We start from the raw sequence: 52,680 nt of genomic DNA, 5'->3' as shown, positions 1-52,680 counted from the left end.
CCTCCGCTCCGTGGAGCAGCCGCCCTGACGGCCGTCGATCCGCTCGGGCCCTTGGCCATGCCCGTCCGCGCGCCTGATCCCCGGCGCGTGTCCTGGGCGGAGGTGCGGACATGGCCGTTGCCTCCCCCCTGGGAGGCGGAAACGCTGCCCGTGGAGGCCGCGCTGATGCCCAGGGAAGAGAAACGGGACAGGAAGTTGTAGCCCACCACCATGCTGAACGCCGAGTTGTCGGTGGTGCCGTCCACGTACGGCCGGTCCTTGGCCGGGGTGAGGGTGACGGCGAGGATCCACGACGCCGACACGGCCGTCATCACCAGGGCAGCCACACCGAGGTGGGCCAGCCGTCGGCGCAGCGTGAGCGGTGCCGAGATCAGATACACGAGGGCGAGAGCAGGCAGTACGGCCCAGGACTCGAGCATCTTGGCCTGGAAGCCGATGCCGACCCAGACACCGGCGATGACCAGCGGCCGGAGCCTGCCCTCGCGCGCGGCCCGCTGAGTCGCCCCGGCCGCCAGCAGCAGGCACAGCGTGAACATCGGATCCTCGACCGAGGTACGGAAGAGACCCACCGCGACGGGGGTCACCAAGAACACCGCGCCGGCGATCAGAGCCGCATGCGTGCCCGCCCAGCGGCCGACGACGCGGTACAGGACAAGCAGACTGGCGACGCCTTCCAGAACCTGCGGAAGCGTCAGCGCCCACGCGTGGAATCCAAACAACCGCGCGGACAGCGCCTGCGGCCAGAGGAACCCCGGCAATTTGTCGAGCGTGATGGAATTTCCGGGATCGAAGGACCCGTAGAAGAAAGCCTTCCAGCTCTCCGTCATGCTGCGGGCCGCACTCGCGTAGAACGTGTGGTACTCGCTGCGGTCGATGCCCCAGGCATAGAACACGACGGCGAGCACGACGAGAACCAGCAGCGCAGGGCGTGCGTACGCCGGCTCACCCTGGGGTGACCGCCATGGCGGGCGACGGTATGAGCCCGCGGGCGCGGTTGCGTTGAGGACGTTCGAGGCCATGCGCAGCAGTTTTGGTCACGACATCTCCCCGCGACGCCGACGCGGCCCCATTTCAAGGAAACTCTCACCGCGACAAGAGGAATTCTTTAAGCGCATTGCACGGAAATGACGCCGGTCGAGTGAAGCCCTTACTCGCAGGGGAACGAATTCTCATGTGACAGTGACTCAGCCGTCTCTGCCCTGCCAAGTGGTCACGCAGGCCTCGTTCCCCTCCCTGTCGGAAAGGACCCAGAAGGCCGGGGCACGGGTCGCGGACACCAGTCGACCGCCCGCCGCCAGCGCGGCATCGACGCGCAGGAGCGCCTCGTCGTGGGGAACGCTGATGTCCAGGTGAATGCGGTTGCGTTGGGGGCGTGCTCGGTCCATCTGTTGGAACCAGACCGCGGGCCCGACCCGGAACGGGTCGACGAGGGGATCTTCCGGTCCTGCGCCCGCCAGTTCGTCGGCATAGCCCAGGACCGCCTTCCAGAAGGGCCGGATCCGGGCGATGTCCAGCGCGTCGATCGCGATCTCCACGAGCTGCACCGACCGCTGTGCGCCGGTCCCGGTCCCGGGCTCTGTCCGCAGCCCCGCTTCGCGGACCGTCGCGGAAATGCGACGGGCGAGTTCGACGTCCCGGTCGGTCACCGCCGCGTGGGCCCGGGACTGCAGGGTGAGCATGACCCGATCGGGGCGGGCATCGAGCAGGAGATGCCGATCGGCAGCGTCACCGCACACCTCCACGACGTCCGACGTCACACTGATTCCCTGGGCCAGGGACCGGACCGGGACGGACGTCTGCAGGGTGCCCAGGATGTAGCGCCAGCCGTGGTCGTGCACTGCTTCTGACGCTGTCCGTCGGCTCAGTCGTTGCTCCACCACGCCATCCTTGCAGGTCACGTCGGCACGGGCCGGTCAGTCCGGGTACTCCGGTCCGATCGCCGTGCGGGCGCCGAGCGTCCTGCCCCTGCCCCAGCCGAGTTCGCGCCGGTATCCGCCGAGCAGCCCCGAACCCTCCAGTTCGGTCACATCGCGGAAGTGCGAGTCGGCGGCGACCGCGGTCACCAGCGGCGCCACGAAGAGCGCGTCGGTCGGGCAGTACGCCTCGCACTGGAAGCACGTCTGGCAGCTGTCCTGCCGCGCGATCACCGGAATGCCGTCCGCGCCGCGGTCGAACACACGCGTCGGGCAGACTTCGACGCACCGGTCGCAGGCTATGCACCGACCCGGCTCGACGATCTCGATCATGCGGCTCGGCCTCCGTTCGCGAGCAGTTGACGCCGCGGCGTCTCCGGGCGGCTCCAGATCTCGTCGAGCCCGCCGGTGAGCAGCCGGTGGTGCTGGGCCGGGTCCAGCGCCGGGTGATCGGTTCGTTTGTGCATGCCGCGGGATTCGGTGCGCCGCAGCGCCGCGTGGTACATCCACCGCCCGTGGGCGACCATCGCGGCGGCCTCCCGGGCGCGGAAGAGCTCCTCGCCGTCGGCCCCCAGCCCCTCACGGACCGCGGACCAGGTGCGGTGCAGGGAACGCAGCGCCGGTTCCAGCCGGTCCGCGTGCCGCAGGTAGTTGCGGTCGTACGGCAGGATCTCGCGCTGCACGGCGTCGACGGCCTCGCGGTGGCCGATGGTCACGGGACCGGTGGGGCGCAGACCGGCTGTACCCGCGGCGCGCAGTGCGCGCCCAGGACGGCCCCGGCGGGCGGCGAACCCGGCGGCGCCCCGGCCCGCCCAACTGCCCGAGGACACCGCCCACGCGGCGTTGTGGCTGCCGCCTCCGGTGAAGCCACCGCAGATCAGCTCGCGGGTCGCGGTGTCGCCCGCCGCGTACAGACCGGGGACGTCGGTGGAGCAGTCGTGGTCGGCGATGCGTACGCCGCCCGTCCCCCGTACCGTGCCTTCGGCGAGCAGGGTGACCTCGAACAGGTCGGTGAAGGGGTTGATGCCCAGCCGGTCGAAGACCAGGAAGGTGTTCGGCTGGCCCTTGCGCATCGCTCGCTGCTCGTGCGGTGCCGCCCGGTCGAACCGGGCGTACACCGGCTCCGTGAGCAGGGTCTTGGCGATCACCGACCGGCCGCGGGTGCTGCCCGCGCCGTCGAGGACCGAACCGTCGGCGCGGTAGAAGGTCGCCCAGGAGTAGTAGGCGGTCTTGGTCAGGGACGTGCCCTTCGGTGCGATGGCGTAGGCGTTGGAGAACTCCATCCCGGACAGCCGCGCCCCCGCTTCGACGGCCAGCAGCGCCCCGTCCCCGGTGTTGACGTCGCAGCCGAGCGTCTTGGAGCGGAACGCGCATCCCCCGGCGGCGAGCACGACCGCGCCCGCCTGGACACGGACGGTCTCACCGGTCGTACGGTCCAGCGCCCGCGCTCCCGAGACGACTCCGTCCGTGTCGGTGAGGAGCTCCAGCGCCGGAGTGTGGTCGAGGACGCGGACGCCGAGCCGTTGTACCCGGGTGCGCTGTCGGCGCATGTACTCCGGGCCCTGGAGGTCGCCGCGCAGTTGCCGGCCGTCACTGTCGACCGGGAACGGGTAGCGCTGGATGCGGGCCAGTTCGTCCATGCGTGCGTGGGTCTCGTCGAGGACGCGTGCCATCCAGTCCCGGTCGGCCAGATGACCACCGAGTGCCTCGCGGCTCGCCATGGCGGCCTCGCGCAGTTCGGGGACGTCGTCGACGTACCAGATGCCGGTGCCGACGGAGGCGGTCGCTCCGCTGGTGCCCGTGTAGCCCTTGTCGGCGAGGACGACGTCGGCGCCCGCCTGGGCGGCCTTGATCGCGGCCCAGGTGCCCGCGGGGCCACCGCCGATCACCAACACGTCGGTGTTCAGGGTGGGTTCGGGGTCGTTGCTCGTCATGGCGCGCGTTCCTTTCCGTACGGGTTCAGGGCTTGAGACGGCCGGTGGCGAACAGCGCGGCCGACCAGGCCGTCAGTGCCGCCGCGAGGGTCCAGACCACGGCCAGCGCCCAGCCCGCGCCGACGTCGCCCTGGCCGAGGAACCCGATCCGTTCGACCTGGACCAGCCAGAAGACGGGGTCGAGGTGGCTCAAGGCGTCCCAGAACGACGGCAGTTGGTGCACGGAGTAGAAGACGCCGCCGAGGAAGCCCAGCGGCAGCAGAATGATCGACTCCATCGAGTACACGTGGTCGAGGGACTTGGCGTGGGCGCCGGCGATCACGCCGACCTGCGCGGCGACCAAGAGCAGCCCGAGGGTGCCGAAAGACAGGACGAGGGGGCGGGCCGGGGCACCGCCGTGGGTGAGCGGCAGGGCCACCGCCAGGACTCCCGCGCCCACGACGGCTCCGCGGGCGATGCCGCCGCCCACGAGCGCCGCGTTGATCTCCCACCACCTGAGGGGACTTGCGAACACGTCGTCGATGTACTGGTCCCTGCGCGCCTCGAAGAGGCTGGTCGTGCCGTTGAAGAAGCCGACGTTGACGATCGCCTGGGCGAAGAGGCCGGGCACGATGAAGCTGCCGTAGCCGACGCCGTCGACCGTGTCGACGTGGGAGCCGAGAGCCGATCCGAAGACGACCACGAACAGCACGGTCGACAGCACCGGACCGACGACGCTGTAGCGCCAGATCGTGAGGAAGCGCAGGACTTCGCGCTCCAGGAGCCACAGGAACGGTGAGCGCTCCGACCGGAAGGGCTCGTCGTACGCCGGAGGGGCCGGTGTACCGGTGCTGCTCACGAGGCCACCCCTTCAGCCGTGATCACCCGGTCGTAGACCTCCGAGATGTCCCTTGCCGCGTACCGCCGGAGCAGTGAGGCGGAGGAGCCGCGGTCGACGATCCGGCCGGCCCGCAGCAGTGCGATCTCGTCGCACAGGGTCTCCGCCTCCTCCAGGTAGTGGGTGGTGAGCAGAATGGTGGTGCCGGCCGCGTTGAGGCCCTTGACGACCCGCCAGATCTCCGAGCGCAGTTCGACGTCGACTCCGGCCGTCGGTTCGTCGAGGATGAGCAGGCGGGGGTGGTGCATGAGGGCCCGTGCGAGGACGAGGCGGCGTTGCATGCCGCCGGAGAGTTCGTAGGCGCGTTGGTCGGCCTTGTCGTCGAGGCGGAACAGGGCGAGGAGTTCGTCCGCGCGCCGGGCGGCCGCCTTGCGGCCGATGCCGTGGTAGCCGGCGTGGTAGACCAGGATCTGGCGGATGGACAGGAACCGGTCGACGTTGATGTCCTGCGCGGCCAGGCCCAGGAGCCTGCGGGCCTGGCGGCTGCGGTGGTCGTGGCCGAAGACGGAGAGGCTGCCGGCCGTGGGCCGGACGATGTTGCACACCGAGCCGATGAGGGTGGTCTTGCCGGCACCGTTCGGGCCGAGCAGCCCGAAGAACGCGCCGTCGGGTATCTCCAGGTCCAGTCCGGACACGGCGGTGAAGCCGTCCTCGTAGGTCTTGCGCAGGCCCTCGACCCGCAGGGCGGGCGGGTTCCCGCCGCTCCGGGAAGACGGAGCGGCGGGAGGCGCGAGCGGGTCGGGCCCGGACAGCGGGTCAGCCATGGAACTGGTTCGCCGGAACGGGGAGACCGTAGTGCTCGCGCAGGGTCGTGCCCTCGTAGTCCTCACGGAACAGGCCCTTGCCGCGCAGGATCGGCAGCACGTGCTCGACGAAGGCCGCAAGGCCCGACGGCAGGGCGGGGGCCATGATGTTGAACCCGTCCGCGGCACCGCCCTCGAACCACGCGATGATCGTGTCCGCGACCTGCTCGGGCGTGCCCACGAACTCGAAGTGGCCGCGCCCGCCGCCGAGCCGCGAGATGATCTGCCGGACCGTCAGCTGCTCACGCACCGCGAGCTCGATGATCAGGTCGGATCGGGACTGCGAGCCCTCCAGCTTCGGCCTGGCCAGGATGACGTCCGGTAGCGGGGCGTCGAGTCGGAAGACCGACGGCTCGGTCTCGAACACGGCGGCCAGCTGACGCAGCCCGTACTCGGGGACGCGCAGTTCGTCGAACTGCCGGGCCAGCGCCCGGGCTTCCTCCTCGGTCGACCCGATGTAGGGGACGATGCCGGGCAGGACGATCACGCCGTCCGGGTCGCGGCCCGCCGCCACGGTCCGTGCCTTGATGTCCGCGTAGAAGGCGGCCGCGCGCTCGTACGTCGTGTGAGCGGTGAAGATGGCCTCGGCGTGGCGGGCGGCGAAGTCCTTGCCGTCCTCCGAGGAGCCCGCCTGGACGAGCAGCGGGTAACCCTGTGGCGGACGCTCGACGTTGAGGGGGCCCGCGACCTTGAAGTACCGGCCCCGGTGGTCGAGTCGGTGCAGCAGCCCGGGGTCGGCGTACCGCCCGGTGCTCTTGTCCGCGGCGACGGCCTCGGACTCCCAGCTGTCCCACAGCGCCTTGGCGACCTTCAGGAACTCGTCGGCGCGGGCGTAGCGTTCGGCGTGTCCGGGACGGTCGTCGAGGCCGAAGTTGGCCGCCTCGTCCGCGCCCGCCGAGGTGACGATGTTCCAGCCGGCGCGGCCGCCGCTGACGTGATCGACGGAGGCGAGGCGACGGGCGAGGTTGTACGGCTCGTTGTACGTCGACGACACCGTGGCGATGAGGCCGATCCTGCTGGTCGCCTGGGACAGCGCGGTGAGCAGGGTCAGTGGTTCGAGCTGGCCCGGGGGCCGGAACTCGCCGGTGCCGATGAGGGCCGGGCCGTCCGCGAGGAACAGCGAGTCGAACTTGGCGCTCTCGGCGAGCTGTGCCAGCTCGATCCAGTGCCGCAGGTCGAAGTCGGCGCGGGGGTTGCTGTGTGGGAGCCGCCAGGCCGCCTCGTGGTGGCCCGCCTCCATGAGGAAGGCGTTGAGGTGGAGTTGACGTCCTGGCGCGCTCATGAGGTGACCTTCAGCTTGGAGCTGTCGTAGCCGGCCGGGAGGAGGTTGTCGGTGATCGACTTGACGTCGACCGTCTTGGTGATCTGGCCTGCTTCCAGGAAGGCGTCCGCGAGCTTCTGCTCGGCCGCGATGTCCGACGTCTCCACCGGTGTCACGCGGGTCTCGAATGTCTTGAGGGATGCCTTGGCGTCGTCCAGCGGGATGCCCTCCTCCTTGGACACCGCCTCGGCGTACTTGTCCTCGTGCTTGATCGCCCACGCGAACTCGCTGGCAAGGCGCTTCAGTACGTCCGTGAGGGCCGCCCGCTTGGTCTTGTCGTTGAGCGACTTCTCGCTGGCGACGTAGTAGCTGCTGGTCTGGTCGATCGGCGGCAGGCCCTTCGCCAGAATGCGTGCGCCGTTCTTGACCGCGATCGCGGACTGGGGGTTCCAGATCGACCAGGCGTCCACCTTGCCGGTGTTGAACGCCGTGGCGCCGGCCGCCGGGTCGAGGAAGACCAGCTGCACGTCCTTGGGGCCGAGGCCGACGCTCTTGAGCGCGTTGAGGGCCAGGCCGTGGGCCGAACTGCCCTGCGGGACGGCGATCTTCTTGCCCTTGAGGTCCTTGAGCGACTTCAGCGGCGATCCCTTGGGAACGATGATGTTCTCGTTGGACTGGGTGGGCGTGAGCGAGCGGTTGACCGCGACGACCTTGAAGCCGTACTCCTTCGCGGCGCCGGTGATCGGCGGCACGTCGCCGACGCTGCCGAGGTCGATGTCGCCCGAGGCGGCGGCCTGCACGAGCGGCGGGCCGTAGGTGAAGCGGGCGAACTTCACCTTGTAGGACGCGCTGTCGAACGCGCCGGTGATCCGCGCCAGTTCCTGGCTGCCGTCACCGCCGTTGTCGCCGATGGTGAAGGTGTACTTGCTCCACTCGGGGTGCTTGGCGTCGCTCGCGTCGACGGCCTTGCTCAGCGGCGCGGTGGAGTCCGAGGACGATCCGCAGGCGGCGAGGGTGCCCGCCAGGGCGAGCGAACCGATGGCGCCGATGAGTCTGGTCGTTCTCTGTCGCATGGGCTGTCGAGCTTTCTGTGCTGGGTGAGGGTTTTTTGGGGAAGGTCAGTGCTGTCCGGCGAGGCCGAGGTCGTCCAGGAGCCGGGCGCGGAGTTCCTCACGGGCGACGCTCGCCTCCCGGTCCGCGGCGGTGAGGCTCACCGTGTGCGCGCTGCCGATGCGGCCGTTGCTCATGACGACGATGCGGTCCGCCAGGGCGATCGCCTCGTCGACGTCGTGGGTGACCAGGAGCATGGCCGCGTGGTGCTTGCTGCGCAGCGCGCGTACGAGGTCGTGCATGCGCAGTCGGGTGATGGCGTCCAGGGCCGCGAACGGCTCGTCGAGCAGCACCAGTTCGGGCTCGGAGACCAGTGCCCGGGCGAGCGACACCCGCTGGGCCTCGCCGCCGGAGAGCTCCTTGGGCCAGGCCTTCTCGCGGCCCGAGAGTCCGACCTCCGCCAGCACCTCGCGGGCCCGCTGGTCGGCGTCGGGGCCGTGCAGGCCGAGCGTGACGTTGCGCAGCACCCGCTGCCAGGGCAGCAGCCGGTCGGCCTGGAAGACGATCGCGCGCCGTGCCGGGACCTCCACGCGTCCGCCGTCGGGCCGGTCGAGGCCGGCGAGCAGCCTCAGCAGGGTGCTCTTGCCGCAGCCCGAGGGGCCGAGCAGGATCACCAACTCCTCTTCCTCGATGGTCAGATCGAGGCGGTCGAGGACGCGACGGTCACCGAACTGCCGTACCACCTGCTCGACGACGACCCCGGTCCGACGGCGGGGCTCCGTCGTGATGGTGCTGCTCATGACGCCTCATAACTGGGTCGCCACCGCAGCAGCACCCGCTCGAGAGCCCGGACGAACTGGTCGGCGAGCAGACCGAGGAGCGAGTAGATCACCAGCCCCACGAAGACCTGGTTGGTCTGGAGATACGTCTGCCCTTGGGTGATGAGGAAGCCAAGTCCCTTGTCGGCGTTGACCGTTTCGGCGGCGACCAGTCCCAGGACGCTGTATGCGAGGGAGAACCGGAGGCCGACCAGGAACCCGGGCAGGGCTCCGGGCACCAGTACGCGCGTGACCAGGCGCCAGGTGCCGGCGCCCGTCGTGCGCGCCATCTCGATCAGCCTCTGGTCGACGCCCCGTATCGCGGCGAACAGGTTGAGGTACATCGGGACGCCGGCGCCGAAGGAGATCAGCAGGACCTTGGTGAGTTCGTCGATGCCGAACCACACGATCATCAGCGGCAGCACGGCGAGGAGGGGGATCGTGTTGAGTACCTGTACGAGCCCGTTGAAGAGGTACTCGCCGCTGCGCAGCAGCCCGCCGAGGACGCCGGTGACGACGCCCACCGTCAGTCCGATCGCCAGGCCGATGCCGGCCCGCTGCAGCGATATGGCCAGGTCGGGCCCGAGGACGCCCTGTTGCCACAGGTCGACGGCCGACTTCACGATCGAGGTGGGTGCCGGGGCGTAGGTCTTGGACACCACGCCTGCCCGGGCGAGTATCTCCCAGACGACGAGGATCGCGACCGGAGTCGTGTAGATGCCCAGCGGCCAGCGCAGGCGCTCGCGGAGTGTGCGCAGCGGTGTCCGTCGGCGGGCGTCGACCGGCAGGAACACCTCGCGTTCCGGCGCGTTGGTCGTCGTCTCCGCGTCCGGGCCCTTCACGACCGCCGGTGCCGGGATGCGGATCTCGGTCATGCCGCCACCGCCAGGACGCCGCTGTAGTGCGAGGCGTCGCCGAGGAGTTGCTCGCTGCGGCGGCCGTCGACTCCGGCGGGCACTTCCCCGGCGACGGTCACCCGGTTGAGGCGGCGCGGGTGGTCGTCGTAGTTGTCGACGCCGTAGTGCTGGGTGATCCGGTTGTCGAAGATCAGCAGCTGGTTCGGGGACCAGGTCCAGCGCAGGATGTTCTCCGGGCGGGTGACGTACGACTGCAGGATGCGCAGCAGATCAGCGGAGTCACTGCCCGACAGGCCGACGATCCGCTTGGCGAACCCGCCGATGAACAGCCCGCGTTCGCCGGTCAGCGGATGCACCCGCACGACGGGGTGCTCGGCCTCGTAGGGCGTCGAGACGAAGGCGCGGTCGTACTCCTGCCGTTGGGCGGTGGTGGGCTCGGGGCGTGCGTAGTCGTACTGGTTGGTGTGCACGACGCGCAGGGTGTCGGCGAGGGCGCGCAAGGGTTCGGGCAGGTCGCGGTAGGCCGCGGCGGCGTTGGCGATGAGCGTCTCGCCGCCGTAGGGCGGGATCTTGATGGACCGGAGCGTGGTCACCTGGGGCGGGTTGACCACGAAGGTGACGTCCGTGTGCCATTCGTTGGCCTTGGACGTCTCGCTGTCGACGGCGAGCACGTTCGTCGTGCCGTCGGCGGCCGGCACATTGGGGTGGGCGGTCGTCAGCTCGCCGAACCAGCGGGCCACACGCTCCTGGCCGGCGTTGTCGAGTCGCACGTCGTCGAACACGATCGCCTTGTGCTCGTTGAGGGCGTCTCGCAGCGTCGTGACCGTCGCGAGGTCGGGGGGCGCCGTGAGGTCGACGCCCTCGACGACGGCGCCGATGCGGCTGGTGAGCTTACGGATGGACGGAGGCATGAGGGGGTCCCTCCCGGACAGACGGGCACACGCGAAGGGGCGCAGGGGATGACATGACGGGGTGAAAGAGGAAAAGGCGTGGTCGCAGGGCCGCCACAGGCGCGTTCTCAGCGACCGCGTCGGCGTACGCGAACAGGCTCCCGACTCATGCGAGGAGGAGGGGAGACGGGGAGCCCTCAGAAGGTGAGTTCGACGGTCCTGCGGGGAGAGACATCACGATGCGGGCGGCTCAACGCCGCTTCACACCGACGCGCACCGAATGCGCGCGAGGCTGTCGCCGGGGACCACGTGCCGGGTCAGCGACAACAAAACGCGCTGGAGACGTGCGCCAGGTCGATGTGGCGCCGCCGAGTGAGGTCCACGCGCGGGTTCATGAGACGGGAGTTCAGCAGAAGCCACCAGGTTGGTCAATAACTTCCCGGACAGGTCTTGCATTGCGGACACGGGGACCTTCTCGGCCTCTTTCCGACCTTGACATCCGCGGGGACGGACGACGTACGTTGAGGCCGAGAGTTCCTGATGGGTGGAGGCTTCCATGCACGTACTGAGCGCGCCCTCGCGCCGTGCGTGCACCGGTGCGCGGCTGATCACCCGGCGGCATGTCGACTACTGCCGTACCTCCTCCGCGGTCTGTCCTTCCGTATCCGCCTGATCCCCTGCCGGCCCTTGCCGCCGGCTGTCTCGTCGTGGCCCGTCGGCCGCGCATTCTCGCGTTTCCCGGAAGGAAGCCCATGTCCGGCCCTGCCCTGCACCTCGCCGTCGAGATCGACGGCGACGGCGCCCACCCCGCGGCCTGGCGCCGCGCCACCCACTCCCCCGATCAGCTGCTCACCCCGCGCCGCGTGGCCGGTGTCGCCGCCGTCGCCGAGAACGCCGGGTTCACCCTGGTCACCCTGGACGACGGCGTGCTGCCCCCCGGTGCGGCACCGGATCCGGTCGGCCGTATCGGCGCGGTGGAGCGGGCGGCTTTCGTCGCGGCGTCCACGAGCACCGTAGGGGTCGCGCCCGTCGTGTCGGTCACGTACGCCGAACCCTTCCACGTCTCCAGTCAGTTGGCCTCCCTGGACCACATCTCCGCAGGTCGCGCCGGGTGGGTGGTGGCGGAGGAGGAACGTCCCGAGGCGGCCCGTGCCTGGGGGCGCCCGCCGGTCGCCGACGCCGAGGCGCGGGCCCGGGAGTCCCGTGACGGTATCGAGGTGGCCCGCGCTCTGTGGGACTCGTGGGAGGACGACGCGGTCATCCGGTCCGTGGCCACCAGCCGCTACCTCGACCGCGACCGGCTGCACTACATCGACTTCACCGGCGAGACGTATGCCGTCAAGGGCCCCGCGATCGTGCCCCGCCCGCCCCAGGGGCAGCTCGTCGTCCTGGGCCGGCCGGACCGGGTTCCCGCCGCACAGCTCGACGTCGGGCTCGTCGAAGGACGCGATCTCGCGTCGGTCGCCAGGGCGGCTGCCGCCGCCGGTACGCCCCGGGTCTTCGCCGAGGTCGAGGTGGCACTGGACACCCCGGGCGCCACGGCCGCCGAGCGCGTCGCGGACCTCGAACGGCACGCGGCATGGAGCGACCGCGGGCGACTGCGGCACATCGGTTCCGCCGACCAACTCGTCGCCCTGCTCGGCGAGTTGAGCCGTCATCTGGACGGGGTACGGCTGCACCCGCTCGTGCTGGACGAGGACCTGTCCGTGCTCTCCCGACTCGTCCTGCCGGCCCTGTCCGAGCGACGTCTCGTCGCCCGTCCGCTGCCCGGTACGTCCCTGCGCTCGACCCTGGGTCTGGAGCGCCCTGCCAACCGCTACGCCGTCGCGGCCACCGCCGCCCAGGAGGACGCACGATGACCCGCACCGACCCCCTCGACGTCCCCCGGCCACACGCCCAGCTGCACTTCGGCGTCTTCTTCCAGGGCGTCAACCACTGGACCATCTGGTCCGCCCCCGGCAGCGGCTCCCAGATCGACCCCGCGTCCTTCCGCAAGGTCGCCCAGACCGCCGAACGCGGCCTGTTCGACGCCTTCTTCCTCGGCGAGGGCCTGCGGCTGCGCGAGGTCGACGGCCGGATCCACGATCTGGACGTGGCCGGGCGTCCGGACGCCATCACCCAACTGGCGGCGCTGGCCGCGGTCACCCGCCGGATCGGCCTGGTCTCCACCTCCAACTCCACCTTCAACGAGCCCGCCGACCTGGCCCGCCGCCTCTCCGGCCTCGACCTCCTCTCCGAGGGCCGCGCCGGCTGGAACGTGGTCACCACGGACAACGCCTGGACCGGCGCGAACTTCCGCCGCGGCGGCTACCTCGACCACGCCGACCGCTACCGGCGCGCCGAGGAGTTCCTCACCGTGGCCCGTGCCCTCTGGGACGGCTGGGAGGACGGTGCCGTCGCCGACTCCGCGACCGCCCGCGCCTGGTCGGCTCCCGGCGCCGTGCGTCAAGTGCGCCACAGGGGTCCGCAGTTCGACGTCGACCTCGCCCCCACCCTGCCCCGCAGCGCCCAGGGTCACCCGGTGATCTTCCAGGCCGGTGACTCCGGCGAGGGACGCGACTTCGCCGCCCGCAACGCCGACGTCGTCTTCTCCGCGCACGGCAACGACTTCGACGACGCCCTGACCTTCGCCGACGACCTCCGACGCCGGCTGCGCGCGGTCGGGCGTCCCGACGACGATCTGCGGATCCTGCCCGGCACCGAGATCATCATCGGCGCGACGGAGGAGGAGGCCCAGGAGAAGAAGCAGTGGATCCGGCTCCAACAGGTCACCCCGGCCACCGCGTTGGGGATCGCCGGGCTGCTGTGGGGCATCGACCTCTCCGACCGTGACGCCGACGGGCCGCTGCCGAAGGAGGACCCGGTCGTCACCGAGAACGACGGCTCCTTCGGCGCCCGCCGGATCGCCGACCCCCGTGCGGTCGTCGCCGAGTGGCGGGCGAAGGCGGAGGCGCACGGCTGGTCGCTGCGCGAGACGGTCATCGCGCTGGGACCACAGCGCGGGCACGTCGGCACGCCGTCCGGTCTCGCCGACAAGTTCGCCCACTTCGTACGGCACGGCGCGGTCGACGGCTTCAACGTCACGCCGTACCTGATTCCCGACGGCCTCGACGACATCGTCGACCTGCTCGTCCCGGAACTGCAGGAACGCGGGATCTACCGCACCGAGTACAGCGGGACCACCCTGCGCGAGAACCTCGGCCTGCGTGAACCGCTCACCCGCCGGTCCGCCCCGGACCGGCGGCAGGCGGGCTGAGCCCCCGCGCCGGATCTCGGACACATGACTGACAAGAAGCTGTCACACAGGAACCGGAATGCCACTCCGGCCGACGCCCGTTCTGAACCGACATGACGGTTGGAGTAGTGCTCACCGCGTCCGACGCGCCGAACCAGGTCGACGCCGCCGTACGACTGGCCCATGAGGCAGCGGAGTTGGGCGTCACGTCGGCCTGGTTCGGGCAGACCTTCGGCGCGGACTCGCCCCAGCTCGCGGCGATCGTCGGGCGCGAGGTGCCGGGACTGCAGGTCGGCACCTCCGCGATCCCAGTCTTCGGCCGCCACCCACTGCTCGTCTCCAGCCAGGCCCAGACCGCCCAGGCCGCGACCCACGGCCGCTACCACCTCGGTCTGGCCCTGGGCACGAAACGGCTGACGGAGACCGCCTTCGGCCTGCCCTTCGAGCGGCCCATCGCCCGGCTGCGTGAATTCCTCACCGCACTGCGGCAGTTGACCGAGACCGGCACGGCCGACTTCCACGGGGAGCTGCTGACCGCCACCACCCCGCTCCCGGCGCGGGTACCGGGTGCTGAGAGAGGTGTCCCGCTGCTGGTCGCCGCGATGGGACCGCAGGCGCTGCGGGTCAGCGGTGAACTGGCCGACGGGATCCTGCCGTACCTGGCGGGACCGCGCGCCCTGGCGGACCACATCGTGCCCGCCCTGACCACCGCCGCCGAGGCCGCCGGCCGCCCCGCGCCGAGGATCGTCGCCCTGGTGCCGGGCGTGGTCACCGACGACGTGGAGGCAGTACGGGCCAAGGCCACCGAGAACCTCGCCTTCTACGAGGGGATCCCGTCCTACGCCCGGGTCATCGAACTCTCCGGCGCCCGACGAGCCGCCGACCTGGCCGTGATCGGCGACGAGCGGACCGTCGAGGCCGAGGTGCGCCGTTACCGCGACGCGGGCGCCACCGAGGTCGTGTTCTCGGGCACCGAGATCGCCGGAGAGGCCGACCGCCGACGCACCTGGCGACTCCTCGGCGAACTCGCCCGCTGAACCGCCCCGAAGACCCGACAGCCCCAGCACGAAGGAGCATCCTTTGACCACCGAGGCCACCGCGACCGACCTCCACACCTTCACCGAGACCTGGCTGGAGTGGTACCGGGCCCAGGAGGCCCGACTCTCCGCCCCGCACGGCATTCTGGCGATCACCGGCCAACACTGGCTCGACGACCACCCACAGCGTTTCCCGGACGCGCCCGGCGCCTGGCACACCGGCCCCGACGGGGTCGTCGTCACTCTCGACGAGGGCGATGAACTGGTCGTCGACGGAACCACGGTGCGCGGTGAACACCGCTTCGGCGTGCTCCCCGAGCGCGGCGGCGTCAACGCGGTGTGGAAAGACGCCGTCATCGAGGTCGCCAAGCGCGGCGGCCACGACATCGTGCGCCCCCGGCACCCGGACGCGCCCCGGCGCACGGCCTTCACCGGAACCCCTGCCTACGCACCTGACCCGCGTTGGGCCGTGACCGGCCGCTACGTCCCCTTCGACACGCCCCGGCCGACCACCGTGGGGGCGGCCGTCGAGGGCCTGGAGCACGTCTATGACGCTCCGGGCAGGATCGACTTCGAGCTGGACGGACGTCAGCTGTCCCTCACCGCGTTCCCCGGCGCCGGCGAGGGCCGGCTGCTGGTGCTGTTCACCGACGCCACCTCCGGGGTCACCACCTACGCCGCCAACCGGGCCCTGTGGCTGGAGCCGCCCGCCGCCGACGGCCGGGTCGTCCTGGACTTCAACCGCGCCACGAACCTGCCGTGCGCCTACACGGACCTGGCCACGTGCCCGCTGCCCCCGGGCGAGAACCGACTGCCGGTGGCGATCGAGGCCGGTCAGAAGATCCCCCGCGAGCGCGGCGGTTCCTGAGCTGGGCCCGGCGCCCGGCCATTGACCAACGGCAAGATCTCTCCGTACGATCACGATTGGCATTGAGTGTCAGCGTCAAGCCCTGGCTCGCTGACCGGCAACCCTCCCACGCGGTGGGGTGCTCCAGGTGAAAGCCCGGCGGGACCACCGACGATCCCGCAAGCGCGTGGCCCCGTGACCGGGGCCGGACAGGTGGAGGACCGACATGCGGCACGGTGGTGACCTCAGCGCCCGTTTCGCCGGCGCCACCGTGTTCTCCCGGCTCTCGCGTCGGCGCCACATCGATCTCAAGCGCTCGACCAGCTGTCTCTGTCAGGCCTGACGCGCCTCTTCAGCGCTGGTCGCCGTCCGGCACCAGTCGCCGCCGCATCCGCCTGCACATGATCCGCGTACTTCGTTTCCGCTGATCCCCGTTCTTCCTTTCCACTGATCCCTGTCTGCACAGCGCTCCCCGACGTCGGCATCACGCCGAGCGGGTCCGCACGCCCTCGCACGGCCGTGCCCCGTACCACCGCCGTGCCTGGTGACACGAGTAGGAGAAGCCCTCCGTGATCGCACTTCCCCATGTCAGAACCTCTCGGTGGGCGGCACTGACCGCCGTTGTGACCACCAGCGCCCTGCTGACCGCCTGCGGATCGGGCGGCGGCGACGCGGGCGGCGGCACCGGACAGCCCAGGTCCGGCGGCACCCTGACCTTCGCGGTGGGGTCGGACTCCGGCTGCGTGGATCCGCAGCAGGTCGCCAGCAACGAGACCATCTACTCGGTGCGCCAGATCGTGGACTCCCTGACGGACCAGGACCCGAAGACCGGCAAGATCGTGCCGTGGCTGGCCAAGAGCTGGGACGTCAGTCCCGACGCCACGACCTTCACCTTCCACCTGCGTTCCGGCGTCACCTTCAGCGACGGCTCGAAGCTGACCGCGCAGGTGGTCAAGGACAACTTCGACGCGGTTCCGAAGCTCGGCGCCCTGGGCACGCTCGCCGAGGGCTACCTGAGCGGCGTCAAGAGCACCACCGTGGTCGACCCGCTCACCGTGAAGGTGACCTTCAGCCAGCCCAACGCCCAGTTCCTGCAGGCCACTTCGACGCACTCGCTCGGCATCGAGTCCTCGGCCAGCGTGAAGAAGACCCCGCAGCAGAAGTGCAGCGACGGGGTGACCGGCTCCGGACCGTTCGTGCTGAAGCAGTACGTGCAGAACCAGTCCCTCACACTCGCCAGGCGCACCGGATACGCCTGGGGATCGTCACTGTGGTCGAAGAAGGGCGAGGCGTATCTCGACAAGCTGGTGTTCAAGGTCGTGCCGGAGGCGGGGGTGCGGGCCGGCAGCCTGCAGTCCGGTCAGGTGGACGCCGTCGCCAGCGTCGGCAAGGCCAACGAGGCGGCGCTCAAGGGCGGCCAGGTCACCCTTCAGCGACGGGCCAACCCCGGGGTGGTGTTCGGTCTCGGCCTGAACAACTCCCGGCCGCTGTTCAAGGACGCCAAGGTGCGTCAGGCGATCCTCCACGCCATCGACCGGCAGCAGATCGCCGACACCGTGTTCCCGACCGGCACCCGCCCGGCCACCAGCGTCCTCGCGCACACCACACCCGACTACACCGACCTCGCCTCCGGCCTGACCTTCGACGCCTCCAAGGCCAAGTCCCTGCTGGACGCGGCCGGTTGGAAGACCGGAAGCGACGGCATCCGCGCCAAGGGCGGCCAGAAGCTGAGTCTGACGATCAAGTGGTTTCCCAACGCAGCCACCAACCAGCCCGCGCTGGAACTCGTTCAGCAGCAGCTCAAGGCCGTCGGTGTCGACGTGGCCCTCAAGCAGCTCCAGGTCACGCAGTTCGCCCCGACACTCCAGTCGGGCGACTACGACGCGGTGTGGGGGAACGTGACCCGCGCCGACCCCGACATCCTGCGCAGCTCCTTCTCCACCGAGCTGGCCAACTTCTACCACCTGCCCCCGAGTTCCCTGGACACGGCACTGTCCGAGCAGGCCGCTACCGTCGACCCGGCCAAGCGCAGGCAACTGGTCGGCGAGGCGCAGCAGTTGATCGTGCAGAACGCCTACTACGCCCCGGTGGTGGAGCTCCAGACCCAGCTGGGCGTGTCGAAGAAGGTGCACGACCTGGACTTCGACGCCTCCAGCCGGCTCCAGCTGCACGACACCTGGATCGGCTGACGCATGCGCCGCTATGTGATCAAACGGCTCGCGCAGGCGGTCGGCGTGCTGTGGGCGGCGTACACGGTCTCGTTCCTGGTGCTGGACTATCTGCCGGGCGACCCGGTCACGGCGATGGCCAGTGCCGGGATGGACTCGGGGCAGGTCGACCCGCAGCAGATCGCCGCCCTGCGGCACGAGTACGGCTTCGACAAGCCGGTGCTGGTGCAGTACGCCGAGTACCTCGGCCGGGCGGTGCGCGGGGACTTCGGCGACTCGGTGTCCACCGGTCGCGCGGTGACCTCGACGCTGGCCGACGCCCTGCCGCAGACCCTGCAGTTGACCGGCACGGCCCTGCTGCTCGCGGTGCTCCTCGGCGGCGGTCTGGCGGTGGTGGCGACGTACACCACTCAGCGCTGGCTGCGGCAGCTGCTGCTGTCGCTGCCGCCGCTGGGGGTGTCCGTCCCGACGTTCTGGGTGGGGCTGCTGCTGGTCGAGTTGTTCTCCTTCCGGCTGCACTGGTTTCCCGCGTTCGGCAACGACGGCCTGCGGGGCCTGGTGCTGCCGGCCCTGACGCTGGCGGTGCCGACCGGGGCGCAGGTCGCCCAGGTGCTCGCCAAGAGCCTGCTCACCGCACTGGACCAGGCGTACATCGAGACGGCGCGGGCCAAGGGCGCCGACCGGTGGCGGGTCCATCTGCGGCACGCCCTGCGCAACGCGTCCCTGCCGGCGCTGACGGTCGTCGGTCTGCTCGTGGGGCAACTGATCGCCGGTTCCGTGGTGGTGGAGACCGTGTTCTCCCGCGACGGCCTCGGCCGCGTCACCGCGGCGGCGGTCACGGCCCAGGACATCCCGCTCGTGCAAGGGGTCGTGGTGTTCGGAGCGCTGATCTTCGTGACTACGAACCTGGTCGTCGACCTGGTCTACCCACTCCTCGATCCACGGATCGTGGTGGCCTCGAACGGAAGGGCGGCCCTCGCATGAGCCAGAGCCTCGTCGACGACACCGCCCTCGGCCTGGCCCGGCCGGTCGACACGGCCCCCGGCCCCGAGCCGCGCAGCCGCGGCGACGTACGACGTCTGCTGCGGTTCCTGGCCCGCCGACCGGGCCTGCTGCTGTCGGTCGTCGTCCTCGTCCTGGTGGTACTGGCCTCGTTCTGGCCGGGACTGTTCACCTCTCAGGACCCGCTGAAGGGCGTCCCCGCCCAGAACTTCCGCGGCCCGAGCGCACATCACTGGTTCGGCACGGACGAGTTGGGCAGGGACGTGTTCTCCCGGGTCGTCCACGGCGCCCAACTGTCCCTCAAGGCGACGCTGATCGCCGTCCTGGTCGCGTTCGTGGTCGGCGGACTGCTCGGGGTGGTCGCCGGGTTCGTGGGCCGCTGGGTGGACGACGTCCTCATGCGCTTCGTCGACGTACTGCTGTCCATCCCCGCGCTGTTCATGTCCCTTGCCCTGGTCACCGCGCTGGGCTACGGCACGGTGAAGGTGGCGGTCGCGGTCGGCATCGCCAGCGTCGCCTCGTTCGCAAGGGTGGCGCGCGCGGAGGTGCTGCGGGTGCGGCAGGCGGTGTTCGTGGAGGCCTCGCGGGCGAGCGGGGCGCGCTGGTACTCGGTGCTGGGCCGGCATGTGCTGCCCAACGCGGCGGGCCCGGTGATCGTCCTGGCCACCCTCGACTTCGGCTCCTCCATCCTGGCCGTCTCCGCCCTCAGCTTCCTCGGTTACGGCGCTCCCCCGCCCGCCCCGGAGTGGGGCACGTTGATCTCCGACGGCCGCAACTACCTCGCCAACGCCTGGTGGCTGACCGCGCTGCCCGGACTGGCCATCGCCGCGACCGTGCTGGCGACCAACCGCATTGCCCGCGCGCTGGACGGCGAATGGTCCCGACAGCCATGACCGACGAACGTGAGGACGGTGAGGACGTGACCACACCATTGCTGGAGATACGCGGTCTGTCGGTGTCGTACCGCACCCGGGGCGGCACGGTCGAGGCCGTCCGGGGCGTGGACCTCGACGTGTGGCCGGGACAGGTGACCGCGGTGGTCGGCGAGTCGGGCTCGGGAAAGAGCACGACCGCGCACGCGATCACCCGGCTGCTGTCGGCGAACGGCCGGATCGACGCGGGCACCGTCCGCTTCGGCCGGCACGACCTCACCACCCTCTCGGAAGCCGAACTGCGCACCGTCCGCGGGGCACGCATCGGACTGGTGCCCCAGGATCCGACGGTCTCCCTCAACCCGGTCAGGCGGATCGGTGACCAGGTCGCCGAGGTGCTGCGCATCCACGGTCTGGCGACCCGCCGATCGGCTCCCGCCGAGGCGGTCGAGGTCCTGGACCGGGCCGGGCTGCCCGACGCGGCCGTACGGGCGCGTCAGTACCCGCACGAACTGTCCGGTGGGATGCGACAACGCGCCCTGATCGCCGTCGCCATCGCGGCGCGGCCCGAGCTGATCATCGCCGACGAGCCCACCAGCGCGCTCGACGTCACCGTGCAACGGGTCATCCTCGACCATCTCCAGACCCTGACCCAGGAACTGGGCACCGCGGTCCTGCTGGTGACCCATGACCTCGGGGTCGCCGCCGACCGGGCCCAGCGGCTGGTGGTGATGTCCCGGGGCAAGGTCGTCGAGGCCGGCCCCACCGGCGACGTCCTGGCCGGCCCGCAAGACGCCTACACCCGGCACCTGCTGGCCAGCGCCCCGAGCCTGACGACCGCCCGACCCCGCACCCCGGTCTCCGCCCCCGAGGCGGAGACGGCACCGCTGCTCGAAGCACGCAACCTCGTCAAGGAGTACAGGCTGCCCCGCGCCGGTGACGGGCCACGAACCCTGCGCGCCGTGGACGACGTCAGCCTCACCCTCCGACGCGGCCGGACCCTCGCCCTGGTCGGCGAGTCGGGCTCGGGCAAGTCCACCACCGCCCGCCTGGTGCTGCGCCTCACCGACGCGACCGCCGGACAGATCCTCCTCGACGGCACCGACGTCACCACCGCCAAGGGCGCACAGGCCCGGCAGTTGCGCCGCCGCGCCCAGCTCGTCTACCAGAACCCCTACGCCTCCCTCGACCCCCGCTTCTCCGTCGCCGAGGTGATCACCGAACCGCTGCGCGCCTTCAAGGTCGGCGACCGTGCCTCCCGGCTCAGCCGGGCCCGCGAGCTCCTCGACCGGGTGGCCCTGCCCGCCGCCACGCTGGAGCGCCGGCCGGCGGAACTCTCCGGGGGACAACGCCAGCGCGTGGCGATCGCCCGGGCCCTCGCCCTCTCCCCCGACCTCGTGGTCTGCGACGAGCCGGTATCCGCGCTCGACGTGTCCGTCCAGGCCCAAGTCCTCGACCTGCTCGCCGAATTGCAGGCCGACACGGGCGTCGCGTACCTGTTCATCTCGCACGACCTGGCCGTCGTGCGCCAGATCGCCCACCAGGTCGCGGTCATGCGGACCGGCCGGGTCGTCGAGACCGGACCGCCCGAGAAGCTGTTCACCGACCCCCGCCACGAGTACACCCGAGAACTCCTCTCCGCCATCCCCGGCGGCCGGCTCCCCTCCCCCGCCCAGACCGCCACGAGCCGAGGAGCAGCGTCGTGAGCACTCCCGCCATCACCTCCTTGGCCTTCCTCACCCCCGGCAACTTCGCCGACGACGACCCCTACACCGGCCTGGAGGAGACCCTCCAGCTCTTCGAGTACGGCGAACGGCTCGGCTACGACGGGGCCTGGATCCGCCAGCGCCACCTCGAACACGGCGTCGGCTCCGCCGCGGTGTTCCTCGCCGCGGCCGGCCAGCGCACCGAGCGGGTCGAGCTGGGGACCGCGGTCATTCCCATCGGTTACGAGAACCCCTTCCGCCTGGCCGAGGACCTCGCCCTGGCCGACGTCCTGTCCCGCGGCCGCCTCCAGGTCGGCTTCAGCACCGGCATGCCGCACGCCGAACTCCTCGGCGACCTGGTGCACGACGGCGACTGGCGCGGCTTCGACCTGTCGTACGGCAGGATCGCCCGCCTCGTCGACCACCTGCGCGGCGACTACCTCGGCGGCCCGGACACCGTGATCCAGTCGCCGGGCAACGTCCAGCGGCCGCGGCTGCAACCCCACAACCCCGGTCTGGTGCGGCGGATCTGGTACGGCGGAGGCAGCCTGCGCTCGGTCCGCTGGGCCGCCGAGAACGGCCTCGGTCTGCTGTCCGGCAACATCGTCTCCGGCGAGGACACCGACGACTTCACCACCGCCCAGGCGAACCTGCTCGCCGAGTACCGGCGCGCCCTCGGCGACGACCGGCAGACGACACGTGTGGCACTGGGGCGGGTGATCGTGCCGTACGACAGCGCCGACGCGGCCACCCGGACCCGCTACCGCGACTACGCGGCCAGTCGACACGCGCGCACCCTGAAGCCGCAGACGCTCGCCGCGCTGGGCGGGAAGCGGTTCCTGTTCGCCCCGGACGTGGTCGGCACCGCGGAGCAGATCCTGGAGCGGCTGACGGCCGATCCCGTCCTCGCGCAGGTGTCGGAACTGCGCCTGGAGCTGCCGTACGAGTTCCACCGGGAGGAGTACGAGCAGATCCTGCACGACGTACGGCACCTGATCGCCCCTGAGTTGGGCTGGCGCACCGCTTTCCCCGCTGTTCAGGAGGCGAGCCGGTGAGCCCTGGCTCATCGCGCTCGCACGATGGTCTTGCCGGTGTTGCGGCCGCGCAGCATGCCCAGGAACGCGTGCACGATGTGCTCGAAGCCGTCCACCACCGTCTGGTCCAACGCGAGCCGGCCGCTCTGCAGGTGAGGAACCGCGAAGTCGTACAACTCCTCTTGCAGGTCAAGGTAGTTGCTGACCAGGAAGCCCTCCATCCGAAGGCTCTTCTCCACGAGGTCCGCGTAGTTGAAGTGCGGCGGCGGCACTTCGGGGGTGTTGTACTGGCCGATCGTGCCGATGCGGACGATGCGTCCGGACGGGCGCAGCGCTCCCACCGCCGCGGCCAGTTGCTCCCCGCCGACGTTGTCGACGAACACGTCGATGCCGTCCGGTGCGGCCTTGCCGAGCAGGTCGGCGGCGGGTCCGCAGTGGTAGTCGAAGGCGGCGTCGTAGCCGACTTCCCGGGTGAGGTGTGCGGCCTTCGCCGCCGATCCGGTACTGCCCACGAGCCGTCCGGCTCCGAGCAGCCGGGCGAATCGCCCGGTCGCCGTGCCGACCCCGCCCGCCGCCGCCGTCACGAACAGGTCGTCGCCCTCCTGGAGCCGGGCGATGCGGGTCAGGCCCGCATAGGCGGTCAGGCCGGTGCCTCCGAGAACGCTCAGGTACGCGGTCAGCGGCACCCCCTCGAAGCGGGGCAGGTGACGTGTCTCCTCGGGAGTGACCACGGAGTGCGTGCGCCAGCCCCGCCGGTGGAACACGGTCTCGCCCTCGGTCAACCCGGGGGTGCGCGAGGCGATCACCCGCCCGATGGTGCGGCCCTCCAGCGGGGCGTGGAGCGCGAAGCCTCCGGGCACGTCGTCCATCATCTCGCGGTGGTAGGGGTCGACGGACCAGTAGAGGTTTTCCACCAGTGCGCCGCCGGCCGCCGGTTCGGGAGGCGGGGACTCGACGAGGGTGAAGTGCTCGGCGGTGGGGAAGCCGTGCGGGCGGGCGGTCTGGTGCACGGTGAGCGCGGTCTCGTTCATGACCGGACCGTAGGGCGGGAATGCGCCTGGTGGTCAGTGGGTTGGGCTCATGCGACGCCCCGTTCCATGAGCAGTTCTCATACGGTGAGGTGAGCGCCCCGTGGCCCGCACGATCGACTCCGATCTCTCCCCGCACGAACTGCGCGTGCTGGTGGCGATCGCGGACACCGGCGCCTTCTCGGCCGCGGCCGGCAATCTCGGGCTCACGCAGTCCGCGGTCTCCCACTCGGTGCGCGGCAGCGAGCGCAAGATCGGTGCGGTGCTCTTCGAACGCGGCCGCAGCGGCGCCTGCCCCACCCCGGCCGGGCAGAGAGCCGTCGCACACGCCCGCCGCGTCCTGCGTCTGCTGGACGTCCTGACCGCCGAAGCGCGCGGTGCTGCCCGCTCCGACGCGGCGCGGGGTCAACTGCGCATCGCGGCCTTCCGCAGTGCGGCTCTCCATCTGCTGCCGCCCGTCCTCGAGCGGTTGCTCGCCCGGCATCCGTGGATCGAGCCGCGGGTGCGGATCGTCCGCGAGGTGGGACGCGGCACCGCAGGCGAAGTGGCCGACGGGAAGGCCGACTTGGCCCTCGCCACGCTGGGCGGCTCCGTCGCGCTCGAGCCCGGCCTCGTCGCGAGCGGGCTCTTCGAGGAGCCGTACTCCCTGGTGCACGCGGCGGGTCACGCCGCCCCGCGTTCACTGCCACTGGTCGACTGGGCCGAGAACTGCGGCTCGTACACCCGCGACTGGTGGACCGCACAGGACTGGATCCCGGAGGCGACCGTCGTGGCCGAGGACGACGGAGCGGTTCTCTCCCTGGTGAGCGCGGGTCACGGAATGGCGATCATGCCCGCGCTCTCCCTGTCCGGCGCGCCGGACTCGGTCGGGATCACCGACCTCGGCCCCACACGCCCGACGCGCCGGGTCGGCTACGTCACCACCCCCGAACTGGCCAGGTCGGCCGTCGTGCGCGCCCTGGTGAGGGAACTGCGGGCCGCCGTCCCCCAAGGAGCGGGTGTCAGATCAGGCCGGGGCGGCGGCCGCGTGATCGACGGGCGTGACAGAGGTCATTGACAAGCCGAATCGGTGAGGTTGTCATGAACACATGATTCGAGGTCGTGAGATGTGCGGGACAGCCGGCGGGCGAGCTCCGCGGCGGCGCGGTCACTGACCTTGCGCTCCGAACTGCTCGACGCCGCCCGGGCCGGGTTGTCGGCCCGTTCCGGCGTCCTCTTCCACGGTCCCGCGGGAATCGGCAAGTCCGTCCTCGTGTCGGCGCTGACGACGGACGCGGTCGGCACGGTTCTGCGCTGCTCGCCCGCCCAGGAGGACAGCGAGCTGCCGTTCGCCGGGCTTGCCGACCTTTTCGCACCGGTGCCGCGGAGCCACCTGGACGCCCTCGCGCCCGAGCTCCGGCGGGCACTGGACGCGGCCCTGCTGCGCGGCCCGGAACCGCGGGACGGGCGCGGTCGGCTCGCGGTGCGCGCCGCCGTCCTCGAGGTGCTGCGGACCCTGGCCGCCGCCGACCCGGTCGTCCTCGTCGTGGACGGCCTGCAGTGGCTCGACGAGCCGACCGCCGAGGCGCTCGCCTTCGCCGTACGGCGCCTGGAGGGCCTGGATGTCAGGATGGTGGCCGCCGAGCGGGTGGCCGAGGGCGAACAGCCCGAGCGGCTGCGCTGCTGCCCGCCGGGCACCGCCGAACTCTCGGTGCCGCCGCTGAAGGATGAGGAAGTGGCGGACCTCGTCCGGGACGGTACCGGTGCCGACCTGCCGCCGGCGGTACTGCGGGCGATCCAGGACACGGTCGCCGGAAACCCTTTGTACGCACTGGAGTTGGCGCGGGCCGCCCTCCTCGGACCGGCGCGCGACGGCTTCGGGCCGCCGCTGCGCGTGCCCCGAAGGCTGCGCACCCTGCTGATGGGGCGGACACGTACCCTGCCGGAGCACGTGCGACGCACTCTCCTCGTCGCCGCCACCGCCGCTCACCCCAGCCTCACGCTGCTGCGTGCGGCAGGTCTCCCCAGCCCCGCCACGGCTCTCGCGGACGCCGAACGGCTCGGCATCGCGACGGCGGACGCGGAAGGCACCGTACGGTTCTGCCATCCCCTGATCCGGACCGCCGTCCACGCCGACGCGACGGAGAGCGACCGCCGACAAGCGCACGCCGTGCTGGCCCGCGCGGTCACCGAGCCCGTGGAGCGGGCCCGCCATCTCGCCCACGCCCACCCGCACGAGGACGAGACCACCGCCCTGGCCCTGATGACCGCCGCGGAGTCCGCGCGACTCGACGGAGCCCTCGGGGCGGCCTGCGAACTGGCCGGCCTGGCCGCCCGCCGCACCCCCGGTGACCGGCCCGCGGACCGGGCCGAACGGCTTCTGGCAGCGGCCGACTTCGCGTGTGACGCGGGGCAGTCGGAGAAGGCGGCCCAGGCGGCGGAGACCGTTCTCGCCGTGGGCCCGGCCCGGCAGCGGGTCCGGGCCCGCCTGATCCTGCTGCGCAGCGCGGGGCAGGCACTGGAGGGTACCCACGCCCTGATCGAAGAGGGTCTGCGGGACGCCGAGGGCGACCCGGAGGCCGAGGCGTGGCTGCACCACTGGGCGGCGGTACGAGGCCTGTTGTGCGGGGAGTTGGAGAAGGCGGCCGGTCATGCCCGGCTCGCCGCTCGCCAGGCCGACGTGGCGGGTGACACGGAGACCCGCATCGGGGCACTCGCCACGCTGGCCCGGGTGCGCTCCCTGGCGGGCGACCCGCTCGCCGCCGACGTCGCGTTGCAGGAGGCGCTCGCCCTGGCCGGGGGCGCGGAAGGCGGCCCGCAGAGCTGGCGGCTGATCCGGATGCGGGCGATCCTGGCCCTGGAGTCCGACCGGGTGACCGAGGCCCGCAAGCAGGTCGGCGAACTCCTGAGCCGGATCGCGGAGTTGGCGGGCGTCGAGGAGGTCATGGCGACCCTGGTGGCGCTGACCCGGATCCAGGTGCGCGCCGGACTGTGCCGCGAGGCCCTGGACACCGCGGCCCGCTGCTCGCAGGTCATGGCCCGGTCGGCCCCAGCGCTGTACGCGGCCGCGCTCGCGGCCACCGCGGGCGGCACCGTCGAGGAGGCCCGGCGCCTGGCCGCGCAGGCGGTGGCAGCCTCCGAGGCCGACGGCGACCGGCTGTTCCTGCTGCGCGCGCTGGCCGCGCTCGGGCAGGCTCAGCTCCTCGGCGGCGACCCCCACGGGGCGGCGGCCGCGGTGGAGGCGTTGCGGCGTGTCAGGCAGCTGGGTACGGCCATGGGCGCCGCCGATCCGCCCCTGCTGCACTGGTACGCCGACCTGGCCGAAGCCCTCGTCGTGCTGGGCGAGACGGAGGAGGCCGGGGCGGTGCTCCGCGAAGCCCGTGCGCGCGTCTCGCCCCGCACGCCCGCCAGCGTGTGGGCGGCTCTGGAACGGTCGGAGGGGCTGCGCGAGGCCGGCCTGGGCCGGCCGAAGGAGGGCGCGGCGCGACTGGGTGCGGCGGCGGACCGGCTGCGGCAGCTTTCCCTGCCGGTCGACCTGGTGCGCACTCTCCTCGCGCTCGGTACGGTCGAGCGCCGCTCCCGTCGCCGGAGCGCCGCTCGCACCGCCCTCGGCGAGGCGCTGGAGGTCGCCACCCGTGCCGGCGCCGCTCCCCTGGCAGCCCGGGCGAGGGACGAACTCGCCCGCGTCGACGCCTCGAGCCGTGAGACGGGTCCCGACCTGACGCCCACCGAGGCCAGGATCGCCGAACTGGTGGGCGGCGGGGCCACCAACCGGGAGGTCGCGGCCGAACTGTTCATCAGCGTCAAGACCGTTGAAGGGACCCTGTCGCGGGTCTACCGCAAGGTCGGGGTCCGCTCGCGCACCGCCCTCGCCCACGCGATGGCGGTCGCCGTCATCGCCTCCGGGGCCGCTGTGAACACCAGCGATGACGGCCAAGTGGAACGCAGGGAAAGGGCGGTGACGGTCGCTCAGCCCACCGGCGCACAGGGCCGTCGCGCCGTGGACATACACCGTTGACATGACATCCGCCGTTAACACGTAACGCAAGGGTTCCCCCGCTTATGGGGGTGGGGCCGGAGTTCCTACGGTGAAGCCGTTCCGCTCTCGGAACAACTCCCCCACTTTCCGGAGGACTTCAGTGAAGTCTCGTCTGAAACTGCTCGGCCTGCTCGCCGCGCCGGCCCTCGTCACCGCGGTCGTCCCCGCCGCCTACGCCGCGAACGCCCCGCACACCACGCGTGCCGCCATCGCCGGAGACGTTCTGCCGGGCCTGAAGCAGAACGCGCACCGCACCGGGAACGTCGCGGCCGACAAGCGCATATCGGTGGCCATCAGCCTGACGCCCAGAGGCGGCAGCGCTCTCGACACCTTCGTGGCCAAGGTCAGCGATCCGCACTCCGCCTCCTACGGTCACTACCTCACCAAGAGCCGGTTCGCGGCGCGCTTCGGTCGCACCGACGCGGAGGTCGGGCAGCTCAAGGACTACCTCCACGCGCAGGGCCTCACCGTCGGCAAGGTCCACTCGGGCAACCTGCTGATCGACGCGAGCGGCACCGCCGCGCAACTGGAGAAGGCCTTCGGCACCAAGCTGTCGACCTGGAAGGACGCGAGGTCGGGGCGCTCCTTCTACGCCAACGACAGCGCGCCGACACTGCCGTCCGGCCTCGCCCACCTCGTCAGCGACGTGGCCGGCCTCAACAACCGCGTGCAACTCCACCACCAGGCGATCACCCGGACCGTCTCCCCGCACAACGGCCCCGGCGGCGGCTACACCCCGGCCCAGCTCAAGGGCGGGTACAACGTCTCCGGCAGCTACACCGGAAGCGGCCAGAAGATCGCCCTGCTGGAGTTCGACGGCTTCCAGCAGTCCAACATCACCAAGTACGACACCAACTACAGCCTGGGCTCGCCCACCCCGACCGTGCAGAAGGTCGACGGCGGCTCCGGCGCTCTCGGCGACGGGCAGGTCGAGGTCGAGCTGGACATCGAGGTGCTGCACGCCATCGCCCCGAAGGCGAACGTCACCGTCTTCGAGGGCCCGAACTCCGACGCCGGCGAGGTCGACACCTACCAGGCCATCGTCGACAGCGGCATCCCGACCACCTCGATCAGCTGGGGTGCCGCCGAAAGCGCCCGCACCACGTCCAACATCAACGCGGTGGACGCCGTCTTCAAGGCGGGCGCGGCCCAGGGCCTCGGCTTCTACGCCGCCTCCGGTGACGACGGCTCCGACGACGCGGGCGACGGCGGCACGTCCGTCGACTACCCCGCCAGCGACCCGTACGTCACCGGTGTCGGCGGCACCAAGCTGACCGTCACCTCCGCCAACGCCTGGAGCAAGGAGGTCGCCTGGTCCGGCGGTGGCGGCGGCAAGTCCTCCGTCTTCAAGATCCCGAGCTGGCAGACCGCGGTCCAGAAGAGCGCCGGCGGCGGCTACCGTCAGGTGCCGGACGTCTCCGCGCACGCCAACCCCAGCCCCGGTGTGTCCATCTACTCGCAGGGCTCCTGGTCCTCGGTCGGCGGCACCAGCGCCGCGGCCCCCGAGTGGGCGGCGTTCGCCGCCCTGTACAACCAGCAGGCCGCCGCCGCGGGCAAGGCCAACCTCGGCTTCGCCAACCCGGCCCTGTACTCGGCGAGCGGCACCGGCTTCCATGACATCACCAGTGGCAGCAACGGCGCCTACTCCGCGTCCACCGGCTGGGACTTCACCACCGGCTGGGGCTCGTACAACGCCGCGACTCTGGCGAGCAAGCTGCTCGGCTGACATCGAACGTACGACACACAGCGCGGGCCGGGACAGCTCCCGGCCCGCGCTGTGTGTCATGGCGGCCCGCTGTTCCATGTCCTCGCTCCTGTGGTCCCTGGCTCGGATTCTGCTGGATTTCAGCCATGCGGTGGACAACGACGCACATGTCTTCCGTACTATCGCTTGAACACAGCTGTGCGGCAGTAACGACTGCTGCTCACACAGCACCAGGATGAACAGCACAGGCGTTGGATTCCGCACACGTCATGGCCTGTCTCCGGTCGACCGTGACGCCCCGCGAAGGAGTGTGAGCATCATGTCCGAAACCACTGCCGGCAACAGCGAGTTGACGTCGCACTACAGCGCACAGGTGGCAGGCGACCTTGAGCGCAACCTCAAGGAGCAGGATCGCCTCCAGGAGGAGATCGAAGCACTGCAGTCGCAGTTGACCGCCCTGCAGGAGGACCACACCGTCCTGGTGAACATCCAGCAGGCTCTCGGTGTCCCGGCAGCTCCCCCCCAGCCTGCCCCCGAGCCGGAGACGGCGCCCGCTCCCCGAAAGAGCAGGACCGCCGCCGGATCCGGGAAGGGCAAGCAGGCACGAGCCACCAAGTCCACCGCTTCCGCCCGGAAGATAGGCAAGAAGACCCCGGCGCCGGCCCCGGCCCCGGCCTCGACCGCGCCGAAACTCGTCGACCTCGTCCGCGAACACCTGGCCGGCCAGCAGGAGCCCCGCTCCGCCGCCGAAGTCGCCACCGCACTGCAACAACAGCACCCCGAGCGGGACATCAAGACCAAGATCGTGCGCCTCACCCTCGAGGGACTGGTGGCCAGGAACCACGCCCAGCGCACCAAGCAAGGCCGCTCCGTCTTCTACACCACCCCGGAAACCGCCGAGCCCGCCCCGCAGGGCGAGCCGGAGACATCCCAGTCCGCCTGACAGTCACTGCCCCGTCGCGACTCCGTGCATCCGGTGCCGTCCCGCTGCGGAGGCCCGCGCATGTGCGGAAGAAGCAAGAGACGATCAGGAGGTGCTTGCTCGACGGCTCTTCGGGTACCGCGTTCAATGAGAGTGGCATCCGCATGGGCAGGTGGTTACTGAAAGTGATGTGGGCGTGACTCGTCTCAGTGGCTCGGGAGACGACCGGTCGAACGGATCAGGAGGGGATCCCCGGTCCGTCGCGCTGGAGATCGCCGACGCCGTGGACGCTCTCGCGGATCTGTGGTCGGTGGCCGCCCAGGGAGCCAGTCTGCGGCTGTCGCCGCACCAGTTGCGGGCCCTGCGGATCCTGGAATCGGAACCAGGGCTCAATCTCACCGCTCTGGCCGAGGGCATGGACATAGGGCCGCCCACCGCCAGTCGGCTCTGTGATCGGCTGGAGGCGGCCGGCCTGCTGGAGCGTCTGCTGCATCCGCACAAACGACGCGAGGTGCAACTGGTCCTCACGAACCGGGGTCGGCAGGTGCTTGCCGAAGTGGCCGCGCGCCGGTCCCAGGCGCTCGTCGCGGTTCTCGCGGCCATGGAGCCCGGCGAGCGGACGGCGCTGAGCCGGGGTATCCGGGCCTTCCTGACGGCTCAGGACGGCGCCGGCAAGGAAGGCGACGGCTCCCCGTGAGACCTCAGGTGCGGGGGCCGTTCCAGTCGAGACAGACCACCGCGGCATCCGTGGCGAGATCGCTGCTGCCGTAGTGCTCGACCAGCCCGGCGACGATCGCGCGTGCCGTGTCGTACGGTGCCGTCGGACGGGTGGCACTCAGGATCTGGCGCAGGGCACGTTCGCCGAAGAGATCGCCCATGGCGGAACGCGTACCGTGCACCCCGGTGCTGACGGCGATGAGACGGTCTCCGGGCCGGACCTGGAACGTCTGCTCCTCGTAGAGGGTCTCCTCGAACATCCCCAGCGGCAGCTGGGCCGTCAGTTCGATCTGCTCGGTGCGCCCGTCCCGCTGGCGGAACAACTGGGGCGAACCCGCGTCGACCGCGCACACGGTGCCGGTGGCCAGCTCGAACCGCAGCAGCAGCGTGGAGGCGTAGACCTTGCCGCCGTACTGGGCGTAGACGGCCTGGTCGGCCAGGCACGCCTGGTCGGCGAGGGCGATGTCGGCGCGGCGGGCGTTGCGCAGGGCACTGACGGCGAGACTGGTGAGCAGAGAGGCGTCGATGCCGTGGCCCATACCGTCGGTCATGGTGAGGACGAGGTGGTCCGCGCCGGCGGACCAGTCGAAGTTGTCACCGCCGATGGCGTAGGCGGGTTCGAGGTGGGCGCCGATGACATACTCCTCGCGGGCGCAGCCCCCGCCGGGGAGGAGTTGCCACTGCATCTCGGCGGCGAGCGTGAGCCGGCGGGTGCGGCGGGCCTGGAGGTAGACGTCGGTGTCACGGCCGGCGGTGATGACCTCATGGCCGAGCGCGGTGGCGAAGTCACCCAGCTGAAGTACCGTGCCCGGATCGGGGGCCCCGGCGGGCAGTCGGACGGAGAGGACACCCAGGCGGTCCCCGCGCACCGTGATGGGCAGGTGTGCCACATGGCCCGTCGGCTCCTGCGCGACTTCCAGCACCGGTTTCTGGGTGCGGAAGGCGCTGCCCGCGGGCCCTTCGTGAGCGGGGACGGGGCTGTGGGTGTGCGGCAGGTGGGAGACCGCTTGCAGGACCGTCAGGCCGTAATCCGCGAGGAGCAGTGTCACCTCCTGGGCGCCGACCCGCTCGGCGAGGAGGCGGCGTGCGGTGGCCACCAGCGCATGGGGGGCGGCCGTACGCAATTCGGCTTCCGCTGAGGGAAGCGGTTCAGGCGTCTTCACGGTGTCCACCCTCTCGCCTCGTCATCTCCACGCTATCGCGCGAAGTCGCGCATCCCACCCTGTTCAGGCCCCGCCGGGGCGGGGTGCGGGCAGGCCGGAGACCCAGGTGGTGATGGTGACGGTGGTGCCCTCGCCGGGGCGGCTGTCCAGGGTGAACTCCTGCACCAGCCGCTCTGCTCCGCTCAGTCCCAGACCCAGGCCGCCACCGGTGGTGTAGCCGTCGGTCATGGCCTGGCCGATGTCGCGGATACCCGGGCCGGTGTCGACGAAGGTGAGCCGCAGTCCGCGCCGGGGGCCGTCCTCGAGCACCGCGATCTCCAGATGGCCGCCGCCGCCGTGGATGAGGGTGTTCCGGGCGAGTTCGCTGGCCGCGGTCACCAGCTTGGTCTGCTGGACCAGGTTGAACCCGAGGCCTACGGCCGTGCGGCGCACCTGCTGACGTACCCACGCCAGATCCGCGTCCGAGCGGATCGGCAGGCGCGTGGTGGAGGCGGGTGGGGCATGCATCACGCACCCTCTTCCGGGTGGGCGGTCGGAGCTGCCGCGCACGTGACGGCCGACGACCTGGCGTTGGCGGCCGTCCTGGCCCGAACAGGCTTGTGGGAGGAGGCGACGGACTCCCTGCCGATGATGTCGCGCAGGCCCGCGCCCATCGCAACCGAACCGCGTCGCGGCTCAGCAGGGGTGGCCGGCACGACGTCCCCGGGCGCCGCCTGCGGCACCGGGCCCGCACGGGTGGCGGCGCCGGTCACTGCGGGCTCGCTCCCGCGAGGGAGTGCCGGGAGACGACGACACCCCGCTCGGTGAGGGCGTGGGCCAGGGCGTCGGCGAGACCGGCCCGCGTGACGACCGTCCCGAGGTCGATGCCCAGATGGACGATGGTCTGCGCGATGGCCGGACGGATACCGGACACGATGCACTCCGCGCCCATCAGGCGTGCCGCGGCGACCGTCTTCATCAGGTGCTGTGCGACGAGCGAGTCGACGGTCGGCACGCCGGTGATGTCGAGGATGGCGTACGCGGCCCCGTGCTCGACGATCGCCTCCAGGAGACTCTCCATCACCACCTGGCTGCGGGCGCTGTCCAGGATGCCGATCAGCGGGACGGCGACGACGCCCTCCCACAGCCTGATCACCGGGGTGGCGACCTCCAGCAGCTGCTGGTGCTGCCGGGCGATCACCTGCTCGCCCTCAGTCACCGTCGTCTCCAGCACCACCAGGCGGAGCGTGCCCATCAGGGCCGTCAACGCGAGGGCGCAGTCATGTGCGGGCCCCTCCGCGGAAGCGTCGAACTCGGCTCGCAGCAGGGCGATGACCGGCGCGCGCAGGCCGGCGACCTCGCTGTCGATCTGTGCGGGGGTGAATCCGGCCCGGCCCCGGGAGGCGGACATCCGGCCGAGCTGGTCTCTGACGGCGGTGAAACCCGGAGCCGCGAGATCCTCCAGCCGTCCGGAGCGGGCCACGTCGGCCAGTGCGTCCACGACGGCCCTGGACGCCTCGACCGCCTCGTCCCGGGCGACGGTGAACACCGTACGGAACAAGGCCGCGTCGGCCCATCGCTGGGCGATCTGCTCACGGCGCCGCCGCAGGAAGTCGGCCAGTTCGCCCGCCGCCCCGATGGCCGTGTTCTGCTCCGCCACCTGCATCGTCTCCCTGCTGCGAGGCCGCGACCCGCCGAGCGGCAGACCATCAGACAATTATTGCCGCATGACAAACATTAGCGTCCGTGTACGCGCCCCACAACACCGCCTGACGCCGAGTGGTCCGGTGGACCGTCAATCCAGCGCCCTGCCGCGCCAGTCCAGGCATACGACCAGTGCGTCGTCGTCCGGCACGGCTCCGCCGCGGTGGCCGCTCAGCTCCCGCAGGATCGCGCGTGGCACCTCGGCGGCAGGCAGCAGCCTGGTGGCCTGAACGGCCCGGGTGAGAGCCTCGTCGCCGTACGCCTCGCCCTTCGGAGAGGCGACGGCATGGACGCCGTCACTGACGAAGACGAGCCGGTCACCGGGCTCGACGTGGAAGTCCTGCGCCACGTAGTCGGTCTCCTCGAACATGCCCAGGGGCAGCTGGGCGTCGAAGTCGACGGGCTCCACGCTGCCGTTGCGCAGCCGCAGCAGGCGCGGGGAGCCCGCGTCCACGACGACGGTACGGCCCGTGGTCAGGTCGAAGTCGAACATCAGGACCGACAGATAGCAACGCCCTTGATAGTGGGCGTAGATGGCCTGGTCGGCCAGAGCCGCCTGGTCGGCGATGGAGATGCCCGCGCGGCGGGCGTTGCGCAGCGCGTTGATGGCCAGGTTCGTCAGCAGGGAGGCCTCTATGCCCTCGCCCATACCGTTGGTGACGTACAGCATCAGGTGGTCGGCGGTGGCCGACCAGTCGAAGTTGTCCCCGAAGATGGCGTAGGCGGGCTCCAGTTGGGCCGCGAGGTCGTACTCCGGCCGGGAACACGAACGGCCGGGCAGGAGCTGCCACTGCATCTCGGCGGCCAGGGTCAGCCGGTCCTTGCGCCGCGCCTGCAGGTACAGGTCGGTGTCGCGCTCGGCCACGATCAGTTCGTGGCCCAGCACATTGGCGATCTCGGCGAGTTCGGGTTCCCACTGGCGGGCGGCCTCACTGCCGGACAGGGTCACGGACAGCACGCCGAGCCGGTCGCCGCGCACACTGACCGGCAGATGCAGACGGGTCCGCCCGTTCCGACCTTCCTCCAGATACGGCCGCTGCGACCCGAAGGCCCGGCCGGCCGGGCTGTTGTGCACCGACACCGGCTCCGGCGTGTGCGGTGGGACCGACACGGGCCGCAGCACGGTCAGTCCGTAGTCGGCCATGTACAACTCGACGTTCCGCGCGTCGTACTGCTCGAGCAGCGCGGCGCGTACGGCGTCGAGCAACTCGTGGGGCGCCGCTGTACGCAGAGCGCGTTCAGCGGCCAGAAATCTTTTCATGATGAGGGAAACACCAATCCTTCGCCGGACGACCTGGTTCACGCGCGAGGCCGAGCTGCCGGGTGCGCCACGTCGGGCGGACCGTTGTCTCGGTGGCCAGGGCGCGCGGCTAGTACGCTGACAGGCACCCCAGTGCCTGCGAGAGAGTGATCGTGACTGCCTTCCGCCGCCCCCCGGAGCCCGATGAGGTCGCGCGTGTGACCACCACGGCCGTCGAGCTGCTGGAGGTCGTGTGGGGCCGGGCGTCGACGGCGCCCACCTCCGCGTCCCAGCTGCGGGTGCTGCACATCCTGGAGCACCAGGACGGCATCAGGTTGCGCACACTCGCCGAGTCCCTCGCCTCCACCCCGCCGTCCACCAGCCGGCTGTGCGACCGGCTGGTGGCCGCCGGGTTCGTCGAGCGGGAGGTGAGCGCGGAGGACCGGCGTGAGGTGCGGCTGCACCTGAGCAACCGGGGCCGCGCCTTCCTCGCCGACCTGCGCGCCCGCCGGGAGAGGGAGCTGCAGACGGTGCTGCGGGATATGCCCGCCGCCAAGCGGGTCGCGCTGCTGGAGGGGCTGGAAGCGTTCTGCGCCGCCGCGGCGACGCAGATACACGACGACGTCGCGGATTCGGGCAGCCGAACCGCCTGAACCGTCGTTCGCGACGCATGTGTCACCGTCGGCTTTCGACGTCGGTGACCAGCACACGGAGTGGCCTCCGTCCACCGGAGCATTCCAGGTCCTTCCCGCGTACGTCCGACCCGCTTACTTTGTTGCCTCACGGCTACTATTGTCAAACGGCAACAATGCAGCGGAGGGCTCCTACGCGAACTCGGATACCCCGACATCGGGGAGTTCTGCCATGGTTGTGCGGTATGTCTCTCGGATGACCCCACCCAGGCTCTCGGACCACCTCTATTGATCCGATGTATCTGCGCCGCAGTCATTGACCTCTCGCTGCCCTACCCCTACGTTTCCTGCATGTTTTTGACAACAGAACAAACGCATGCCTCGAGACCCGCCGGACCGCCCTTCTTATTCATCGGGTCTTACCGTCTCCTCGCGGCCCTCTTCTGCGCAGTGCTGTGCCTCGGGGCGCTCACTTCGCCGGCGCACGCCGCGACCGCGGTCACCTACTTCGTCTCGCCGAGCGGCAGTGACAGCAACCCGGGGACCAGCGCCGACGCCCCCTTCCGTACCCTCACCAAGGCACAGACCGCGGTCCGGTCGATCGACAAGTCGACCTCCGGTCCCATCACCGTGATGCTGGCCGGAGGCGTCTACCGGTTGTCCAAGACCCTCACCTTCAGCTCCGCGGACTCCGGCGGCGGCACGGCCGGCACCGTGTGGTGGAAGGCGGCAGCCGGACAGACTCCCGTCGTCAGCGGCGGTGTTCAGGTCACCGGCTGGTCGCGGACCAGCGCCGACAGCAGCATCTGGTCCGCTCCGGCGCCCAGCGGCCTGGACACCCGGCAGCTGTACGTGAACGGCGTACGCGCCCAGCGCGCCACAGGCTCTCTGCCGGTGTCAGTGACCCAGACGGCGACCGGATACACCACGGCGTCCGGCGACCCGATGGCCGGCTGGCGCAATCGGTCGGCGATCGAGTTCGTCTACCGGGGCGGGCTCGGACTGTGGACCGAGCCACGCTGTCCGGTCGCCTCGGTCACCGGTACCGCCATCACCATGGCCCAGCCCTGCTGGAACAACTCCACCCGGCGGGTCATGCGCACCGACGACTCGGGCCGCACCTACAACCTCGTCGGCCGCAAATCGATCACCGAGGCGCCGACGGCGGTGGAGAACGCCTACGAACTCCTCGACAAACCGGGTGAGTTCTACCTGGACAAGACCGAGCACCGCTTCTACTACATCCCGCGTTCCGGGCAGGACCTGACCACCGCGGACGTCGAGGCACCCTCGCTGGACACCCTCGTGGCGACCTCCGGCAAGGCCTCGGACGAACCCAGTCACATCGGCTTCCAGGGCATCCAGTTCAGCTACGCGAACTACACGACCTCCAACACCGGCACGGGCTTCTCCGAGATCCAGGCGACGTACCAGGTCACCGGTAGCACGGGCTACGCCACCCAGGGACTGTGCACCTTCGTGTCGGGCGGCACCTGCCCGTACGGCAACTGGACGAAGATGCCCGGCGCGCTGAGGTTCACCTACGACAGCAGCATCCACTTCGACCACGACTACTTCGTCCATCTCGGCGCGGCCGGACTGGACCTCGGCAACGGCTCGCAGAACGACACCGTCACCGCCTGCGTGTTCACCGACATCTCCGGCAACGGTCTCGACCTGGGCGGCGTGGACATCCCCCAGCCCGGCAGCGCGGCACAGCACACCAGCGGAATCACCGTCAAGGACAGCCACTTCTACGACACCGCCACCGAATACCACGGCGGGGTCGCCGTCGACGCCGGATACATCGAGACATCGACCATCGCCCACAACCAGATCGACCACGTGCCCTACACGGCCATCTCCATCGGCTGGGGCGGCTGGCCCGACAAGGTGCGCCTGCCCGCACAGCCCAACTACTCGAACAACAACACGATCTCGTACAACCTGATCCACGACCACATGTCGCTGCTCGGTGACGGCGGCGCCGTCTACACGAACGGCATCACCGGCACCTCGATGAGCAACGGCGAGAAGGTCGTCGGCAACGTCGTCCACGACCAGCTCAACACCTCGGGCGGCCACGTCCTGTACACCGACAACGGCGCCACCTACGTCTCGATCCTCGGCAACGCGGTATGGAACATCAACGTCTCGCCGTGGGGCAGCAAGCACGTGAACTACACGGCGGGCGACGGCACATACGACCCCACGGACATCGAGGGCAACTACTGGCCCAACGGTCCGTCCGACTACGACAACAAGAAAGTCCTGATCAAGGACAATCACGCCATCACCGGGTCGGCCCAGGTTCCGTCGAGCATCATCGCGGCGGGCGGCATCGAGTCGCAGTACCGGGCGATCCTCTCCTGGCAGCCGGCCTGACAGGAACGGAGGGCAGAGAACCATGGGCCTGCCCCGGGGAACGCAGGGCAGGCCCAACCCGGTGGAACTCCCGGGAATGGCAAGGCTGACGGGGGTTCAAGCCGCCGTGTTCAGCAGGTCGGCGAGTACGTCGGGGCGTTCCAGGGCGATGAAGTGGCCTGCCTTCGGTACCTGGGTGAAGTCGGCGGCCGGCAGGAGCTGTCGGTTGGCCTCCCGGTCGGAGGGACGGGACCAGTCCCTCTCGCCGTAGACGAGATGGACGGGTGCTTTGACCCCGGGGTAGCGCGAGCGGGCCGCGACGAGGCTGGGCAGCGCCTGGTACACGCCCCGGGCGACGACCGGATAGCCGGGGCGGCGGCCCACCTGGAGCAGTTCGTCCACGTAGTCCTCCCGCAGCGCGCTCTTGTCGCCGAGGCCGCCCCGCAGGACGGCCCGCAGGGCGGGCCTGGGCTCCACCCCGGCGATCACCGGACCCACAACGGGCGCGAGGACGCCACTGACCACGACGCGGGCCAGCAGGCTGGAGCGGGCGATCCCGCCGCGGAAGTCGTACGTGTTCACCGCGACGACGCGGCGCACCCGCTCCGGCAGAGCGGCCGCGGCGGTCAGGGCGAGCACCGCCCCCATGGACTCGCCGACCAACGTCACGTCATGCAGGTCGAGTTCGGTCAGGAGCCGCTCGACGCCCGCGCGCATGGCCGGCTCGTCATAGGACGCGCCCGGCACGATCTCGGAGTAGCCCATCCCCGGGAGGTCGAGGGCGTGGACGGTGTACCGGTCCGCGATCAGCGGGATGAGGTGGCGGAAGTGCTCGGCCTGGGTGCGCACGGTGTGCAGCAGGACCAGGGGGGCGCCGCCGCCCGCCTTGAGGTAGCGCAGGGCTCCCTCGCCGCTGTGTCCCGCGCGCGGGGCGATGGTGTGGCTGGTGGTCCCCGGGATGTGGATCGTGGGACGTGACTCGTGGGCGGGCATATCGCCGACTCCTTGCGTCGTGACTCTCTCCGGGGAACGAGAAACCGATCGGTTCCCATAAGGTAAACCGATCGGTTTCCGAGCGCAAGACCGCCGGTGGGAACGCGAAGGGGGCGCGACACCTCGTAAACCGATCGACAGCGGCTACTGGAGGCGCGGCCACGCTCACCTACCGAGACGGCGTCAACGTCGGCGTCGCCGCGCTGTGCAAGGCGGCGGGGGTGTCGAAGCGTTCCTTCCCGCGACGGACGACAACCGTCCCTGACCGGGTATCGTCCGCACCATGGACACCACGGCTGAACCCCGCGTCCTCGTCATCGGCCTTGATCCCTACCGAGTGCCGGGGCCGTGGGATCCCGAACCAGTGGCCAAGGCGATCGAGGTGGGACTGGCCGAGTTCGCCGAACACGGTGTGGGCGTGGAGACGTGCCTGGTCGGCCTTGACGGAAGTGACGACGTGACCGCGCTCGTCGAGAACGCGCTGCGAGCCCGTCGGTGGGAGTGCGTCGTCATCGGCGGTGGCCTGCGGCACTCGGACGATCAGGCCGAACTCCTCGAGCAGGTGGTCAACCTGGTCCGGCGGCACGCACCCGATGCGGCCATCGCCTTCAACAGCACCCCGGCCGCCACTTACGAGGCCGCCGCCCGTTGGATCGGGTGACGGCATCACGCCCGGCGATCACCGCTAGGCCTTGCGGGCCAGTCCCGCCGCGATGAGGTGTTCCCAGACCGTGAGTTCGCGCCTGCCGCCGACGTTCCACGGGCTGTCGTTGTCGTCGGGACGCCACAGGGACGCGGGGACGATCCCGGGGTCGAGGATCTCCAGGCCGTCCAGCAGGGATGCGATCTCCTCGTCGGTGCGCCAGCGGCCCCGGCCGAAGGTCTGCTGGAGGACCTTCTCGGCCTCCACCGTCTCCGCGTTGTTGCCGGAGCGGAAGTGGCTGACGAAGAAGTAGCTTCCCGAGGGCACCTGTTCGCGCCAGTAGCGGACGATGCCGGCAGGGTCCTCGTCGTCGTTGACGTGGTGGAGGATGGCGCTGAGGATGACGGCGACGGGCCGGGTGAAGTCGATGAGTTCCAGGGTGTCGGGGTGGGTGCGGATGCCTTCCGGGTTGCGCACGTCGACCGCGACGACGCGGGTCCGTTCGTTGTTCTCCAGCAGTGCGCGACCGTGAACGAGCACCTGGGGGTCGATGTCGACGTACACGACCCGGGACTCTGGGGCGTTGCGCTGCGCGACCTGGTGGACGTTGTCCGCGGTCGGCAGACCACTGCCCAGGTCGATGAACTGCCGTACGTCCGTGGTCCTCGCGATCTCCCTGACCGCCCGGGTCAGGGCCGCGCGGTTGGCGAAGGCGATGGCCACCGAGCCGGGCAGGTCGCGCTTGAACACGTCGCCGATTTCCCGGTCCACGGCGTAGTTGTCCTTGCCGCCCAACAGGTAGTCGTACACGCGTGCGATGCTGGGCTTGGTCGGGTCGATGGAGGAGCCTTCGTGGGTCATGGCGGCCATTCTTCCCGCAACTTCGCCTGCTCACAGCCGTTTTGCGATCCTCCAGCCGACCGGATCGGATGCGGCAGCCGCGACCGACGTCGACGGGAGTGACGACCGGCTCTACGCCCGTCACAGGCGGGCCGCTACTCGGGACGCCGCGCGGTGACGAATCGGCGTTGATAGGCCGCGGGGCTGATGGACATCTCCCGCGCGAAGACCCGGCGAAGGCTCTCGTAGCTCGGGAAGCCGGCCAAGGATGCCGCCTGCGTCGCGGTGTGCCCCTGGACGAGCAGTGCCTTCGCGATGCCGAACCGGATCGACTCGACGTAGCGCGCGGGGGTGGTGCCCAGCTCCTCACGGAACAGCCTCGTCAGGTGGCGCGTGCTGACATTGAGACGGGCGGCCAGTTCGGCCAGGGAGTAGTGGCCGGCGGGATCGGCCGTGACCATGTCCACCACCCTGCGCAGGGCGGGCGAGCGCGGCGGAGAACCCTGCAGGGGCGCGGAGAACTGTGACTGACCTCCAGGCCGTTGCAGGTAGACCACCAGGGCACGGGCCACCTCACGGCTGACGTCCGGGCCGTGGTCCTCCTCGACCAGGGCCAGGGCGAGGTCGATGCCCGCGGTGACACCCGCGGACGTGTACACCGTGCCGTCGCGCACGTAGATCGCGTCGGGTTCGACCCGGGCCCTCGGACACCGGGCGGCGAGTTCACCGGCGATCTTCCAGTGGGTGGTCGCGCGCCGGCCGTCCAGCAGGCCGCTCGCGCCGAGCACGAAGGCACCGGAGCACACGGAGGCGAGTCGGCCGGAACGGGCCGCCAGGTCCCTGGTCGCGTCGACCAGATCGCGTGTGACCGGCGTCCGGGGATAGACGTCTCCGCCCGGTACCAGGAACGTGTCGGGGTCCGGTTGCGTGGCGGCGCCGCCGTCGACGGTGATCCTCATCCCGATCGACGAGGTGACGTCGGAGCCCGTCGTCGACACCAGGACGGTCCGGTAGTCGGCACCGAGCAGATTCGCCTCCCCGAACACCTCGGCGGGGCCGACGACGTCGAGCAGTTTCACGCCGTCGTAGACGAGGATCGCCACACGATGCGTGCCGGAGCTCACCGGCCCATCCTGGGAGACCTGATTCGAGTGGTTCATGGCCGGACCGAGGCGGCGCAGGGGGCCACGGGGTCGGCACCGTGGAGAACGGACGCACGGTCCACTCGGAGCACATCGCAGAGGAAAGCACGGACACCATGACCGACATCATCGCAGGGGTGGAAATCCCCGAGACCTCCGCCGTCGCGGAGGCCACGGATTTCCTGCGCGAGCAGACGAATCCCCTGATCTTCCACCACTCACGGCGTGTATTCCTCTTCGGTTCCCTCCACGCGCGTGAGCTGGACCTCCGGCCCGACCCCGAGTTGCTCTACATCTCGGCGATGTTCCATGACGCGGGCCTTCTGATTCCGTTCTCGGACGGAAAGCAGCGTTTCGAGCTCGACGGCGCCGACCACGCGCGGAAGTTTCTGAACGATCGCGGCTTCTCGCAGAGCGCCGTCGAGGTGGTCTGGACGGCGATCGCCCTGCACACGACACCCGGGATTCCCGGCCGGATGGGCCCCGAGACGGCTGCCACGAACTACGGCGTGCTGACCGACGCGATCGGCTGGGGGCTGGACGGGCTGGCACAGGACGCGGTGGAGGAAATCGTCGCCGCTCATCCGCGTGGTGAATTCAAGAAGGAGTTTCTGCAGGCTTTCGTCGACGGCCTCAAACACCGTCCGGACACCACGTACGGCACGGTCAACGCGGATGTCCTGGAACATTTCGTTCCCGGATTCCGCCGTGCGTCCATGGTCGAGCGCATCCTCGACGCGCCCTGGCCGCGCTGACCCCGCCGTTTCCACCTCCCGTTTCCCGTCCCGCACCACGAAAGGAATGCTCGTGCGAGCCATCACCGTCCATAACCGCGAAGCAGGGGTCACAGGGCTGACCCTGACGGATCTCGCCCACCCTCACGCGGCCGAGAACGACGTCATCGTGCGGGTGCACGCCGCGGGCTTCACCCGGGGAGAACTCGACTGGCCGGCGACCTGGACCGACCGGGCCGGCCGGGACCGCACCCCGAGCGTGCCCGGACACGAGGTCTCGGGGGTGGTGACGGAACTCGGTTACGGAACGACCGGCCTCACCGTCGGACAGCGCGTCTTCGGGCTCACCGACTGGGCCCGCGACGGTTCGCTCGCCGAGTACGTCGCCGTGGAAGCCCGCAATCTCGCTCCGCTCCCCGCCGACGTCGACCATACGGTGGCGGCCGCCCTGCCGATCTCCGGACTGACCGCCTGGCAGGGTCTGTTCACCCACGCGCGTGTCGTCGCCGGCCAGACCGTGCTGATCCACGGCGCCGCCGGGGCTGTCGGCTCGATCGCCGTCCAGCTCGCCCGCGAAGTGGGAGCCCGCGTGGTCGGCACGGGCCGCGCCGCCGACCGTGAAACCGTGCTCGACCTGGGCGCGCACGCGTTCCTCGACCTGGAGACCGAGCAGTGGCAGGACGCCGGGCAGGTCGACGTCGTGTTCGACGTGATCGGCGGCGCCGTCCTGGACCGCTCGGCTCGGCTGGTGCGCCCCGGCGGCACGCTGGTCACCATCGCGCATCCGCCCACTGTGCGGCCGGAGGACGGGCGGGCCCTCTTCTTCGTCGTGGAACCGGACCGCGGCCTCCTCGCCGAACTCGCCGAGCGGCTGCGCGACGGCCGGCTCCGGGTGCGGGTCGGCGCGGTTCGGCCGCTGGCCGAGGCAGCCGCCGCGTTCACCCCGCAGCAACGCGTCCCGGGCCGCACCATCATCCGGATCGCTGAGGACTGAGGACGCCAGAGCACCCAGGCCGGACGAGGGCGGAAGTGGCCCCGGTCACAATTCAACTGTTCCCGCATTCGGTCGGGTTAGGAATCCGAAAGCCGGGCATGCGCGTGACGAGTGGCACGGCGACCGCACCTTCCCCCTGGTGGCGGATCCGGTCACCTCACGCGCGGTTTCGCGGCACTCCCCCCCCCGCCGCGGAAACCGTGCGCCGGAGGTCCTTGCGGCACACGGCACGAGAGGCTCCCCCACCTCTACTCCAGCCGCAAGGACCTCCCACCTCCCACCGCGCACCGTTCGGATCAGCGCGTCCACGGGTCAGCGATTGACGGACCGCATCCCCGCCTCGTCGTACCGCTCTCCCGCCACCGCGGGCAGCTCCGCTTCGATACGAGCCAGGTCGTCCTTGGTCAGGGCGATGTCGACCGCGGCGGCGTTCTGCTCCAGGTAGGTCCGCCGCTTGGTGCCCGGGATCGGCACCAGGTCCTCACCCTGGGCCAGCACCCAGGCGATGGCGAGCTGGGCCGGCGTGACGTCCTTCTCGGCGGCGATCTCCTTCACCTTGGCCGCCAGCCGCAGGTTCGCCTCCAGGTTGGCGTCCTGGAAGCGGGGGTTCTGGCGGCGCCAGTCGTTCACGTCCAGATCGTCCGGCGAGGTGAACCGCCCGGCGAGGAACCCGCGTCCGAGCGGCGAGTACGGTACGAAGCCGATGCCCAGCTCGCGGCAGGCGGGCAGCACCTCGGCCTCCACGTCCCGCGACCACAGGGAGTACTCGCTCTGCACGGCGGTGACCGGGTGCACGGCGTGCGCCCGCCGGATGGTCTGCGCGCTCGCCTCGCTCAGCCCGATGAAGCGCACCTTGCCCTCGGCCACCAGTTCGCCGAGCGCGCCGACCGTCTCCTCGATGGGCACGTTCGGATCGACCCGGTGCTGGTAGTACAGGTCGATGTGGTCGGTCCCGAGCCGCTTCAGGGAGCCGTGGACCGAACTGCGGACGTGCTCGGCCGAGCCGTCCTGCGGACCGACCGTGCTGATGTCGCCCGGGACGGCGTCGTCCATGCGGTAGTTGAACTTCGTCGCGAGCACGTACTCGTCACGGTGGCCCCGGATGGCCTCGCCGACCAGGGACTCGTTGGTGAGCGGTCCGTACATCTGCGCCGTGTCGAGGAAGGTCACCCCCAGTTCGAGGGCCCGTCGGATGGTCGCGATGCCCTCCTCCTGGTCGGCGGACCCGTAGAAGGCGGACATGCCCATGCATCCCAGGCCGATGGCCGATACCTGCAATTCCCGCAGACTGCGCTTCTGCATGCCGTGGTCCAGCCTTTCCTGCACTCGTCCGTGCGTGGTTCAAAGGACACGAGACGGCGCCCCGGTGAGACCACCCGCCGACACCGGCCTCGTGCGCCGCTGTGTCTTCGACGCTACGACTTGAAGCGCACTCCAGGGCAAGTCGGCCGGGGATGGTCCTGCCGGACGCGCCTCGAATCCTCCAGGCTGTCGGGGGTGAAGCGGGGCCAAGCCGGGTCACCGCCGGCGGCGAAGGACTCCACGCCGTGCGAAGGCGTTCGGACAGTGTCGCGCATGCGGTGGGCGGCGGGGAGCCCAGCAGGCGGGCCGCCGGGCGGGCCGCAGTCGTGCCGAAGACGACCGGGACGTCGACCCGTCCGGCGGGGGCGGCGCACCCCCGGCCCGGTCACGAGGTCACCACCGACGACCGGCACGAACGCGGTTGCCTCTCGGATGTTCTGCGCCACCCACTCCAGGGCCGCGATCTGGAGCACGAGGGGTCGGCGCCGCCGCCGACTCGGCCGGCGTCGCAGCGCCGTCGATCGGCGGCCGCTGACCGCCGCTGTGAGCGTCCCGCATGGAACCCCCGTGCTCCCCCAGCGGTGTTACTGGATGGAGTTCGCGTGCTCCATCGACCTGCGCGCGAACAGTGGAAGGAAGCGGGGTAACGGGGTGTGCGCGATGACTGGCGCCTGGACGCCTGCCGCGTCCGGAAGAGGAACGGCCCGGGGTTCGCACCGGGCCGCGGACGACAGCACGGACGCGGATCACGGGAAGGACCTGCCCGAGGACGGCCTGGACGACTTCGAGACCTACGCGGCCGCCCGCTGGCCCCGGTTGCTGCGTACCGCCCATCTCCTGACCAACGGTGACCACCACGAGGCGGAGGACCTGGTCCAGGTCACCCTCGCCAAGGTCTATCTGCGCTGGCCTCACATACGCACCCTGGACGCCCCCGACCAGTACGTCCGGCGCGCGCTGATCAACAACAACAACACCCGGCACCGCAAACGGCGCGTCGTACAGCTGCTGACGTCCCACATGCCCGAGCAGCGGATCCCGGGCGAAGGTGCCGGTGGCCAGGACAGCTACGACACCCGCAGCGAGCTCCTTACCGCGCTCGCCACGCTCCCGCCCCGTCAACGGGCCGTCGTCGTGCTGCGCTACTGGGAATGCCTCAGCGAACAGGAGACGGCGCAGGTCCTCGGCTGCTCCGTCGGCAACGTCAAGAGCCAGGCCAGCCGCGCGCTGAAGAAGCTCCGTGACTGCGCGGCGCTGTCGGACTACGCCGCCGCGGCACAACGGTGAGAGAGAACGGCACAGACATGAAGACCGACTTGTCACCGCAGCCGCCGGTGCCGGAGCTGTGGCGGGCACTGGACGACGCCGCACGAGAAAGCGCCGGCACGGCGTTCCCGCGGGAGCGGATCGTCCAGCGCGGAGAGACTTTCAGGCGACGTCGACGGCTGACAATGGTCACCCTCAGCGCGCTGCTGCTTGTTCCGCTGGGCATCGGACTCGCCTCGCTGCCGGCAGCCTCCGGCTCGGACGCCGTCACCGGTGACGCGCCGCGGAGGACCGAGGCGTCGCAGCCGTACGAGTCCGCGAGCAGCGGCCCGGGCGTGCGCGTCGTACGTCCCCGGGAGCGGATCGAGGCGGGTCTGGGCGTGTGGTACATGCTGAAACCGCGGGAGATGTGCGACGCCCGCGCGGGCGCCGAGCAGCCCGTCTGCGTCGGGCCGCTCGACGTGCAGCAACCGGGCACGGTACCGATCACCCAGGACTGGTACCCCCTCGAGCGGGGCGTGGTGCACATCCTCGCCTACACCGGGAAGGAGCCCGCGGCCCGGATCACGATGACGGAGGGCGGCCGGACCACCGACCTCCCCATCGTGCGGCTGGCCGGGCGTCCCGCCTACGTCACGGCGTACGCCGTCAGCGCACCGCGGCACGGCGGCGCCGAGGGCGGTCTGCTCACCGGCGGCCCCACCTTCCGCGTCCTCGGCGCCGACGGCACGGAACTGGCGAGATGGGGCCGATGAGCGGCGTACCGTGTGACCGGCGACGGGTGGCCGCGCCGGCTGCCCAGCCCGCGACTGCTCGCGGTGCGGGGCCGACGACGGTGCCGATGTCCTCGTGATCGACGGGGAGAGGTGGTGACCGTCCGCGTCCCGGTCCTCCCGGATCAGCGGATCTGCCCAGCACACCGACCGGAACCAGAGCTTCCGCACAAGGCGTCACCCCGGTCAACCAAGGCCACTGGCCACTCGTCCCCCTTGATGGACCCCTATCACGCATCGCCTCGACCATCCCCCCACCACCATGAAATGAGGCCTGCATGCTCCGCATCCACTTCACGTCCCTCGACTTACAGAGCATCCGCGTGGCCCGTCGACCCGATCCGTTGTGGGAACTCGTCTGCGCCGCCTGCCGACTGGTCACCCGTCAGGGGCCGCTCGAGTTCGGCGCGTGGCGCCGCGGTGTTCTGCAGCGGACGGCCCGCGATCCGGAGGCGCGCCGCGCCCTGCATCTGCTGGGGACGCTCGTCCCGCCGGTCGGCTACATCCCCGACTTCCTCACCCCGTCCGTCTCGGACGAGGGTCTGCCCGCAGCCCTGGAACAGGTGCGGGCCACACCCCGCGCCCGGCTGCAACAGGAGCTGGCCATTCTCGCCGGGTCCCGTCCGCTCCCGGCGTGGACGACGACGCTCGGCAGGCCGGGAGACCGAAGCATGGATTCCCTGGTCAGGGCGTTGGAGATCTCTTCCAAGGCCCTGCTCGAACCGCGGTGGGGCCTGGTTCACCGAGCCGTGCACGCCGAGGTCGATCTGCGGGCCCGCACACTCCTCGACGGCGGAGTCCGTGCTCTGCTGGAGAGTCTGCGGCCGTTCGCCCGGTGGAACCCACCGGTTCTGGAGGTGGACTATCCCGCCGACCGGGACCTGCGTCTGGACGGCCGGGGTCTGCTGCTGCTCCCGTCCTACTTCTGCTGGCGCAGGCCCACCGCGCTCGCCGACCCCACCCTCGGCCCGCTGCTCGTCCTTCCGCTCACCGCCCGGCCCTTCGACACGGTCGCCCTCAACGGCGGCGGTCTGGAGCGCCTGTTGGGCCGTACCCGGGCCTCCGTACTGGCCCAGGTGGCGCGCGGCCGCACCCGCACAACCTCCGAAGTGGCGCAAGCGGTGGGCATCGCCCTCCCCAGCGCCAGCTACCAGCTCGCCGTCCTGCGGGACGGAGGACTGGTGGCGAGCCAACGGGAGGGCCAGTTCGTACGGCATTCCGCTACGGCCATGGGCCACCAACTCCTGGACACGGACACACGCTCGCTGACCGGAGCGGATCCGGCCCGCCCCTGACGCGCACGGAAAACACCGGCCTTTCGAGGGCTTTGTTCCGCAGTGATCCGGCAGCGAACACCGGCGAGTGATTCGCCAGGGTCCGCCACCCCTTCCGCCAGGTGGAAATATCTACCAGCATGAATATGCCGGGCCTGGCCGTCCCGGCTGTGTGGGAGGAGTCTGTCCGCTCGCGCGGGCAACGGGAAGCCGGAGGACACCATGCAGACCGCCATGCGGCAGGCCACCGAGTGGCTAGCGGCCGCTGCGAACGATCCACGCGAGTGCAAGCGGCAGTGGCACAGCGAGTCCGGTATCGCGGTGCTCGCGTGCGGCCGGTTCTGGGACGTGCTCAGCGTGCCCGAGGAGCTGGCCATGCCCGCCCTGGACGCCCTGCTGGGCATTCCGCAGCCACCCGGTCCCGCGCTCGCGGACGTGTGTGCCCGCCGGGTGGCGTTCTTCCTGCCGCCCGATCCCACGGGCCGCTGGATCGGTTCGGGCATCCGCTACTCGGGCAAGGGCGCGTGGGTCGCGGTCCCGGCGCCGTACCGTGCCGTCGGACGTCTGCGCTGGGTGATTCCGCCCAACGGGAGCGGCGCGCTGTTCGTGCCGGCCGCCGTGGAACTGGCCCTGCAGCTGGCCCTGGGCCGGCTCTCCTCGCAGGCCCGGTGGAGACGACGGTGCCCCACGTGCGGGGCGCCGACCCCGGACGGCCGTTTTCCGGCCGTCGACGCGCCCCTCGGTCACCCGCGGAGCACCACGCCGGACACCGCGAGGCCGTGAACGCGCCGCAGTGAGGCCGTGTCAGAGCGCGGGCAACTGATCAGCGGGGTGCTCCACGCACAGCTCGGCGACGCGTTCCCGGTGCGCCGCACGCACCGGGCCCGGATGGTGCGCCGTGATCGCGGGACTGATGGCCGTGAGCAGGGTCCACTGGGGATCACGAGCCCCCGGTACCATGCGGCCGCGGGCTCGCCACTCCCTGATCAGCGCGGCGTAGATGGGCGGATCCTCCTGCGGCGCCGCGAGGCGGGTGCCGTACGACGTCTGCTGTTCCTCGTCCTCCGGGACGAGGAGTCCGGTGCTCACGGTGGGGTCCATGCTGGAGGCAACGCGCCCGCGCACGCAGGTGGTACGTCTTCGCTCCGCTATGGCCCCATCGGATGAGGCCGGGTCCTTCGATAGGGGCGATGTACTTGTCCGACGAGATCACCATGCCTTCATGTTCGAAACGCTCCCGTGGAGCGACTCAACCGCCCCTGTCCGCCCCGCAGTTCGGCCACTCGGCGGCGTGACGGTTTGTCGGCTTGTTCGGTTTCGAGAGGTCTGTGGTGGGGCAACACCTAGCGACTAGGGGGAAGCCCATGCGGCAACGCTCACCTCAGACTCTGCAAGTCGCGGTCCTGGTCTCCGCCACGTTTCTGGAGGTCGCGGCCAACTTCGCCGCGAACGCGGTCCAGTCGCCGGTCGTGCGCTCCCTCGACCGGCTCGCACCGTTCGTGGTGATCGTCCTGCTGGGAGTGGTCGTCGTGGGCCAGGTGGTGGTCCACCGCCAGACGCATCCCGCCGCGCCGCGGCCGGCCTGGGATCCGCAGGACACCCCCTATCCGGGGCTCGCGGCCTTCGGCCGGCCGGAGGCGGCCGTGTTCTTCGGGCGGGACGAGGAGGTCACGCAGATCGTCCGGCGGCTGAACACCTCCGCGCCCGATCCGCAGGAGCGGTTCGTGTGTGTCACGGGGATGTCGGGAAGCGGGAAGAGTTCTCTGGTGCATGCCGGGGTGCTGCCGCGTCTGTTGCGCTCGCGGTGGACCGTCCTGCCGACGATGGTGCCCGGCGCCGAGCCGCTGCAACACCTCGCCGACAGTCTCAGGACCCGTACCCCTGGCGGCGTGCTCCCCGGCCGCACGCTACTGGTGATCGACCAGCTCGAGGAACTGATCACCGACTCCCCGGAAGCCGACAGAGAAACGTTCCTCGCGTCCGTCGTCGCCGCGCTGGCCAACGACCGTCGCCTCTGGGTCATCGCCACCCTGCGCGTTGAGTTCCTCCAGGACTTCCTCTCCTTCGGCCAGCCGCAGTTGTTCAGCTCGCCGACGGCACTGGGCGCCATGTCCACCGCCGAACTCGTCGCCGCGGTCGAGCGACCCGCCGGGCTGGCCGGGGTGACCTTCGAGCCCGGGCTGGTCGCGCACATCGTCGACGACACCGGTACCGCGGACGCGCTGCCGCTGCTCGCCTACCTCCTGCGCGAGCTCTATCTGTCGATCGGTGAGTCCCGGCTGGCCACCAAGGAGAGCTATCTGGCCCTCGGTGGCGTCGCCGGCGCGCTGGCCCGCCAGGCGGACGAGGTCTTCGCCACCGTCGTCGACCAGCACGGCGCGGACACCGTTCTCGGGGTGCTGCTGCGGCTGGTGGGCATGGAGGCCGGCGAACCGGTCAAGCGCCGGGTGGCGTTGGCCGGCCTGTCGGACCAGGAACGGGAGATCCTGCGCCCGTTCGACAAGGCGCGGCTGCTCGTCGTCACCCAGGTGGACGCCGTTCCCATGGTGCAGGTGGCCCACGAGGCCCTGTTCCGTCAGTGGCCGCCGCTGCACCAGCAGGTGACGGTGCGTGCCGAACGGCTCAACAGCCGCAGCGAACTGGAGCGTTGGGCTGCCGACTGGCGGTCCTCGGGACACAGCCCCGACTACCTCCTGACCGGGGAGCGACTGGGCCTGGCCGGCCGATGGCTGACCGGTCTGGAGTCCGCCGGAGAGGCGACCGCCGACATGCGGGAACTGGTCACCGCCTCCCGCAGCAGGGACCGGGCCTTCCTGCACCAGGTCTCCGAGTCGGTCGGCCAGTACGTCCTGGCCAACGCCGAGCACGATCCCGAACTCGGCACCCTCCTCGCGGCGACCGTCCTCGCCGAGTGCCCGCCCACCGCCACCGCGGTCCGGGCCATGATGGCGGCACTGGCCCACAACCACACCCAGGCCGTACTCACCGGCCACACGGCAGGCGTGCGCGCCATAGCGTGGTCGCCCGACGAGGCGTGGATCGCCACCGGCTCGATGGACGGGACCGCCCGCGTCTGGAACGCCGCGTCGGGCGTGCCCGCCGTGCTGCTGGACGGGCATGCGTCCGGAGTCTGCGCCGTGCACTGGTCCCCGGACTCACGGCGGGTGGCCACCGCGTCGCGCGACTGTACGGCCCGGGTGTGGGACGCCGTGTCCGGAGAGACCGTCACGGTCCTGAGCGCGTCGACGGACATAGTGCGGGATGTCGCCTGGTCTCCCGACGGCTCCCTGCTGGCCGTCTGTTCACGCGACCGGCGCATCCTGCTCTTCGACACCGCGACCTGGCAGCAGACGGCGGAACTGCCGGGTCACCGCAACGAGATCTACCGGCTCGTCTGGTCCCCGGACGGCGCTCGGCTGCTCTCCGCCGCCTACGACAGGACCTGCATCGTCTGGGACCTCGAGACCGGACGGCCGGAACACATACTCGAACGCTCCAACAACCGCGCCGCCCCTGTCTCCTGGACGCGGGAGGGCGCCTTCCTGGTCAGCGGCGAAGAGCGGATCAAGGTCCTGGACTCCGCCACCGGACAGCTCAGAAGACTCTTCCCGGAACCGAACGAACTGATCACCGACCTGCGCTGCTCTCCCCGCGGCGACAGCTTCGCCGTCTCCTCCCGCGGACCCGCCGTGCACATACGCGCGCTCGACCACGGCGGCGAACTCGCCCGCCTGTGCGGCCACACCGACAGGGTCCAGGCCCTGGCCTGGTCACCCGGCGGCGACCGCATCGCCACCAGCGCCGAGGACGGCACGGCCCGTATCTGGACCCTGAGCACACACAGCACCGAACTGCGTCAGATGAGCGATCATCCCGCACCCGTCATCGGCGTCGCCACCGCACCGGACGGCGGCCGCGTCGCCGGTGGCACCGGCCGCGAGGTGCGGATCTGGCACACCGACACCGGGCGGTTCGTCACCACCCTCACCGGCCACACCGCCGGCATCAACGGTCTGCGCTGGCATCCCGACGGCCGCCGGCTCGCGAGCTGCGCCGACGACAACACCGTCAGGATCTGGCACCCCCTCACCTCCGACGAGAGCCGGACGCTGTTCACCGGCCAGGAGACCATCGAGGCGGTGGCCTGGTCCCCGGAGGGAGACCGCCTCGCCATCTCCGGACGCGACAACCGCGCCACCGTCCTGGACGCCACGACCGGTGCGGAGCTGGGCCACTACGGAGAGCACTCCCAATGGGTCTGCGCACTCGCCTGGTCCCCCAGCGCGACGATGCTCGCGACCGGCTCCGACGACCACACGGCACAGATCTGGGACGTGGCCGGGCAACGCCTCCTGCACCACCTGACCGGCCATCAGAGCTGGGTCGACGCGATCGCCTGGTCCCCCGACGGCACCCGGCTCGCCACCAGCTCCGCCGACTGGACGGTGCGCGTCTGGGACACCGCCACCGGCACCCTCCTGCACCTCCTCAGGGGCCATGACGCCCGCGTCCGCGGACTCGCCTGGTCCCCGGACGGCAGCCGCGTCGCCACCTGCTCGGACGACCGCACGGTGCGTCTGTGGAATCCGTCGCTCGGCGGGGACAGCAGGGTGATCGGCATCCATCGCGACCGATGCACGTCCGTCGCCTGGCTGCCGGACAGCCGCCGGGTGGTCTCCGCCGCCGAGGACCGTACGATCCGGATCTGGGCCGCCGAAAGGGACATCGCTTCCCTCCTGTCGGCCGCTCGTGACCGGATCTTCCGCTCCCTCACCCCGGAAGAACGCCGCGCCCACCTGCTCCCCGAGGCGGCCGTCTAGAAGATCACTGAAAATGTTGCGGGTTCTGGCCCCGGGCCGGCAGGGCCGGGGCCAGTCTTGTAGGCATGCAGGGGGAATGGGCCGGGGAGATGGCCGGGCCGGACGTATGGGAGACCTGCCGTG

46 protein-coding genes, 1 pseudogene and 1 riboswitch are annotated in these 52,680 nt (G+C 70.8%); of the genes and pseudogenes, 26 read left to right on the top strand and 21 right to left on the bottom strand.

Annotated elements, in window-relative coordinates:
• From GRC12_RS07330 to GRC12_RS07280, 11 genes are all read right to left on the bottom strand, one after another.
• On the bottom strand, window positions 1-1,019 hold a 1,019-nt coding region (locus GRC12_RS07330; protein WP_208778270.1), incomplete at its 3' end, for an ArnT family glycosyltransferase.
• 165 nt (window positions 1,020-1,184) lie between these two features.
• Entirely contained in the window at window positions 1,185-1,877 is a 693-nt protein-coding gene (locus GRC12_RS07325; protein WP_208778268.1) for a VOC family protein, read from the bottom strand.
• 36 nt (window positions 1,878-1,913) lie between these two features.
• A complete protein-coding gene (locus GRC12_RS07320; RefSeq protein WP_208778267.1) occupies window positions 1,914-2,246 on the bottom strand; it encodes a 4Fe-4S dicluster domain-containing protein in 333 nt (110 codons plus the stop codon).
• Window positions 2,243-3,847, bottom strand: coding sequence for an FAD-dependent oxidoreductase (locus GRC12_RS07315; protein ID WP_208778265.1), 1,605 nt, complete (start codon window positions 3,845-3,847; stop codon window positions 2,243-2,245). The genes GRC12_RS07320 and GRC12_RS07315 overlap by 4 nt, the downstream gene beginning before the upstream one ends.
• 25 nt (window positions 3,848-3,872) lie before the next feature.
• Entirely contained in the window at window positions 3,873-4,685 is an 813-nt protein-coding gene (locus GRC12_RS07310; RefSeq protein ID WP_208778264.1) for an ABC transporter permease, read from the bottom strand.
• Complete coding sequence (locus GRC12_RS07305; protein ID WP_208778261.1) at window positions 4,682-5,488, bottom strand: ABC transporter ATP-binding protein; 807 nt, start codon at window positions 5,486-5,488, stop codon at window positions 4,682-4,684. The genes GRC12_RS07310 and GRC12_RS07305 overlap by 4 nt, the downstream gene beginning before the upstream one ends.
• Window positions 5,481-6,809, bottom strand: a complete 1,329-nt coding sequence (locus GRC12_RS07300) for an LLM class flavin-dependent oxidoreductase (protein WP_208778260.1) — start codon at window positions 6,807-6,809, stop codon at window positions 5,481-5,483. Before GRC12_RS07300 ends, GRC12_RS07305 begins: the two co-directional genes overlap by 8 nt.
• Window positions 6,806-7,861 (bottom strand): aliphatic sulfonate ABC transporter substrate-binding protein, encoded by a 1,056-nt coding sequence (locus GRC12_RS07295; protein ID WP_208778259.1) that lies wholly within the window; start codon window positions 7,859-7,861, stop codon window positions 6,806-6,808. The genes GRC12_RS07300 and GRC12_RS07295 overlap by 4 nt, the downstream gene beginning before the upstream one ends.
• A gap of 45 nt (window positions 7,862-7,906) precedes the next feature.
• Complete coding sequence (locus tag GRC12_RS07290; RefSeq protein WP_208778258.1) at window positions 7,907-8,638, bottom strand: ABC transporter ATP-binding protein; 732 nt, start codon at window positions 8,636-8,638, stop codon at window positions 7,907-7,909.
• A complete protein-coding gene (locus GRC12_RS07285) occupies window positions 8,635-9,531 on the bottom strand; it encodes an ABC transporter permease (RefSeq protein ID WP_208778257.1) in 897 nt (298 codons plus the stop codon). Before GRC12_RS07285 ends, GRC12_RS07290 begins: the two co-directional genes overlap by 4 nt.
• Window positions 9,528-10,424, bottom strand: a complete 897-nt coding sequence (locus tag GRC12_RS07280) for a TauD/TfdA dioxygenase family protein (RefSeq protein WP_208778256.1) — start codon at window positions 10,422-10,424, stop codon at window positions 9,528-9,530. Before GRC12_RS07280 ends, GRC12_RS07285 begins: the two co-directional genes overlap by 4 nt.
• A 731-nt stretch (window positions 10,425-11,155) precedes the next feature.
• On the opposite strand from GRC12_RS07280, the gene GRC12_RS07275 reads away from it, so the two are divergent.
• The 10 genes from GRC12_RS07275 (at window position 11,156) to GRC12_RS07235 (ending at window position 22,325) form a co-directional block, all read left to right on the top strand.
• The gene (locus tag GRC12_RS07275; RefSeq protein WP_208778255.1) at window positions 11,156-12,262 is read left to right on the top strand and encodes an LLM class flavin-dependent oxidoreductase; all 1,107 of its coding nucleotides are present in this window, start codon (window positions 11,156-11,158) and stop codon (window positions 12,260-12,262) included.
• Window positions 12,259-13,659 (top strand): NtaA/DmoA family FMN-dependent monooxygenase, encoded by a 1,401-nt coding sequence (locus tag GRC12_RS07270; protein WP_208778254.1) that lies wholly within the window; start codon window positions 12,259-12,261, stop codon window positions 13,657-13,659. The genes GRC12_RS07275 and GRC12_RS07270 overlap by 4 nt, the downstream gene beginning before the upstream one ends.
• A gap of 92 nt (window positions 13,660-13,751) precedes the next feature.
• Complete coding sequence (locus GRC12_RS07265) at window positions 13,752-14,675, top strand: LLM class F420-dependent oxidoreductase (protein WP_208778253.1); 924 nt, start codon at window positions 13,752-13,754, stop codon at window positions 14,673-14,675.
• A gap of 43 nt (window positions 14,676-14,718) precedes the next feature.
• Window positions 14,719-15,543 carry a DUF1684 domain-containing protein gene (locus tag GRC12_RS07260; protein ID WP_208778252.1) on the top strand — a complete coding sequence of 275 codons (825 nt, stop codon included), beginning with the start codon at window positions 14,719-14,721 and terminating at the stop codon, window positions 15,541-15,543.
• A gap of 58 nt (window positions 15,544-15,601) precedes the next feature.
• Window positions 15,602-15,714, top strand: a riboswitch (SAM riboswitch).
• 34 nt (window positions 15,715-15,748) lie between these two features.
• Window positions 15,749-15,865, top strand: coding sequence for a putative leader peptide (locus tag GRC12_RS46890; protein WP_023551189.1), 117 nt, complete (start codon window positions 15,749-15,751; stop codon window positions 15,863-15,865).
• 226 nt (window positions 15,866-16,091) lie between these two features.
• On the top strand, window positions 16,092-17,711 hold the full coding sequence (locus GRC12_RS07255; protein WP_208778251.1) for an ABC transporter substrate-binding protein: 1,620 nt from the start codon (window positions 16,092-16,094) through the stop codon (window positions 17,709-17,711).
• Between the two features lie 3 nt (window positions 17,712-17,714).
• Window positions 17,715-18,674: an ABC transporter permease gene (locus GRC12_RS07250; protein ID WP_208778250.1), complete on the top strand. Its 960-nt coding sequence runs from the start codon at window positions 17,715-17,717 to the stop codon at window positions 18,672-18,674.
• Window positions 18,671-19,585 (top strand): ABC transporter permease, encoded by a 915-nt coding sequence (locus GRC12_RS07245; RefSeq protein ID WP_208778249.1) that lies wholly within the window; start codon window positions 18,671-18,673, stop codon window positions 19,583-19,585. Before GRC12_RS07250 ends, GRC12_RS07245 begins: the two co-directional genes overlap by 4 nt.
• Window positions 19,582-21,270, top strand: a complete 1,689-nt coding sequence (locus GRC12_RS46360; RefSeq protein ID WP_208778248.1) for a dipeptide ABC transporter ATP-binding protein — start codon at window positions 19,582-19,584, stop codon at window positions 21,268-21,270. Before GRC12_RS07245 ends, GRC12_RS46360 begins: the two co-directional genes overlap by 4 nt.
• Window positions 21,267-22,325 carry an LLM class flavin-dependent oxidoreductase gene (locus tag GRC12_RS07235; protein ID WP_208778247.1) on the top strand — a complete coding sequence of 353 codons (1,059 nt, stop codon included), beginning with the start codon at window positions 21,267-21,269 and terminating at the stop codon, window positions 22,323-22,325. Before GRC12_RS46360 ends, GRC12_RS07235 begins: the two co-directional genes overlap by 4 nt.
• An 8-nt stretch (window positions 22,326-22,333) precedes the next feature.
• Here GRC12_RS07235 and GRC12_RS07230 read toward each other — a convergent pair whose 3' ends face one another.
• Entirely contained in the window at window positions 22,334-23,335 is a 1,002-nt protein-coding gene (locus tag GRC12_RS07230) for an NADP-dependent oxidoreductase (RefSeq protein WP_208778246.1), read from the bottom strand.
• 100 nt (window positions 23,336-23,435) lie between these two features.
• Here GRC12_RS07230 and GRC12_RS07225 point away from each other — a divergent pair, with 100 nt between their 5' ends.
• The 5 genes from GRC12_RS07225 to GRC12_RS07205 all read left to right on the top strand — a co-directional run bounded on the left by GRC12_RS07225 (window position 23,436) and on the right by GRC12_RS07205 (window position 30,674).
• Window positions 23,436-24,389 (top strand): LysR family transcriptional regulator, encoded by a 954-nt coding sequence (locus tag GRC12_RS07225; protein ID WP_208778245.1) that lies wholly within the window; start codon window positions 23,436-23,438, stop codon window positions 24,387-24,389.
• Window positions 24,390-24,440: 51 nt separating this feature from the next.
• Window positions 24,441-27,329, top strand: coding sequence for an AAA family ATPase (locus GRC12_RS07220; protein ID WP_308286490.1), 2,889 nt, complete (start codon window positions 24,441-24,443; stop codon window positions 27,327-27,329).
• A 121-nt stretch (window positions 27,330-27,450) separates the two neighbouring features.
• Window positions 27,451-29,076 carry a S53 family peptidase gene (locus GRC12_RS07215; RefSeq protein ID WP_208778244.1) on the top strand — a complete coding sequence of 542 codons (1,626 nt, stop codon included), beginning with the start codon at window positions 27,451-27,453 and terminating at the stop codon, window positions 29,074-29,076.
• A 298-nt stretch (window positions 29,077-29,374) separates the two neighbouring features.
• Window positions 29,375-29,998, top strand: a complete 624-nt coding sequence (locus tag GRC12_RS07210) for a hypothetical protein (RefSeq protein ID WP_208778243.1) — start codon at window positions 29,375-29,377, stop codon at window positions 29,996-29,998.
• 175 nt (window positions 29,999-30,173) lie between these two features.
• Window positions 30,174-30,674, top strand: coding sequence for a MarR family winged helix-turn-helix transcriptional regulator (locus GRC12_RS07205; protein WP_208778242.1), 501 nt, complete (start codon window positions 30,174-30,176; stop codon window positions 30,672-30,674).
• Window positions 30,675-30,678: 4 nt separating this feature from the next.
• On the opposite strand, the gene GRC12_RS07200 is transcribed toward GRC12_RS07205, so the two are convergent.
• The 4 genes from GRC12_RS07200 to GRC12_RS07185 form a co-directional block, all read right to left on the bottom strand.
• Window positions 30,679-31,866 carry a PP2C family protein-serine/threonine phosphatase gene (locus tag GRC12_RS07200; RefSeq protein WP_208778241.1) on the bottom strand — a complete coding sequence of 396 codons (1,188 nt, stop codon included), beginning with the start codon at window positions 31,864-31,866 and terminating at the stop codon, window positions 30,679-30,681.
• Window positions 31,867-31,920: 54 nt separating this feature from the next.
• Window positions 31,921-32,364 carry an ATP-binding protein gene (locus tag GRC12_RS07195; protein ID WP_208778240.1) on the bottom strand — a complete coding sequence of 148 codons (444 nt, stop codon included), beginning with the start codon at window positions 32,362-32,364 and terminating at the stop codon, window positions 31,921-31,923.
• Between the two features lie 241 nt (window positions 32,365-32,605).
• Window positions 32,606-33,502, bottom strand: coding sequence for an STAS domain-containing protein (locus GRC12_RS07190; RefSeq protein WP_208778239.1), 897 nt, complete (start codon window positions 33,500-33,502; stop codon window positions 32,606-32,608).
• 129 nt (window positions 33,503-33,631) lie between these two features.
• Window positions 33,632-34,801, bottom strand: coding sequence for a PP2C family protein-serine/threonine phosphatase (locus GRC12_RS07185; RefSeq protein ID WP_208778238.1), 1,170 nt, complete (start codon window positions 34,799-34,801; stop codon window positions 33,632-33,634).
• 197 nt (window positions 34,802-34,998) lie between these two features.
• Between GRC12_RS07185 and GRC12_RS07180 the strand changes: the two genes are divergently transcribed.
• The gene (locus GRC12_RS07180) at window positions 34,999-35,433 is read left to right on the top strand and encodes a MarR family winged helix-turn-helix transcriptional regulator (protein ID WP_208778237.1); all 435 of its coding nucleotides are present in this window, start codon (window positions 34,999-35,001) and stop codon (window positions 35,431-35,433) included.
• Window positions 35,434-35,862: 429 nt separating this feature from the next.
• Window positions 35,863-37,797: a right-handed parallel beta-helix repeat-containing protein gene (locus tag GRC12_RS07175; protein WP_208778236.1), complete on the top strand. Its 1,935-nt coding sequence runs from the start codon at window positions 35,863-35,865 to the stop codon at window positions 37,795-37,797.
• A 96-nt stretch (window positions 37,798-37,893) separates the two neighbouring features.
• Here the strand turns inward: GRC12_RS07175 and GRC12_RS07170 are convergent, their stop codons facing one another.
• A complete protein-coding gene (locus tag GRC12_RS07170; protein ID WP_208778235.1) occupies window positions 37,894-38,769 on the bottom strand; it encodes an alpha/beta fold hydrolase in 876 nt (291 codons plus the stop codon).
• 147 nt (window positions 38,770-38,916) lie between these two features.
• On the opposite strand from GRC12_RS07170, the pseudogene GRC12_RS45385 reads away from it, so the two are divergent.
• A pseudogene (locus GRC12_RS45385) lies at window positions 38,917-39,005 on the top strand (TetR/AcrR family transcriptional regulator); the annotation flags it as partial.
• A 47-nt stretch (window positions 39,006-39,052) separates the two neighbouring features.
• Entirely contained in the window at window positions 39,053-39,430 is a 378-nt protein-coding gene (locus GRC12_RS07165) for a hypothetical protein (RefSeq protein WP_208778234.1), read from the top strand.
• A gap of 24 nt (window positions 39,431-39,454) precedes the next feature.
• Here the strand turns inward: GRC12_RS07165 and GRC12_RS07160 are convergent, their stop codons facing one another.
• Together GRC12_RS07160 and GRC12_RS07155 are read right to left on the bottom strand one after the other, a co-directional pair.
• A complete protein-coding gene (locus tag GRC12_RS07160) occupies window positions 39,455-40,273 on the bottom strand; it encodes an SAM-dependent methyltransferase (protein WP_208778233.1) in 819 nt (272 codons plus the stop codon).
• Between the two features lie 134 nt (window positions 40,274-40,407).
• Window positions 40,408-41,376, bottom strand: a complete 969-nt coding sequence (locus tag GRC12_RS07155; RefSeq protein ID WP_208778232.1) for a GlxA family transcriptional regulator — start codon at window positions 41,374-41,376, stop codon at window positions 40,408-40,410.
• 134 nt (window positions 41,377-41,510) lie between these two features.
• Here GRC12_RS07155 and GRC12_RS07150 point away from each other — a divergent pair, with 134 nt between their 5' ends.
• Window positions 41,511-42,149 (top strand): HD domain-containing protein, encoded by a 639-nt coding sequence (locus tag GRC12_RS07150; RefSeq protein WP_208778231.1) that lies wholly within the window; start codon window positions 41,511-41,513, stop codon window positions 42,147-42,149.
• A gap of 52 nt (window positions 42,150-42,201) precedes the next feature.
• On the top strand, window positions 42,202-43,122 hold the full coding sequence (locus GRC12_RS07145) for an NADP-dependent oxidoreductase (protein WP_208778230.1): 921 nt from the start codon (window positions 42,202-42,204) through the stop codon (window positions 43,120-43,122).
• A 312-nt stretch (window positions 43,123-43,434) separates the two neighbouring features.
• Here the strand turns inward: GRC12_RS07145 and GRC12_RS07140 are convergent, their stop codons facing one another.
• Window positions 43,435-44,424: an aldo/keto reductase gene (locus tag GRC12_RS07140; protein ID WP_208778229.1), complete on the bottom strand. Its 990-nt coding sequence runs from the start codon at window positions 44,422-44,424 to the stop codon at window positions 43,435-43,437.
• Window positions 44,425-45,084: 660 nt separating this feature from the next.
• Here GRC12_RS07140 and GRC12_RS07135 point away from each other — a divergent pair.
• The 4 genes from GRC12_RS07135 (at window position 45,085) to GRC12_RS07120 (ending at window position 48,520) form a co-directional block, all read left to right on the top strand.
• Window positions 45,085-45,711 (top strand): SigE family RNA polymerase sigma factor, encoded by a 627-nt coding sequence (locus GRC12_RS07135; protein WP_208778228.1) that lies wholly within the window; start codon window positions 45,085-45,087, stop codon window positions 45,709-45,711.
• A 17-nt stretch (window positions 45,712-45,728) separates the two neighbouring features.
• Entirely contained in the window at window positions 45,729-46,445 is a 717-nt protein-coding gene (locus GRC12_RS07130; RefSeq protein WP_208778227.1) for a hypothetical protein, read from the top strand.
• A gap of 296 nt (window positions 46,446-46,741) precedes the next feature.
• Window positions 46,742-47,758, top strand: a complete 1,017-nt coding sequence (locus GRC12_RS07125; protein WP_208778226.1) for an ArsR/SmtB family transcription factor — start codon at window positions 46,742-46,744, stop codon at window positions 47,756-47,758.
• A gap of 201 nt (window positions 47,759-47,959) precedes the next feature.
• Window positions 47,960-48,520, top strand: a complete 561-nt coding sequence (locus GRC12_RS07120; RefSeq protein ID WP_244372211.1) for a hypothetical protein — start codon at window positions 47,960-47,962, stop codon at window positions 48,518-48,520.
• A 21-nt stretch (window positions 48,521-48,541) separates the two neighbouring features.
• On the opposite strand, the gene GRC12_RS07115 is transcribed toward GRC12_RS07120, so the two are convergent.
• Window positions 48,542-48,826, bottom strand: coding sequence for a hypothetical protein (locus tag GRC12_RS07115; RefSeq protein WP_208778225.1), 285 nt, complete (start codon window positions 48,824-48,826; stop codon window positions 48,542-48,544).
• A 275-nt stretch (window positions 48,827-49,101) separates the two neighbouring features.
• Here GRC12_RS07115 and GRC12_RS07110 point away from each other — a divergent pair, with 275 nt between their 5' ends.
• Window positions 49,102-52,557, top strand: coding sequence for an NACHT and WD repeat domain-containing protein (locus GRC12_RS07110; protein ID WP_208778224.1), 3,456 nt, complete (start codon window positions 49,102-49,104; stop codon window positions 52,555-52,557).
• Window positions 52,558-52,680: the final 123 nt, after the last annotated feature.

Origin of the sequence: Streptomyces griseorubiginosus (assembly GCF_017614965.1) — a bacterium.
Lineage (GTDB): Bacteria > Actinomycetota > Actinomycetes > Streptomycetales > Streptomycetaceae > Streptomyces > Streptomyces griseorubiginosus_B.
Note: the sequence above shows the minus strand (reverse complement) of the source record. Positions and strands in the feature narration are given on the sequence as shown.

What these genes read in the sequence shown, in the direction of transcription:
- GRC12_RS07245 (WP_208778249.1), top strand. Translation starts at nt 18,671, where the DNA reads ATGAGCCAGAGCCTCGTCGACGACACCGCCCTCGGCCTGGCCCGGCCG.
- GRC12_RS07135 (WP_208778228.1), top strand. Translation starts at nt 45,085, where the DNA reads ATGACTGGCGCCTGGACGCCTGCCGCGTCCGGAAGAGGAACGGCCCGG.
- GRC12_RS07315 (WP_208778265.1), bottom strand. Translation starts at nt 3,847, where the DNA reads ATGACGAGCAACGACCCCGAACCCACCCTGAACACCGACGTGTTGGTG.
- GRC12_RS07285 (WP_208778257.1), bottom strand. Translation starts at nt 9,531, where the DNA reads ATGACCGAGATCCGCATCCCGGCACCGGCGGTCGTGAAGGGCCCGGAC.
- GRC12_RS46360 (WP_208778248.1), top strand. Translation starts at nt 19,582, where the DNA reads ATGACCGACGAACGTGAGGACGGTGAGGACGTGACCACACCATTGCTG.
- GRC12_RS07230 (WP_208778246.1), bottom strand. Translation starts at nt 23,335, where the DNA reads ATGAACGAGACCGCGCTCACCGTGCACCAGACCGCCCGCCCGCACGGC.
- GRC12_RS07275 (WP_208778255.1), top strand. Translation starts at nt 11,156, where the DNA reads ATGTCCGGCCCTGCCCTGCACCTCGCCGTCGAGATCGACGGCGACGGC.
- GRC12_RS07160 (WP_208778233.1), bottom strand. Translation starts at nt 40,273, where the DNA reads ATGACCCACGAAGGCTCCTCCATCGACCCGACCAAGCCCAGCATCGCA.
- GRC12_RS07280 (WP_208778256.1), bottom strand. Translation starts at nt 10,424, where the DNA reads ATGCCTCCGTCCATCCGTAAGCTCACCAGCCGCATCGGCGCCGTCGTC.
- GRC12_RS07210 (WP_208778243.1), top strand. Translation starts at nt 29,375, where the DNA reads ATGTCCGAAACCACTGCCGGCAACAGCGAGTTGACGTCGCACTACAGC.
- GRC12_RS07320 (WP_208778267.1), bottom strand. Translation starts at nt 2,246, where the DNA reads ATGATCGAGATCGTCGAGCCGGGTCGGTGCATAGCCTGCGACCGGTGC.
- GRC12_RS07290 (WP_208778258.1), bottom strand. Translation starts at nt 8,638, where the DNA reads ATGAGCAGCACCATCACGACGGAGCCCCGCCGTCGGACCGGGGTCGTC.
- GRC12_RS07305 (WP_208778261.1), bottom strand. Translation starts at nt 5,488, where the DNA reads ATGGCTGACCCGCTGTCCGGGCCCGACCCGCTCGCGCCTCCCGCCGCT.
- GRC12_RS07165 (WP_208778234.1), top strand. Translation starts at nt 39,053, where the DNA reads ATGGACACCACGGCTGAACCCCGCGTCCTCGTCATCGGCCTTGATCCC.
- GRC12_RS46890 (WP_023551189.1), top strand. Translation starts at nt 15,749, where the DNA reads ATGCGGCACGGTGGTGACCTCAGCGCCCGTTTCGCCGGCGCCACCGTG.
- GRC12_RS07170 (WP_208778235.1), bottom strand. Translation starts at nt 38,769, where the DNA reads ATGCCCGCCCACGAGTCACGTCCCACGATCCACATCCCGGGGACCACC.
- GRC12_RS07120 (WP_244372211.1), top strand. Translation starts at nt 47,960, where the DNA reads ATGCAGACCGCCATGCGGCAGGCCACCGAGTGGCTAGCGGCCGCTGCG.
- GRC12_RS07150 (WP_208778231.1), top strand. Translation starts at nt 41,511, where the DNA reads ATGACCGACATCATCGCAGGGGTGGAAATCCCCGAGACCTCCGCCGTC.
- GRC12_RS07250 (WP_208778250.1), top strand. Translation starts at nt 17,715, where the DNA reads ATGCGCCGCTATGTGATCAAACGGCTCGCGCAGGCGGTCGGCGTGCTG.
- GRC12_RS07190 (WP_208778239.1), bottom strand. Translation starts at nt 33,502, where the DNA reads ATGCAGGTGGCGGAGCAGAACACGGCCATCGGGGCGGCGGGCGAACTG.
- GRC12_RS07300 (WP_208778260.1), bottom strand. Translation starts at nt 6,809, where the DNA reads ATGAGCGCGCCAGGACGTCAACTCCACCTCAACGCCTTCCTCATGGAG.
- GRC12_RS07125 (WP_208778226.1), top strand. Translation starts at nt 46,742, where the DNA reads ATGCTCCGCATCCACTTCACGTCCCTCGACTTACAGAGCATCCGCGTG.
- GRC12_RS07195 (WP_208778240.1), bottom strand. Translation starts at nt 32,364, where the DNA reads ATGCATGCCCCACCCGCCTCCACCACGCGCCTGCCGATCCGCTCGGAC.
- GRC12_RS07110 (WP_208778224.1), top strand. Translation starts at nt 49,102, where the DNA reads ATGCGGCAACGCTCACCTCAGACTCTGCAAGTCGCGGTCCTGGTCTCC.
- GRC12_RS07265 (WP_208778253.1), top strand. Translation starts at nt 13,752, where the DNA reads ATGACGGTTGGAGTAGTGCTCACCGCGTCCGACGCGCCGAACCAGGTC.
- GRC12_RS07295 (WP_208778259.1), bottom strand. Translation starts at nt 7,861, where the DNA reads ATGCGACAGAGAACGACCAGACTCATCGGCGCCATCGGTTCGCTCGCC.
- GRC12_RS07130 (WP_208778227.1), top strand. Translation starts at nt 45,729, where the DNA reads ATGAAGACCGACTTGTCACCGCAGCCGCCGGTGCCGGAGCTGTGGCGG.
- GRC12_RS07270 (WP_208778254.1), top strand. Translation starts at nt 12,259, where the DNA reads ATGACCCGCACCGACCCCCTCGACGTCCCCCGGCCACACGCCCAGCTG.
- GRC12_RS07140 (WP_208778229.1), bottom strand. Translation starts at nt 44,424, where the DNA reads ATGCAGAAGCGCAGTCTGCGGGAATTGCAGGTATCGGCCATCGGCCTG.
- GRC12_RS07185 (WP_208778238.1), bottom strand. Translation starts at nt 34,801, where the DNA reads ATGAAAAGATTTCTGGCCGCTGAACGCGCTCTGCGTACAGCGGCGCCC.